Below are 57671 nucleotides of genomic sequence, written 5' to 3'. Positions count from 1 at the left end.
GGATTTTTTTTATGAAATTTGGAAAATCAGCTACAATCATTGCTGCATTGGCAATGGCTACTACTGGAGCTTTAGTAATGTCTCAAAAAGACGCTGAAGCAACTTCTGTCGCAACTGTTACAACTAGCACACCGGCTAGACTTTATACCGACAGTGGTTTATTGATCCGCAACCGTGCTTTAGCTCCTAACACTCCATGGCTTGTGGGAAAAATCGTCAATTTTCATGACGAAACTATGTATCAAGTCGCTACCAATGAATATTTAAAGGCAAGCGATTCTTCACTAAAAGACAGTAATGCTAATAAAAAATTAATTGGTACAGTCGTTGGTATCATCTCACCATTTATTTATAATGACCAAATAAATGATATTAATGGAAAGATGCTTCCAGCGGGCACCAGTTGGGCTATCGGTAAACACATTATCAATAAATACAATCAACATTATGTTCAAATTTCATCTCACGAATATGTTGAAACAACGTATCTAAAATTCAACGGGGAATTACCTACGCCTATTTATATTGGTAACTTTGCTACTTTAGATAAAAATCCTGATGATGATACAACTAACAATACTCTAAAAGATTATGTTCCAAATTTACAAAATATCAACAATTACTTCATTAAATATTTGAATGCTTTACATGCTGCTAACGGACTAGCTCCAGTACAAGGGACAACGGATATGATTAACTATGCTCAACAAAGAGCAGAGCAACAAATTCCAGCTCAATTAGATCACAGTACTGCCACTAGAGATACTTCTGAAAACTTATCTACCGCTGGTCTCTCTTATCTAATAGAAACAGAAGGAATTCAATCAGATAAAGATGTTGCCTACTTTATCCTTAAAGATTTCTACGATGACGATAAAAATAGAACTCCTATTGGACAACCAGGTCACTTTGGCCACAGAGCAGCTCTTCTTTACAGTGGTCCTAATGTTGGTTTAGGTATGACTGAATATCATGCTGCCTTTGACGCTGATTGGAATTACGGTACAATGGACCAATTCAATCAACTCTACAATTACACAGGTTCCAATCCTAATACTAAATTTATTTCTAAAAATGCTATCTAACCAAACACCTGATTAGCGTGTTTTTTAAATAAATGATACAATTGTCTTACAGATAAATATAACTAGGTTGAGCGCAAGCTTTCAAGATAACACTTCCGAGGGTAAGGAAGTTTCTTGAAGTTTGCGCTTTTTTTCGGCCTAAAATTGAAAGGACTGAATTTATGAAGAAGTTTTACCAACAAACTAAAGATGAGGTGTTAGCAAAACTCCTAGTTGATGAAAACACTGGTTTAATCAACGACCAAGTCCAACAAAATCGAAAACTCTATGGAGAAAACAAACTACCTGAAAAGCAAAACGACCCCTATTGGAAGATTTTTTTGCGTAGTTTTAAAGAACCCATCGTTATTGTTTTGTTAGGCGCCGTCATCTTATCGTTTGCTAGTTCCATCTACGCTTTCCAAACTCAGCCCAATCCTCAACACGGCTTTGAATCATTATATGAAGCTATCGCAATTTTAATTTTGATTATCATCAATGCCTTCTTAGGATTTTGGCAAGAAATCAGCGCTCAAAAGAGTCTCGATGCCCTGAAAGAAATGAATGATCGTTCAGCGACTGTCTTTCGAGATGGTGAATGGCAAAGTATTTCGACTAGTGAAATTGTCGTCGGCGATTTGTTAAAAGTTCAATTGGGAGACTTCGTCGAGGCTGATGTTCGTTGGCTTCAAACTGACGAGCTCCAAGTTATCGAATCTCATTTAACTGGTGAAGCCGATGCTATTCAAAAAAATCCCGAAGTTATTGATCAAGATGCTCAACTTGGTGACCGTACCAATATGGGTTATTCCGGTTCAACAGTTGCCAATGGTCAAGGTGTCGGAATCGTCGTGGGAATTGGTGCCAACACTGAATTAGGTAACATCGCCAAATTGATCGAATCAGTCGACGATAAAGTTTCTCCACTACAAAATACTATTAATAAATTAACTAAAACTTTGATGAAAGTCTCCGGTGGAATCGTAATTTTAACTTTTATCATCGGAATTATTCGTGCTGGAGAATTGAGTATCAATTCTATCACTTCCGTATTATCAACCTCGATCGCTTTAGCAGTAGCGTCTATCCCTGATGCTTTACCTGCTGTTTTATCAATCGTTTTAACTATCGGTGCCAGTAAAATGGCCAAGAATAAAGGTCTCATCAAATCACTCGACAGTGTAGAAACACTAGGTAGTACTTCTTACATCTGTTCTGATAAAACTGGGACTTTAACGCAAAATGAAATGACCGCCACGAAATTCTATGATGGAAATGCTGTTTTCGATGTTTCCGGATTAGGTTACGCTCCAACTGGTAAAATCACTAATTCTGATGGAATCAAGCCTACCAATTCAGCTTTCTTGACTGGTGCGGTTCTTTGTAACGAAGCCGTGATCAAAGAAGAAGACGGTGAATTCAAACCTTTTGGTAATCCAACTGAAATTGCTTTGAACGTCTTAGGACAAAAAGCCGGTGTCACGAAAAATCAGTTATTAGAAAACAGCGAAATCGTTCGAACACTGCCTTTCACTAGCGACCGTAAAATGATGAGTGTGGTTGTTAAAAATAGCGGCGGTTATCAACTTTATACTAAAGGTGCTCCTGACGTACTACTAAAAAACAGCCAAGATATTATTTTAAATGGTGAAAAAGTTTCTGGACTCGATGCCAAAAATAGTTTTATGGAAATTGTGAATTCTTTTGCCCACCAAGCCTTACGAACTCTAGCCGTTGGAATTAAATCTTTATCAAAGAAACAGGCCCTCAGTGCTACGACCGAAGAATTAGAAACTAACTTAACTATTGTCGGAGTGGCCGGTATCATCGATCCTCCACGTCCTGAAGTTAAACAATCAGTTAAAGAATTACATGATGCTAATATCGAAGTTGTGATGATCACTGGAGATCACGCCAATACTGCCCGTGCTATTGCTTTTGACCTCGGTATCATCAAATCAAAAGACGCACCAGTCATTAATGGTAGTGAAATCGAAAAAATGTCTGATGATGAATTATTCAAAAAAGTTCTAAAGACTAACATTTACGCTCGAGTTTCCCCAGAACACAAACAACGTATTATTAAACAACTCCAAAAACATCATCAAGTTGTAGCTATGACTGGTGATGGTGTCAATGATGCACCAGCTTTACGAGTAGCTGATATCGGTATTGCTATGGGAATCAATGGAACTGAAGTTACTAAAGATTCAGCCGACTTAATTCTTTTAGATGATAAATTCACTACGATTGAGAAATCAGTCAAAAGTGGTCGAACGATTTATGCCAACATCAAAAATTTCATGCGCCATGAATTAACGACTAACGTAGCTGAAGTTTTGGCTTTATTGTTATGTTTACTTTTATTCAGTCAAACAGTCGGGCAAGTTCCTGCTGGCACACCAACTTTGACTGCTTTGATGGTCTTATGGGTCAACATGGTCAGTGATGCCCTACCTTCATTTGCTCTGGGATATGACGTGGCTGAATCAGATATCATGAAAGAAAATCCCCGTGATCCCAACGAATCCGTTTTGGCTAATCACACTTGGTCTCGAGTATTGATTCGAGGAACTATCATGGGAGCTATGGTTTATCTTGGTTTCTTATGGGCTGCCAACTTTGGTTTGAACAGTAACGAAGCACAAACAGTTGCCTTCTTAACACTAGTTTTTGGTCAATTGTGGCACGTCTTCGATGCTAGAAGTTCTCACACTTTATTTAGAAGAAATCCTTTCAGTAACCCCCGTCTACTTTTAGCAGTATTGTTTGCTGGGGTGACTTCTATTTTGGTAACTGTTCTGCCATTCTTCAATTTAGTTATGGGAACTGCCACTTTGCCGGTTTGGATTTATTTGGCAGTAATCTTCGTTCCCGCTTTACCAACGTTGATTTTGTCCGGTTTGAAAGAGATTTTTAAGATTAAAATTTGGTAAATGTAAATTGCCGCCTTCCACACAAGTTCTGTGATTGGCTGGAACGCTGCCGGCACTATTTTGAGCTTTTGCATGGCCCCAAAGACGCAAAATCTCAAAACTAGGCCTTTTTGTAAGTGCTAAAGCACTAACAAAAATCTGGCGGCTGAGCCATCACAGAACTTGTGCTCCAGGCTAGATTCTGGTTTTATTATTGAATAAGTAACATCTATTTAGATTGATATGAATCTGAATAGATGTTTTTTAGTGCTAAAAAAGAACCACACCATTGAGGCATGATTCTCAAAAATTAATTTTTATACCAAACAGATGTGTCTAGATGAACACCATTTTCTTGTTTGACCCATTCATTTGTAGCGACACGGTAATACGTTGAACCATCGTAATCGATTGCTACTTTATCAGTGAGCCATGAAGTCTTCTTTTCTAGAGCACGATTGCTATTGGTGTTCTTTTGAATGTCATAAAGGCTGTAGTAGTCTTTTGTTTCATCAACATTGACAATCATTTGTACATCCTTAACGAAAATAACATCGTGTGAATCGATCCACTCGCCAGTCGCAACTCGGTATTGCTTGACACCAGTACGATTGTTGACACGATATTGATCCGTTATCCAACCAGAATCTTCAGACAAAGCACGGTTTTGAATTGTTTCGTTAGCGTGATTATTCAAAGAATAATACTCTTGTGTTTCTTTAGTGAGAACTACACCAGGGTCTTTGTAATAAGTCCATTCGTCTTCGGTACCAGTACCATTGCCATTATCACGGAAGTAAACATCGTTAGCATCAATCCATTCACCGGTCGCAACCCGATATTGTTTGACACCGGTACGATTGTTGACACGATATTGATCCGTTACCCAGCTAGAATCTTCGGACAAAGCACGATTTTGAATCGTCTCATTAGCGTGATTGTTCAAGGAATATGTTGGCTTTGTTGTCTTAGTTGTTACCACACCGGCATCTTGATAGTAGGTCCATCCATCTTCGGTACCTGAATTATCTTCATTACCCGTATTTGTCGATGATCCACCACTACTATGATGTTGGTTAACCATTATTGCACGCATAAAGGTAACCGTCGGATTTTCAGCATCATGATTTACTGTTCCATTCAATGAATCAAAATCATAAGCATAGTCAGCATTATCCGTTAATGGAACCGTAACTTTTTGATAGTAAGTTCCAGCTTTAGCAAAGTTACCATTCTTATCTACAACATCAGATAATTTATTGCCATCCTTATCGTAAAAGCCATCAAAAGTTGGATCTGATTTAATAAGGGATTTATTATCTTTACCAGTTAAAGTAATATCAGCTGGATTCTCAACAGATTTAGCTGTCGATGAGGTTCCCGTAGTAGTTGAAGCATCCTTAATATCAACACTTGGAGTTAAAACTGCAGCGGTGATTTTTTGATTAACAGTTACCGAATTATCATCTGAACTTACATAACCTGGCAAACTACTAAAGTCATAATCTTCAGATACACCTGCTAATAAACTAAATGTAACTTGACGATAATAAGTTCCTGGTCTCATGATCTTGAATCCAGAAGCATAATCTGATTTTTCACCAGCAGTTCCATCAGAATTTATATTGTAATATTCAGAAGAGAATGAAATTCCATGATTGTTTTTTTTATCAACTAAGCTATTTTTAGCATCTGTTAAATCATAACCTTCAGTCTTTAATAAAGCATTATCCTTGCCGCCAACTGTTACATTTACGTTCAAGTTCTGAATATTATCACCCTCGCTTGAATCATCCGTCCAGTTTACCTTACTACCATCATTTTTATTAACCGTAATTGGTTGAACATAAGTAATAGTACCATCTGGATTTTTAGTAATATTAGGATCACTGAACTCATAGTTTTCAGCAGATAAATCTGTTGGCTTAAATGTTATAGCACGGTAATAAGTTCCTGCTTTATCAAAAGTACCGTCTTTAACAGGAGTATTTAAATTGCTATCTTCATATACGGTATCAGATTTAACTTCTGTAGGGATAGATGTATGATTCTGATCCGTAGTTCTCATAACATACTTAGAACCATCAGGTAACTTATTGATAGGATCCTTTGCTTTAATTTCAGGTATATCCGCTGGAGCCACTTCAGAGACAATTGGCTTAACATCGATTTCTTGAATATAAATAACTGTTCCATCATGTACATGGGCATTCTTATCAGCAAATGTATATTCATCAAGTGAACTAGTAGTAGGGGTAAAAGTTACTGTACGGAAATATTTACCGGATTTAACTATTCTATTATTACTAATAACATCAGCTTTTTCAGAAGCTATGCTATTTAAAGCTGCATCAGAACTCTTATAAAGATCCCCCAATTGAACATTACTATCAATTACCGAATCTCCACTTTTCATTTTATAATCCGATGTTGAATTAATATTATCTGTTGTTGTACCAACCGTAACAGTCTTTGAATTGACTGTAATCGTTGCAGGAATAGCTGATACAGTGACCTTTTGCACGTAAATTATTGTATTGCCACTAATCATGTAGTTAATTCCCTGTTTCCCAGGGAAAGTATACTCAGTCGCCGCATTAGGCTGTAAATGAAAGACAACTATACGTTTATAAGTACCTGGAGTACTATATTTTCCATCTGTCACTGCATTTTCAGTTGTAGCTATCCCCATAAGTACATCTTCATCAGCAGAATCCGCATCATAGTAAGTAGTTCCATACTGAATTCCTTTATCTCCAACAATTGAGTTTCCATCATCTGAAGTTAAACCGTTATTTGTCTCAGCCTTATCATCACTTACATTAGATCCAGCCTTAACGGCTACAGGCTTACTGTCTAGACTTGCATTCACTTTTTCTACATCAATTTCCTGCAGATAAGTGACCGAGTTATCGTCATTAACTCTAACAAAGTTATTACCGCCAAAATTATAGGCAGTTGTGACATTTTCTTCCAAGGGAATTGTTACTTCTCTGAAATATCTATGTGCATTTGTAAAAATACCGTCTTGAACATCTACAGATTCCTTAGATTCCCTATAATCCTCGATACTATCATAATATTTCGTTCCGTATTTAATATCCTTGGTTTCATCAATGACCGAGACATCATTTGCCGAAATAGTACTATCAGCTAGAATATCGGAATCCTTAGTTAAAGTACCAGTTTTAATTCCTGTAACTGGGTTAATCGACACTTGAGCTGCATTACTAATGACATTTATAGATTGTACATAAGTAATCGTATCGCCATTAATTTTATAATCTTCATTTGCTATACCTGGTACAAATGTATTTTGATCAACAGCACCCTTATTTAAAGTAAAGGTAATCGTGCGATATAAAGTTCCCTGTCCACCAATTATTTGCCCGTCTGATGTTACACGAGCAGATTTTTCAGATGTATTTCCATTTAAGGCATCAGTAGGGTTATCATAATAGTCTGTTCCAAAACTAATTCCATCAATAGCAACGATTGAACCTGTACTATTTACTACTGAATCTCCAGTAAAATCATTATTTAAAGTACTTGTCATTGTTCCTGATTTAACATCATTAATAGAACCAACTTTTACAGTGGCTTGATCTTTACCTACCTTAATTTGTTGAATATACGTTACAAGACCTTTATCTTTATCTACTGAGCTTGCTCCTGGGTACGTGTAAGAATAACCATCTCCAGAAGCAACTTTAATAGTAATCGTACGATAATAAGTCTTATTTGCTTCAAAGTCAGTAATTGTTAATGGGTTATTTTCTTTGGCCGCATCATCTTCTGTAGAATAATAGTTTCCAATCGTTACATCATCGGAATCATTAAGAACCTTAGTTCCGTCCTTGTCGTCTTTCAAAATATATTCTGTTGTATCTGTTAATTGTCTACCATTGATATCGACACCATCAGTCGTTGTTCCTGCCAATACATTTAATTCACTATTGTTGAAAGTTGAGGTTTCTGCCGGGCTGACTGTAACGGACTGTACATATGTTACTGATTTATCATTTCGATTTGGTGAACCATAAGCATCTGAAAATGAATAATTGTTAAATGCTTCATCAGTCAAATAAAACTTAATTGTACGATAATAAGTTTTAGCTTTATTCAAAACATCGTTAGTAATATCTGTAGTTGGCGTGTTTAATTGTGGATCATCATAATAAGTGGTTCCCAATTTAATACCCTTGGAACCTTCACTTATATTAAGAAGTGATTCACCATTGTAATCAAAGCTGTTATTAGTAGTATCCGTTAACTTATCATCGTTTATCTTTGTTCCAATTGAAACAACCGGATTATCAATCTTCGGTTTAATACCAACGGCACTTATCTTTATTTGTTGTACATAAGTTACAGTACTTTCTCTAACATTAACTTGCACATTAGGATCTACATCATCAAAGGAATTATTAGATATTTCTTCTTTCGTTAAATAGAAAGTAATCGTTCTTAAGTAACTTCCTGCTTTTTCAAACGTTGTTCCATCCGAACTAACTACACCATCTACAGCATTTTCACCTTTTCCAGCAATAATAGCAGCTTTGTTAGCCTCAGTAGCATCTTCTTGATAGTACGTTTTACCAAAGCTTACTCCAGCATAATCGCCCTTTGTCGTATCAAGTAATGAACCGTCATTATTGGCCAAATCATTACCTTTTGTTACGGAATCTTCTGAAGTTGAATCACCAATATTAGCACTTGCAGATTTAATAGTAGGTACTGTTCCATTTTTAACATCTATCTCTTGAAGGTACGTAACAGTAGTATCAGTTCTATCAGCACTCAAATCTCCAGAAATATTATAATCACTGGTCTTTCCATTAGTTAACGTAAAAGTTAACTTACGATAATACGTTCCAGCTTTTTTAAATACTCCACCGTCAACTTCATCAGAAGTTGCTACATTCGTTGCGGCATCGTCTGTGTAATAAGTATCGCCAGCCGCAACATTACTAGGTATAGTATCGTTTCCATCAACTATCGTATTTCCGGTAGTATCTATACTACTAATTGCTGTACCCGTATTGACTGTAGGAGTAGTTAATTTTGCATTTAAACTTTTTCCGACAGAAATTTTTCGAGCTATTGTTAACATGCCCGTATTTTTGTTGAATGCATAATCAGTACTTTTTTGATCGTCAATATACGTGGTATACATTGCAATGGTACTTTTAGTTAAGGGATCTACTTCTCCAGAAATCATATATCCTATAGCTTGATCCGCACCAGCCGGACTAGTTCCATTACTGCCATCGCCTTTTAAATTATAAGATACAGTTTGATAATATACTCCCGGTTTTTCGATAACCAAATTATCCTTAAATTGATCATCGGATGCATTTCCTTTATCGGATAATTGAGGATCAAAAGTATCGCTCTTGGCATAATCTAAAGCATCGTCTTTATCAGTGAACAAACTTTGTCCATAAATTGGTTTCTCTGCAGAGGCTAAACTAGCAGTATACTTGGAATCTCCTGTATAGTTATCATCTATATACAATGAGTTGCCAGTCATCAGTGACGAATCAGACAATGTTGACCCCGTATGCAATGAAGGAACAGATCCATTAGTAGTTTTAATATCAAATTGACTTAAACTTATCTTAAAACTAAAGGTTTTTAAGTCATCTGGAATCCCCTGTAATGATGGATGATCATAAGTCCCATCACTTGAGGAAGTACCTTGGAGTAAATGAATAGTTATAGTAAGAGGGAACCTTATTATTCCATTTTTAATACCCGCTGATACGGAACTTAGGTCATCAGGAGTAGTAGTTTTTAATACTTTTCCACCAGATGAAATAGTCAAATAACCGTGAATGTCATAATAATACCAATCATTCCCTGGAGCATGGAAGTAAGATCTTGGTTGCATCTTATTCTGATCTTTTAATTTAGTTAAATATTCATCATTTTGAATATCGAATATATGTTGATAACTACTAGGATCATCCGAAGTTAAAGGTCCGAAATAAAAGAACCCCCAGTTACCTTCACCCACTAAATCATCAAGTGGGGACGTTATACTATCAGTTCCCGCAACATAACGATCATCAAATTGATTTCTGAATTTAGTCAACATTTCCAATGGAGTTTCATTTGGATTAGGAATTCCGGCAGCCTTAACTTGAACCATTGAAGTCGGTATCATCATAGGAATCACAACCGGAGCTCCAGCAGCTAAAAGTGCTACTGCAATTGCACTACCAATATATTTAACATTCTTCTTCATAGAAAAACCCCTCCGTTTTTCAAAAAACTTTAATTAATCTCAATAACATATATAAAAATTAAAAAAGTTACTTCACTTGAAGAATCCGAATGAAATAGCCTAATTAGCATAACGGCAAATCTTAGAAACATTCTAATACCTTGATAATAACACTTATTATGTAACTGATTACAAGCCTTTTATAACTTTATAAATAAAATAAATCATAAATATAATGTACAAACATCACTATGATATATAAAACATATCCAACAAAAAAGCCACTCAATTTTCAAATATCAAAATTGAGTGGTTTTATTATTTTTCATATGTTAAATATGCGATACCATTTACTTTTTTAGCTGTTACCAAGTTGAATTCTTTAAATTTAGTTTTATCGGAAAACAACGGAATCCCTTTACCCAAGACAATTGGAACGATGCCAATTTGATAAACGTCAATTAAATCACTGTTAACTAATGGAGCAATCACGCTGCTGCCACCGACGATCCAAATATCCCTTTTCGATGATTCTTGTTTTAGACCTCGAATTAAGTCTTCAACATCTTCATCAATGAAGTGGATATTTCCAACATCGTCCCCGGGATGTCTAGTCATAATATAATTTTCAAAACTATCATATGGATAATCATTGGGAGACAGCTTATTGGCAACTTGATCATAAGTCTTGCGGCCCATAACTACTGTATCGACATGTTTGACGAGTTTCTCATACTCACGATCTTTCGTTTCCCCCGAAGTAAAATCATTGTCAATCAAATAGTCGATATTGCCGTTTTCTTCCGCAATATATCCATCTAAAGTCTCCGCAATAAATAGAATAACTTTCCGTGCCATAACCCAATCCTCCAATCAGCTTTCTTAAACATAATTATATAGCCAATTGTAGGATTATCCGATAATTATTTCTTTACAATCTGTATTTTAATCTTTGGTAAAATGCAACGAATAATCAATATTCAATTTATCAGCTGACGTCTTAACAAATTTCTTAACTGTCGTTTGATTGTCAGGAGTATCATCTTTTAATTTAACCAAAATCAAAGCCTTATCGCTCTTATTCTTCTCAACTAATTGACCGATATAAACTTTCTCTACCGCATCTGGATACTTCTTCGTAATTTGACTCTTTAACTGCAATAAATTCTTATCACTACTACTTGTTGTCGTTTGAGTGGTACTGCTCTTCTCTTGGTCGACATACTTCTTGAAGGCATTGACACTCAAATAATTACCCTTCGAAAGTTGCTGGAATTGTAATTTATAATCGCCCAATTGATAGTCGCTCAAACGATTATCCAGACTACTAATTTCTGACTTGTTCAAATCATCCCCGATAACGACCAACTTGATTTTTTTATCCTCGAACTGTTTATTGACCACGTACAAACCGGGCAGTTCATTATCGATAAAACTTGTTAATTGTGTTTCATTGTATGTTTGTTTGACCAAAGTCGAAGCTGAGATCAAACTCGGAATTGTAATGACAATCGCCGCAATGATAATCAACACTTGATTTTTTACGGGAATTCCACTAGCACGGTGTTGTTTAAAATTAAAGACCAACGTTCCTAGCATCGTCGCTAAGGCAATGAAAAACGTGTTAATCAAGAATAAATAGCCGGCACTGAAAACTATCGACCATTTAAACTGACTTAGACCATATCCCACAGTCGATAATGGTGGAATCAAGGCCGTCGCAATCGCAACCCCGGGTAAAATATTGCCAGGGTCTTTTTTAGCTGAACCGATAATACCGGCAACACCACCAAAGAAAGCTACTAACACATCCCAAATGGCCGGCTGAGTTCTGGCAATGATTTGTTCACTAGCATCTTTAATCGGTGAAAGTGAAAAATAAATCGTTGCCGCAATCAAACCGACAATCATTTCAATCAAATAAACCATGACGGCTTTTCTCAATAGTTTCGTATCACGAATCCCGACACCGTAACCCATTCCGATGATAGGGTCCATAATTGGCGATATCAGCATGGCACCAATAATTACCGCCACCGAATTCATATTCAAACCAACACAAGCAATTATTGTCGCACAAAATAAGACCGCAAAATTCAACCAACTGAGATTGAGATTTTGTCGAACGTGCTGGTCAATAATATCCGACTTTAGTAGTTGGTCTTCTCCATCCATATCCATTGTTATCCCTCACAAATGTTTAGTTAGTTTTATTTTATTACATTCACGAGAATATTAAAAAAGGAATGCCAGTAAAGACATCCCTTAATCTTAATTATTTTCTTTAATAAATTGCGCGGCTTTACGTCCTTGATGAACGATACCAGAAATAGCTGTACCTGAACCTGGATAGTAAGGTCCAATCCAACCACCGGCATTCAATCCAGCGGCGAACAATCCACTAATTGGCTGGTTAGCGTTATCCAAAACTTGGCAGTTAACGTTGATCTTCAAACCACCGATAGCACCAAGATTAGCTTCTCTATTTTTATGTACGTAAAATGGAGCGGCCAAAATTTGAATTCCTGTTCGACGACCAAATTCTGGATCTTTACCAGTAGCAGCGTTAGTGTTCCAAACATCTAGTGTATTTTGCAAGTTAGCTACCGGCACACCAATCAACTCAGCCAAATCTTCAATTGAATCAGCCTTTTGAACGTCGCCTTTATCCAAATCTTTTTCCAACGATTCTTGATTCCAGACACTACCTTTAGCAGAAAGTGATTTCTCATCAAAAATCATGTAAGTTGATCCACCGAGTTGAGCTTCTTGTTGGAAAATTGCCCGATAAGTATAAGCGTATGTAGCATCTTCACAAACGAAACGTTGACCTTGACTATTAACAAAAATCGAAGGCATCGTTGGAACTCGATCATCAGTCGCATTACCGGTCTTGTTATCAAAATCAATCGTTCCACCCATACCAGCAACAGCGGCACCGGCCATTTGGCCCATCTTGATTCCGTCACCAGTATCAGTCACAGTTGAAAGACAAGCGTGGTCTTGTAAGTCGTGATATTGTTGAGCATTCAAGTCGTGAGCTAACTCTTCATTGTGATCGATACTTGCGGTAGCCAAAATCACACCTTTGTTAGCTTTGACGTAAATATCCCCGGCTTTAGTTTGTGCTACAACACCTTTAACTTCTTTAGTTCCAACAACTTGAATCAAAGAAACTACTGGAGCTTGATACTTGATTTTAGCTCCATTGTCCAAAGCGGTCTTTAACAAAGCTTGAGTCAAAACAATTCCTTGACCCATGCCGCCACCGCCATCATAGACGTGAATTCTATCGGCAAAATCTTCATCTTTAACGTAAGGAATGTGGCAGTGACCATAAACTGAACTCCATTTGATTCCTTGATCAGCTAGCCATTCGATATTCTTAGGAGCACCGTTGGCTAAATCTTTGACTAATTCAGGATTAACACGATTTTCTCCAGCAGCTAACCACAAATTGGCGTGCTTTTCAGGAGTATCATCTTGATATTTGGTAAATTCTTTTTGGTATTTAGTTCCAGCAGCTTGAATAACACCACCAGAATAGTTAGTTGTCCCACCAGGAACTCCGGCTTTTTCTAAAATCAAAACTGATAAACCATCTTGAGCAGCTTGTGCTGCAGCAGCTAATCCAGCCCCACCTGAACCAACTACAACAACATCGGCTGAATCATCAAATTTCAAACCATCACTGTAATAAACTGGTCCTCTAGCAGGTGAAGGTTTAGGACGATTGATTGATTTATCCTTGCCACCATCAGTTGGTGCTAAAACATTAACGTCCAAAGCATCTTCTTGTGATAGCTCGCCACGATAAACTGCCAAAGCTTTCTCGACAGCTTTCTTAAAATTACTAGTACTGGATGAAGCACCAGAAATGGCATCAATATCCTCAGTTTGTCCAGATGTCATTTGGTTTTGCATACTTTCAATCGCTAGTTTTCCAACTGTGTTAGGAGCGATATTGTCACTCTCAACTTTGGAAATCTTTCCGTCTGTAACTGTTACGATGGCAGTTACTGGTCCATGGAAACTTTGAGCAGTTCCCTTGAATGTTTGTACATTACTCATAAGCATCATCCTCCATTTTATGTAATCGATTACTTAAAATGGTAGCATAACTTTTCTTTATAGTGTAATTGGCATTGCTAAATTACTCACAAAAAAATAAGCCTCAATAATTGAGACTTATCGAAATAATTATATTAACCCATGAAATCTTCTACAAGATAGTAAGTACCATTTGAGTTATAAACTCCAAGACCTACTTGAGTCATATGTGAATCCATCAAATTTGTATAGTGACTAGGTGCATAGTCTTCGGCTCTGAATGCTTCCATCAAACTTTCAGCCATTTGTGCAGGAGTTCCTGTATAACCCTCAGCAATATTTTCTGCTTCATAACCTCCGCCTGCTGGGAAAGCTGAAAAACAATCACCACCACCTGGTCTTTGGTGACTAAATTTAGTTGAAATTTCTTTAGCGCGAATTTGAGCTGTATTATCTAAAGCGGCTGTTTGTGTTACTGGCGCAATTCCCTTTGTAGCACGTTCATTATTGATTGATTTTAACAAAGCTGCCTGGATACTAGCAACATCACTCGTCGATGTAGTATTATTCGATGTTTGGTTATTATCAGTAGTTATACTATCTTTCATCCCCAAATATCCAGGGAATTTAACATTAATCGTCATCGTATCAACTGGTTTATTAACTGTTATATGATCAGCGCTGATAAAGTCGCCCAGAGCAACTTCATAATAAACGTTCCCGTTAACATCTTTAATAGCTCGATCAACTTGCCATTTACTACCATTTTTTAGAACACGGTATTTTTGAACATCACCTTTAGTTTGTGTGAAGTACATTGGAGCATCACCGTTAACGATAGTACCAACAGCCATTGAGTCATCCTTTGATGTATTGGTATTTTCGTTATTGAAATTCTCATCCTTAGAAGCATCGTGAACATTGAAATTACTACTAATACCAAAATCCGCTACATAAGTTGGTTCTGGTAAAGCCATGTTAAATGACATCTTTGTTGCATCAGCGTACTCATTAGTTGAAACTTGAGCAAATAGTTGGCCATCTTTATTAACGATATATTTACCAACGATCCAAGCTGAATTTTTGGCTAAAGCACGACTGGACATTGCACCATCTTTACTGTTGTATAAATTCAATTGTGTTGTGGTTGTTCCAACTAATTTATTAGATTGAGTCTGACCATTTAAACTCGAATCACTAGCACTTAGATATTCGTCAGTTGCGACTTGGTACATCGTTTGATTGTTGATCGTAACGATTTTCCCAACGGCCCAAGCTGAATTAGGTGCTAAGGCACGGTTAGTCAAAGTTTGTCCCTTGCTGTTGTAAAGTAATGCGATTGAACTAGAGTGAACGGTTGCGACTGTTGAAGCCTGTGCTTTAGTTTGGTTAAACATTGCTGCTCCAGTAGTAGCTACTGCCAATGCGGCAAGAACTGCTGCTGATTTTCCCATAGAAAATTTCATGATATACTCTCCCCTATATTTTTTTGATTATTAATTTAATCACGTCATTAAAAGTATTCAATAAAAATCTTAATTTTGGAATATCATTCGCTATCGATAGCTGGCATTCTGTTAGCAGTATCCTGAACTAATTGTTTCTGATCTGCTGTTGAATAATATTTTGAAATCAAATCATCCAAACTAACAGTATGATCAATCAGTTCAGCAGTAGCTGTCGATTCTGCATCAGGATCTTTAGTGAAATAGTGGATTGTATCACCATCAATTGTATAACCAACATTTGAAGCTGAAGTCCCGATACCAATCCAATATTTTCCGTTAGCAGTATAAACTCCTAGTTGACTTTCTTGAGAGACATCATCACCTGGCATAGCTAATTCGTGCACCATAACTCCAATCATTTTTGGATCAGTAACCGTTTCTTTGTTGGAAGAATCATCTGTCTTTGTATCAGAAGTATCCGATGAAGCATTTGAATCAGCCTTATAATTGCCGTCAACAATAGCATCGAAGCTTTCCTTTACCTTAGTATTCTTCGTTTCAAGCAAGTTTGGTGTACCATCTCGACTCTGATCAACTAACGCGACTGGTTCACCATCATGAAAGGCGAAGAAATACGTAATGTGATTTGGAAGCGGTGGTGTAGTGCCATCGTAATTATAAATAGCGACCACATTGTATGAGTAATTTCCTTTACCCGTTTTACTCCAACCTATAGAACTATTTGTTCCTTCAACACTAACTTTTGATAAATCATCCGGATAAGTCGTTCCTACTGAAGTTTTCAATGAATCTGTCCCATTGTATTTAACATACGATTGTTTCATTGTTGGTGCCCACTGATTAATAAAGCTTTCTAATTGCTTATCTTTAGTATCATTCCACAAAGCAGTCGACTTTTGATCAGTTGTGCTTTTCTTTTTAGTTTTTGTCGATTTACTTTTAGTTGCTTTAACCGTAGTTTTCGGATGCGATTCATCTTTTGAACTATTTTGATTGCCACATCCTGATAACATCAAAGCCCCTAAAAATAAAGTTGCGACTAATCCTAATTGCTTGATTCTCATCTCAACTTTTCCCCCTAATTCAGACTTTCACGTCGATTATACATCCATCCCCAGTCGTTTAAAAAGTACTAATATAAAAAAAATTATTCTCATTCAGGAATTATTGGTCAAAAAAAATACCTTTGAATTTAATCAAAGATATCTTTTAGTTATTTGAGTAATTAACTATTTTTTTCTCCGGCATTCTTACCATAAACGATTTCTTGAACGTTCTTAGCGATTTCCGCAATTCTTGAGAAACCACTCAACCCACTTTGATTGTGTCCATCAGTCATGATAACAAGAACGTATTTTTGACCGTTTGGTAAAGTGACAATCGCTGCATCATTGTTAGTATCATCAAGAAAACCAACTTTATCCTGAACAGTTGTACCGGAATTGGCCTGTGCTACACCAGTTGGAATTCCTGTTCGATAAATTTGCTTGCCCATGAGATTGAGTAACTTCTGTTGATCCGATGAATTCTTAAATGAACCTGTTCCGTTTTCCAAATCCCTTAACAATAGTTCCAAACTATAACTGGTAGTCTGAGCTGCTTGTCCTTCTTGGAAGACATTGCCGTAATAGCCTTGTTTTTTCAAGTAAGAACTGATTGTATCAGCACTATAATTATTAATTTGTTCTTCAGCGAAATCATTTTCACTATTAACAATCATTTTTGTGAAGCCAGTATTATTATCACTAGTCCAACTAAAATTGCCTGCTTGTTTTTGACCCATCAAGAAAGCTGATAAGTATAACTTGTACGTACTAGCAGCCGTTTTGACCGTCGAAGCATTGGATTCAACTTCCAAACTTCCTTCTTGATAGACTTGATTGTACTGACTATTAGAATTACTATCGTCATTTCCTAAATTGTAAAAACTGACACTAGCTGTTCCGTCGTCAGTCACAGTATTTAAATAGTTAGTTAGATTAGTTTTGATAATTTTACGTTTCTTTTTAACAGCTTTAGTTACTTTAGAATTGTCGCTACTACTTATCGAAGCTTGTGAATTGTTGTGATAGTAACCAAATCCGACAACTAATAAACAAACCACTAAAAATAAACGTAAGTATTTTTTGCGTCTTCTCTTTTGAACTCTTATGAGATTACCTCATTTCCTCAATTACAAATCTTTCAGTAATTCCATTATACGAGCCATTTTGAGAAATAATTTATACGTTTTCTTTACGTTATTTTTACATTCGGGCGTTTTGTTATCGATTTGCAATAAATGCGAAAGCTTATTTTACCAACGTCTACGATCTCGTTCGTTTTTATTCAAATGACCAACATAATCTCTGGAATCTGCAACATCATCTCTAGCATCATGAACTTGGTGTTTTGCCTCTTTGATATTGTCGCTTGCACTAGGTAAAAAGAATGGTTTCTTTACATGTGTCGAACTACTTGTAGTTTTTCCACCAAACAGTGCTTTAAATACTAATACAAAGATGAAGAATCCTATAATCCATTCAATCCCTGCTACAACTACGCCAAATAGGTATTCCACTAAAGAAATGAGCCAAACAATTATATGCCAAATAATTATGATTCCAATAATGACCAGAGCAATTATTCCAACTATTTTTAAAATTTTTTTCCAATCTATATCTTGCTTCTTCAAAATGGAAACCCCTTTTTAAAGACAATTCCATTTATTGGATAATTATTTTTCTATTTCATCAGAATTCTTAGAAGTTTTAATTTTCCTATACCGCTTTGAATGTGGAACTAACTTCTTAGAAACCTTCAAAACTTTATTAGCTCCCATTGCCGTACCATGACCAACTTTATTAACTAAAGCTTTGGCTGAATCTTTTCGAGATTGTTTCTTATTAATGGAATCCTCCAAGATTTTTTTACTTTCTTCCAAACCCTCGGCATCAAGATAATAAACTTTTACAAACCCACCCGCCGGCAAGACGGTTTTGGGTTTGGGGACAGTTTTCATAACAGTATCAATTTTAGTAGTTGCCAATTTAATATCTGGATCAACCTTTACAAAAGCATATTTAAGACCTACCGAATCAAATAAATCTTTTGTCTGATCCAAACTTAAGCCACTGATATCTGGTAATTTAATATCAAATTGGTGGCGTTTATTACGTTCGTCTATTTGATGATTAGTAACTTCGGCTGTGGAACTGATTATATTGCCAGCAATGTCTATTGTTTTATTTAAGGTCTTACCTAGTTTTGAAATTCCTTTGGAATCTGTTAATTTATCTACTGCTTTAATGAATTTATCCACTTTACCGTCTTTCGCTGACATAACCGTTTCCATCCTTTCAAAAAGACATAACATACTATATTTAATTTTAACAATAATAACCGAAAGCAGAATAAAAAGCATCCCCGAATTTAATCAGAGATGCTTTTAATCTACGGAATATTATTCCCACTCAATAGTTGCGGGCGGCTTAGAAGTAATATCATAAACTACACGGTTGACGTGATCTACTTCGTTTACGATTCTTACGGAGATCTTTTGCAAGACGTCCCAAGGAATCTTAGCGAAGTCAGCTGTCATACCGTCGATTGATGTAACGGCACGGATACCGATTGTGTAATCGTAAGTTCTACCATCACCCATAACACCAACTGAACGAATACCTGGTAAGACTGTGAAGTATTGCCAGATTTTTTCGTCTAGGCCGTTTTTAGCGATTTCGTCACGAAGAATCCAGTCACTATCACGAACGATTTGTAACTTGTCTTCGGTAACTTCACCGATAACACGAATTCCAAGACCTGGTCCTGGGAATGGTTGACGCCATACTAATTCGTGAGGCATGCCTAGTTTTTCACCTAGTTCACGAGTTTCATCTTTGAACAATGTACGAAGAGGCTCGATCAACTTGAAGTGCATGTCTTTTGGAAGTCCACCAACATTGTGGTGAGATTTGATTGTTTGAGCAGTACTTGTACCACTTTCGATAACGTCAGTATAAAGTGTACCTTGAGCCAAGAAATCAATTCCATCAAGCTTTTGAGCTTCGTCATTGAAGACTTGGATAAATTCGTTACCGATAATCTTACGTTTCTTTTCTGGATCAGTTACGCCAGCAAGTTTATCTAGGAAACGTTTTTGAGCATCAACTTTAATGATGTTCAAACCAAACTTACCTTCCAAACTGTCCATAACTTGGTCGGCTTCGTTCTTTCTTAGAAGACCGTGATCAACGAAGATACTTGTTAATTGTGTACCGATAGCTTTGTGTAGCAAAACACCAACAACAGAAGAATCAACACCACCTGATAGTCCAAGAAGAACCTTCTTGTCACCAACAGTGTCACGAATCTTTTGAATTTGTTGATCAATGAAATCATCCATTGACCAGTTAGCTTCTGCGCCACAAACGTCAAATGCGAAGTGTTTCAAAATTTCTGAACCGAATTCAGTATTTCTAACTTCGGTATGGAATTGAACACCATACATTTTACGTTCGTCATCAGCGATTGATGAAATAGGTGCATTTTTACTTGTAGCTACTACCTTGAAACCAGTTGGTGCTTCTTTAACAAGGTCACCATGACTCATCCAAACGAATTGCTTTTCTGGTAAGTCTTTGAATAATACAGCGTCCTTATCAGTAACTTCAATATCAGCACGTCCGTATTCACGGTTATCAGCTGATTCAACTTTTCCGCCAAGGTTATAAGACATCAATTGCATACCGTAACAAATACCTAAGATAGGAATACCTAGCTTGTAAATGTCTTGGTCGATTGAAAAGGCATCCTTGTCGTAGACACTCATTGGTCCACCAGAAAGGATAATACCTTTAGGATTGATTTCTTTAACTTCTGCAGCAGTAATAGTGTTTGGTAGTAATTCAGAGTAAATACCAATATCTCTGATACGACGAGTAATCAATTGGTTATATTGACTACCGTAGTCTAGAACGATGATGCTATCAGCATCAGGCCATTGCTTGCTCAAATCAATTTCCCCCATTTTTTTATTTATTCTATTGTATACGAAATCACGTTCCATGTCATATATTGTATACGCTTAATATTTTCTTAGGTAAATTTTATTGATCTGATGGTCCTCAGATTTGTGTAAAATCAAGTCCGCGCGATTCATCGTTGGCTTAATATAATCACGTAAATTTGGATAATTAATCGTATCCCAAACGTTCTTAGCCATATCCATCGCTTCTTTTTCCGGCATCTGGGTAAATTGGTAATAGTAACTATTGGGATCATTACGTGCCAAATCTAATAGCGTTTCAAAACGATTTAAGAACCATTCTTCAATATCATTCACTTCAGCGTCAATATAAATTGAAAAATCAAAGAAGTCACTGACATAAATCTGTTCATTCTGAGGTAATTGTAATACATTTATCCCTTCAACGATTAAAATATCCGGATTGTCTGTCTCTTCGTATTTTCCCGGAATAATATCATAAATGTTGTGTGAATAAAGTGGATACTTGATACGACCACCTTTAGTTTTGACATCACCTAAAAACTTCAAAAGTTTTTCCATATCATAAGTTTCTGGAAAGCCCTTTTTATTCATCAAATGACGTTCCTTCAAAATCTTACTAGGATACAAAAATCCATCTGTGGTCATTTGCGAAACTTTGTATTGCGGATAAGCCCGCTCCAACATTATTTTTAATAATCGAGCCGTGGTACTCTTTCCAACCGCTACTGAACCGGAAACACCAATGATAAACGGAACTTTACGAGCATCTCCACCTAAAAATTCAGTTTTTAACTTGGTCAACTTGCGATAATTTTTCAAATAAATATGAAGTAAATGGCGGATTGGCGCATAAATCGAACGGACATCGTCAATTGAAATCTCATCATCTAACGACTTAATCTTACGCAATTCTCCATCAGTAATCGCCTGCTTAGTATATTCACCGTGGAAGTTTTCCCATTGCTTTCGAGTAAATTCATCATAGTTAGCTAAACTTTGCATATTGTCAAACCTACTTAATATAATAATTAACTTTTATTAGATTTCTGGTATTCTAGTATAGTATAGAACTTTTTTGAAAAAGGAAACAATATATGAAGAGAATAGTATTATTTGGGGACTCGACCATGATGGGTTTTCGTGATGGCAAAGCTAGTGATATCTTGGCTAAGCGCATCCGAAGGGACTTTCCTGGTTATGAAGTCATTAATATGTCGATTTCCGACTACAAGACCAATAATGCTATGACACGTGTTGATCGAGTTAAACGTCTGAATCCTGCCGTTGTGATTTTGGGATTTGGCGTCAACGATATTTCGACAGACGATGAAATCAAACCTGGTAAATTTGCGGCCAATTTGACCAATATAATAGAAACTTTAGGATCAAGCAAAGTTATTTTATTATCTCCTCCTTATATTGACTGGATCAAAGATCCTACTAGACCTTGGACCCGCCAATTGCAATTCGAGTTGGTAACAGAACATTTGAGCAAGCAACTAGACGTATCGTATATCGACTTGCTACATGACATGGCTAATTGCGATAATCTTAATGACTTGCTACAAGCAGACGGTTTGCACTTTACCAAGCAAGGTTATAGCCTCTTAGAAGACGAGTTAATACCAGAAATAAAAGCCACATTAACTAACCAGTTAGTGTCGAACTAAAGGAGCACTTTATGGATTTAAATATTCCTCAAAAATATTTTATTTTATCGTGTAACGAAAAAGGTAGTATTCGTATTTTTAAGAATACCAGACGTCGTGCTTATTTAGCCGAAAGTTCATTCTTTGATTTAGCGCTAAATGACATTATCGATTTGACTGACAACAGTGTCATCATTAATAAGGTTTTGCCGGATGACAAAAAATATTTGAACGAATTTTTCCAAATTATCAACAAAAATCAAGGTAAAAGCGTCACTCACGTTTTGCGAGCCATGGCTACCAACGAAAAAATCACTCGAGCTATTTATAATGAAATCGGTGATTCTTTAGTTGATCAAGTCGATGTGACTAAAGCTGTGACCGGATTAGTCTTCAAAACTAACAATTATTTGCCTAACAGAAACGTCAAACGTGATTTAGTTTCTGACTTGCGTAAAGAAATCCTGACGGCTGATAAAATTTCACCTGAAGCTTTCGCGCTGTTAGCTACACTTTATGGCAACCATGATTTGAAGTTTTACTTCTCACAATTTGAACAAAAACAACTCAAAGATAAGATGGGATTGTACAACGAAGATCCTACTTATGAGAAGTTATTTGAATTATCGAAACGTTTGAACCGCGTTACTTTGACACTTTTGAGTTAACGGAAAACTAAAGGCATCCTCTTGTGAGGGTGTCTTTTTTTATAAAAGGAGAAAATTATGAATTTCACTCGTCTACATTACTTTTGCGACGTCGCCCGTCTACATAGCTTTTCAAAAGCTGCCGATGAAAACTTCATATCTCAAACAGCTATCAGTCAACAAGTCGCAAAATTAGAAAAAGAACTTAACGTCACATTGATTGACCGTAATAAATTACCAATCGAATTAACTAGAATTGGCGAAGTAGTTAATCGTCGATCATTAATAATCCTTGAACAATACAGTGTCTTAAAAGGTGAAATAGCCCAATTGCGTCAAACACAAAATACTCTGACGGTGGCTTATCCTAACGGTGCTGTGGAACCTGTCGAACAACTAGTTTTACCTAAAATTCAAAACGTCGATGATTTAGAATTGTATTTAGTCAAAAGCGATTTAAATGATATTCAAGATAAATTACTAAATCAAACTGTCGACTTAGCAATTACTTTTGATTCAGAAATCACTGATAGAAATCAATTAGCCACCATTAATCTTGCCAAAGGAAATTATGACGTTGTGGTCGGAACTAAACATCCTTGGTATCAGAGATCCACTATCAATCCTGAAGATTTGCTCAATGAAAAAGTCATTTACGTTGCCAATCGTCCAAATACCAATTCATATTTAAAAATGCGTGATCATGCCAGACAAGATAATGTTCCACTTAATATAGTTGCGACCGTTTCCGATATAGATACTGCTTTTTTACTAGTCCAGTTAAACAAGGGAATTACTTTTATGCCTGATTATAAAAGAATCTCAAGTGAATTTAACAACCTTCATCGTATTCACATAAAAAACACGAAACATACGTATAAAATTTGTTTAGCTTGGCGAAAAAATAATACCAATCCTGATTTACAAAAAGTTATTCGTCTATTTCATAGTTAGAAGCATTCACTTATACCATACTTCAATTCCATGTTGGATATTGTTAATTTATTCACATAAAATGAACTTAATAATTAATCAAAGGTGGTATTGAACTATGGACAAATATATTTTTACTGGTGTAGATGGCAATTTCGGTGGTATAGCTGCAGAAACAGCCATTAAATTACTCGACAAGTCTCAACTAATTTTCACCGCTCCTACTGAAAAAGGAATTGCAAAATATCGTGATCAAGGTTATGAAACTCGCGTCACTGACTTCAACGATCCTGACGGTTTAGCCAAAGCCTTCCAAGGGGCCAAAAAAGTATTACTCATTTCCATGCCTTTCGTTGGTGAAAAACGTCGTCAAGCTCACAAAAATGTTGTCGATGCTTGTGTTGCTAGCGGTGTACAACAAATCGTTTATACTTCTTTAGTTAATTCAACCGACCCAACTAATCCAAGTATCGAAAAACTAGATCATGCTTGGACAGAATCTTATGTTGAAAATGCCGAATTGGATTATATTTTTCTACGTAATTCTCAATACGCTGAAGCAATGATTACTAACTACTATACAATGGCAAAAACTGGTGTCCTAGCTAATAATCAAGGCGATGGTAAGATGGCTTACATTTCTCGTCAAGATTGTGCCATTGCGGCTGCCTACGCTATGGCTTCAAACTTGGAACACTCAATTTTAAACATCAACGGACCAGAATTAATGACGATTTCTGACTTAGTAAATATCGGAAACAAAGTTAGTGGCAACGATGTTAAATACCAAGAAATTACTGATGAACAAGATTATGAAGTCTTCGATAAAATGGGTGTTCCCCGTACTACCGACGGTAAATTCAAGAAAGACAGTTCTGCTCCCTTCTCATCAGATGGTATGGTAACTTTTGGTAAAGCTATTCGTGAAGGTAAAATGGGAACTTTCTCTAAAGATTTCTTCAAATTAACTGGTCAACAACCACGTACCGTTCAAAATATGTTTGAAAATTCTGATGAATATCAAATCGGTGCACGTCATTCAGTTGATGCATAAAATTTTGTGAGGTAGAAAAATGAATGAATTACAAACAGACATAGTAGTCATCGGTGCTGGAGCCTCAGGAATTGGAGCTGCTCTTGCCGCATCAGAAAAAGGTGGAAAAGTTCTTTTACTAGAAAAAGGTGATAAATTTGGCGGTGCCGGTATGTTTGGTGCTCAAGGATTATTCGCTGCTGGCAGCAAATTACAAAAACAAAATGGTATAAACTACTCCCCTAATGATGCTTATAAAGAAATGCTTAGTTATACCCATTACCGTTCTAACACTCGTTTAACAAAGGCTATTATCAACAAATCAGCCGACACAATCGATTGGTTAGCAAAAAATGGTCTACAAACAGAATTAGTAAACAATACTCAAGAAGTTCATCAAGAACATCCTCGTGTTTATCATCAATACATTGATAAATTCGACGGTTTTCAAAAATTGATGAATAATTTCACTAATAATGGTGGACAATTATTAACCAAAACTGTTGTTGAATCAATTAATTATTCAGCCGATAATTTAATCAAATTAATCATCAATCAGGATGGCGACAGTAAACAAATAACTTGTTCTAAAGTGATTTTCTCCGATGGTGGTTACGTTGGAAACCAAGAAATGGTCGATAAATATTTAACTATCGACAGTAAAGATCTATACAGTATGGGTGAACGTAAAGCTACCGGCGATGGTATTAAGATGTTGACAGAATTAGGTGCTGACAACAGTGGCCTAGGTGTTTTTGAAAATCACGCTGCATCAGTTGTTTCTAAAAATGACCCTAAGTGGCATAACAATACTATCTTCTCCTTAACCAATTTACCTTTCTTGTGGTTGAATCGTCGTGGCGAAAGATTCGTTAATGAAGACATCGTCTACGACTTCTCCTTGTGGGGTAATACTACTTACACTAACGGTGGATACTATTATTTTGTACTTGATCAAAAAACAATCGATTACTTGAAGAATAATAAATTAAATTGGACTGATTCTTTTGAAAGAACTTTCAAGACCCTTTCACACGATCCGATGACTCATGCCGTTGGTCCTTTTGAAAATATTGATTCCGACTTACAAGAAGCCATTGATCAAGGTGCCGCCGTTTGTGGTAAAAATATTGCAGATCTAGCTGAGAAATTGAATTTTGACCCCACTATTCTTGAAAAGAGTTTTGAACAATACAATCATGTCGTATCTGAAAAAGATGATAGTGATTTTGGTAAAGATTCTGAATTTTTGAAATTTAATGTTTCGAAAGCTCCATTCTATGCCATTAAAGCTCAATCAACTACTTTAGGTACTATTGGTGGAATCTCAGTCGATGATAAACTACACGCTTTAAAGACTGACGGACAAATTTTACCTAATTTATTCGTTACTGGAAATAACGCCAGTGGTATGTATGATACTTCTTATCCAACTCTTGAAGGTATCAGTTGTGCTTTTGCTTGGAATTCTGGTCGAATTGCTGGTGAAACAGCCGCTAATGAACTAAAAAAATAGAATTACTCTCTAAATAGCAAAAAAGAAGTTAGTTGCAATCGCAACTAACCTCTTTTATTATGCTTTAAAATCACCATGGATAACGACTTTCATACCGTAAGGTACATTCTCATAGACCCACTTACAATCGGGCACAGACAAGTGAATACAACCATGTGATGATGGTTCTCTACCTAAAGTCTTGGCAATTGACTCGACGTAGTTTCCTTGTTCATCAGTTGGTGTTGTATGGAACAAATACTCGCCATGATTTAAAAATGAAACCCAATAATAAGCACCCAATTTCAATGGTTGAGTATAGAAAAATTCTCCACGTTCACCTTGAACATGATAAGTGCCCTTTGGTGTGGCATCTTTTTTACCAGTTGATGCGTACATCTCATAAAGAATTGTTTTACCTTCTTTGATATACATTCTTTGTGTTGCAATATCGACGTCGACAAAGGCATCTGGATAATCTGCTAAATTAGGATAGTCCTTCTTTTCTGAAGCTGTATTATAATCAAAATCCTTCAATGGCACCATATCTTTGTCATCTTTGACGTTTTTAGGTGAAGGAGCTTCTTTTTTAGGAGCCTTTTTCACTTTAGCTGAATCCTTAGCCTCAACTTTGACATCTTTAGTTTGATTAGCAACAGCTTGGTAACCCCCGTACCCCAAAGCTGCGATAAATAAAACAATAATGGCAATTCCTGATATTTTTTTATAATCCATATTTTATCCCCAAACTCGTAATAACATAATTAATATTATTACATGGTGTATAAAAAACATCAAGAGAGTCTAGAATACAATTCCGACAATAAAAATACCTATTAGACTCCAATCTAATAGGTATTCTTTGAATTTATTAAGCTTTTTCTTCAATCTGGTAATACTTCTCTGGTACTCGTTGCAATAACTGTGACAATTCACCGATCGAAGTAATCGTCAATCTATGCATAGCACGAGAAGCAATCGTATAAACTAACTGTTGCTCATCTTCATCGAATTTGTCCTTTGAAGCATCCCACATAATAACCGCATCGAATTCCAAACCTTTAGCTAAGAATGATGGCAAGACAATCGTACCAGTTGCTAAACGTTGGTTTTCAGAGCGAATCAAAGTTGATCTAACACCTTGCTCACTTAACATCTTATGCAAATGATCAGCATCTTCTAAGGTTTTAGCAATGATAGCCGTTGTATATTTATGTTCATCATTAGATTTGATTTGATTGATAACTTGTTGAACCGATTCTGCTTCTGATTTTGCTTGCCAAAGGTTAGGCAAATCACCATTTCGATTGAATGGTTCAATTTTTTGTCCATTCGTCAAAATTGCTTTTGTAAAGTCCGTAATTTGTTTTGTCGAACGATATGAATGAACTAATTGCACCACTCGAGTTTCATCGGCATCGAACAAACTTTGGGCTTCGGAAAGCAGAGTTTGACTATTTTTCTTGGTGAAAATCGATTGATTCAAGTCACCTAGCATTGTGTAACGAGCTCTTGGGAACTTGTACTTCATATAGGCTAGTTGGAATGGCGTGTAATCTTGAATTTCATCGATAAAGACGAATTTCATTTCCAATTCACCGTGTTTGCCGGTTACTAAATCATACAAGTACAAATATGGACTGAGGTCATTCATTGAAATTTGCTTATTATTAAAGTTTTGAATAAAGTCTTCGACATACTTTTTCCATTGTTCTTCAGTAATACCATGTTTTTGCAAATCAACAATTTTAGGTACAGCCTTCAAGAAATTCAAATAGTTGGCCGCTACATTCAAGAAACGTAAGTGTTTGATATATTTATAAACACCTTGCATCATAGTTGTGACAATCTTTCGAGCCAAGAATCTTCTTTCTTCATCGCCATTTTTGAATTCTTGATCAGCTGTCACATAAAGAGCTTGTAATTGTTCTTTACTCAAGTTTTCGATTCGTTCAGAAACCCACTTGGAACGCATTTCTGAACCAATCTTACGACGCAACATTTTAACTAGTCGATCGACTGTCGCATCCAAACGATTACCAAGGTTGTATTGTGGACCGTAACTGTAATAAATCTCTTGAATTTTTTCCTTAGGAATGAAGACTTTGCCTTGGAATTTAATATCCTTGAAGGCCATCCCACTTTGTCCTAGCAATTTGCTGTAGTTAGTCATAATTTTGAAGAATTCAAGGTCAGAGACAAATTTCCCAATATTCTTGCTCTCTGTATCAACGACAGTTTCAAATTGTTCTGAGAGTGTTTCTACACTTAAATTAGGCAAACGACGAGCTAGGAATTGCTTATAAGTCATTTGAACCATGTTTTGTTCACCCATTTCAGGCAAAACATCTTTGATATAGTCATTAAATAATGAGTTTGGTGAGAACATAACTACTTGACTAGAAGTCAATGTCCCACGATATCTATATAGCAAGAAAGCAATTCTTTGTAAGATAGCTGAGGTTTTACCAGATCCGGCAGCTCCTTGAACGAACAATAACTTGGATTTCGTATCACGAATGATCTTGTTTTGTTCACTCTGAATAGTCTTGACGATACCCTTCATGTGGGTCGAAGATTTACCATCCAAGACTTCTAGTAACATTTGGTCCCCAATAGTTTCTTGAGTATCAAAATAGGCTTTGATTTTGCCATTTTCAACTAAAAATTGACGTTTTAAAAATAAATCAACCGATTGCTCACCATCTGGAGTTTGATAAGTAACTTCACCCAATTTTCCATCATAGTAAATTGAAGAAATTGGTGCTCGCCAGTCATAAACTAAGAAATGATCTTTTTCATCAGTAAAAGAACTCAAACCAATATAAACTGATTCTCTTTTAGGTTCACCCTTTTCTTGGAAATCTAATCGGGCAAAAAATGGTGTCTTTTCCAGTTTCTTTAAAATATCCAAACGTTGACGTGATTGTTGCCAACTGTTATTTCTTTCATCAAGCATTTGTTGTTGTTGATGAATCGAAAGTGCCGCATCCATCGAAATTGAGTCGCCACTGACACCTAAATGGATGTCATCAAAAGCATCATTAATAACTTTTAGATCTTCTTCAGCGACGGTAATGTGTTCTTGAAGTTTAGTTTCAGACTTCTTGATTTTATCAACCACATCATCGAGATGTGCCTGTTCAATTTGTTTTTCATCTAATTCACTAACTTTAGATTTATCTGTCATCATAACAACCTCTTAAATTAAAGTTATATAATGTTACCATTATTGACTAGCGATTTCAAAGAAGAGCCGTTATGACAACAAAAATACCACAATGAATATTCCATCACTGTGGTATTAATTATTACCATTATTTATTTTTTCTCAGCATAACTATAGTAATAAAAACCAGCCACAAAAATTAATCCACCGATGATATTACCTAGATATACAGGAATAAAGTTTTGAAGGAACAATCCCCAAGTACTGCCACCCTCAAAAATCGCTGCGGGAATGATAAAACAATTAGCAATACTATGCTGGAATCCTACTGCCACAAAGATCATAATAGGAAACCAAATTCCCAAAATCTTTCCGGCTGCATCTTTGGCTCCAAAGGATAACCAAACAGCCAAGCCGACTAACCAATTACAGCCGATACCAGAAATCAAAGCTGACCCAAAACTAGCATCAGTCTTAGCACTAGCAATACCTATCACCGCTTGTTGGAAAGGTTGTGCATGCGTCAATCCCACCACGTGACCAAAAAAGTAGGCAACAAAAATTGCACCGATAAAATTAAACAATGTAATTACCAACAAATTTTTCAAGTAATCTAACAAGTGAGCTTTTTTATCGAATAATGATGTTCCAACAGCCATCATATTCCCAGTCGCCAATTCGCCACCGGCTAACAAAATCACAATCAAACCAATTGGAAAGACTGCTCCACCGACTAAGGCCTTGATACTGGCTAAATCTTTGGGAATCGAAGCCGTCACTCTCACGTAAGCGAGAAATCCTAAAGAAATCATCGCCCCACCGACAAAACCTAAAATCATTTTAGCTAACAAAGTCTTTTTCAACTTGTTAGTTCCTGCATTGATACTCTTGTGTAAAATTTCTTCCGGAGTAAACATAATTAATCCCCACATTTAGATTTGGTGAATTAAAAATACAGCATATTACGAACAAGGTCAATGATTTTCCCAATAATAGTTCGTATAACACGTATGCATAAAAATAACGCAAACCGATTATGATTTGCATTATTTTATTTAACTATTTTTCTTTTTCGATATTTGAATATTCCAAATGCAGCAATAATTACACCGACACCGGCCAAAACAAATGGACCCGTGCTTCCACCAACTGCCGTGATAATTTGCATCCCTAATTGTGGTGTTTTCATGCTAATTTTTTGTCCTGCCATTGATGTAGCATCCAAATCCTCATAAGGAATTCGACACTCCATAATCGCATAGTCATACCCAGGACCAACGAATCGGTGAACGATTGCCGGCGAATTGACTAAATTTCTATCGCCATTACTCGTATCTTGCAACAAAACCTTAGTATTCTTATTAGGTTTAATATCCCAAGCATTCTTAATATAAATCGTATGTTGACGATTGCCCACTGTTAATTGATAATCAATCGTCTGAAAAGGATAAGTATCCTTGTGGCTCTTCGACATACTGACATAATAATAAATATATTTATCATCAGCCAATAAAGAGGCCTCTTTCACAGGACCATAATCATAGTAAACATCGTGTTTTGGCTTATCATCCCAATCCGCAAATTTACCATCAATTTTAATATTAAAATCGTCCGTCGCAGCTGACACAACTGTTGGTTCAAACGACATCCCCACGCCAAATAAAATCATTAATGTGAAAATTATTTTACGCATATTTACCTCTTTTTATTCCCATATTAAAGATTGGTCTATACTAATTAAAAGGTACTATACAGGGTAAAAATAAGCAACACAAAAAGCCAGCTTTTCAGCTGGCTTTTAATCAATCGATCATCATTAACCGATCAGCGTCTAAGATTTTAAATTCATTATTACTAATTTTTTCGATCATACCCTGTTTAGTCAATGATGTGAGTTTACGACTAATAGTTTCAGGGGTCGTTCCTAGATAAGTTGCGATATCTTTTTTCTTGAGAGGTAATTTAAATACCTCTTGATCCAAGCCGGCACTAGTTTCTAGTAAGTAATTAGCTAAGCGACTTTCAACACTGGCAGTCGTTACTTCAGTTGTTTGTTGCTCTAATTGAGCAATTCTTTTACCTAAAGCATTGACCATATTGACAGCCATCTCGGGAGTCTTTTTCATCAGTCTTTGGAAATCTCCTCGAGAAATCTGACAAACATCAGTCTTCATCAAGGCTTGAGCAAAGCTATTGTGATCACTGTTAGTGAACAATGCTGCCTCGCCATCGAAATCACCTGTTTGCAAAATTCTTAACATCTGTTCCTTACCACTAGCAGCCATTTGGAAAACTTTTGCCTGACCATGAGCCACGATGATCAATGAATCAGCTTCATCTCCAGCAGAGAACAAATACTCGCCGGTCTTATAGTGATGGTGTGTCACCAAAGTTGCTATCGTATTCTTATCATCTTTAGATAAATTATCAAAAATTGAAACTAATTCAACACAATCCTCAGCTGTGTGGTCATGCGCTAGTTTTGCCATTAATTATCGCTCCTTAGTCAAAGTCCTCATCGTCTTCTTCTTCAAAGCCTTCCTTAGCTGACTTGCCAAGAAGTGCTTGATAGATTCTGATTTGGTGGTTATTGAAACCTAACAATTGAACCAATACTTGTTCCATGAAAGGACGGTCTTCTTTTTGAGCTAACTTGATAGCACGAGTTACGAACATGTTATCAGTTGTGAAGTCATCAACAACAGTTTGAAGCATATCTTCAGCCTTCAAATACTTGTTCTTACCGTCTTCTTCAATCATAGCGTATTCAGAATATTCTTTCATAGTTGAAGGAGGTAATTCACCCTCGTCCAATAATTCATCGGCTATCTTATCATACCAAGCATTGTTTTCATCAATTGTTTGATTCAAAACAGCCTTGTAGTTTTCAGCGTTGGCACCTTTAACGAACCATTTGATTTGGTGCAACTTGATATTCAATAGGAAATGATTAGAAACGATATGTCCTGTCATTGCCCCAGCTGTTGGTTTGTGGTGATCGGCATCTGCTTGTTTTTGTTCTGCCGCAAACTTTTCATCGATTGTTAATTCTGTCATTATGCAAGCTCCTTAGTTTTAACTTTTTTAACTTCGTATCCTAAATCTGTGATTACAGTTGATAGGTCATCACCGGTAACTTTACTTTGATCAATATCGGCTCTAACTTTACCAGCATTGAAGAGGACCTTAACGTTTGAAACGCCATCTTGATTTTCAACTGCTTTTCTAATCTTTGTCATACATGATGGGCATGTCAATTCGCCTAATTGTAAAATAACTTTTGCCATAATTAATTTCCTCCGTATTTCAAATATCTTTGTTCCTTTAACTTACAAATACTATTCTAATTAGTTTGCTGGACTAACAACTTGATTTGAATCAAGTTTTGAAGATTTATTTCCAATTAATCTCATTGCGTTGAAGATAACTACCAAAATACTAATTTCGTGAACGAACATTCCACTACCCATATGGATAACGCCAACGATCAAACCTAATAATAGTAAAGCAACAGTTCCAACCGCGATAATGATATTTTCTTTAGTATTAGCAACGGTCTTCTTGGATAAAGTATAAGCATGTGCTAAAGCATCAAAACTTGATTTAATCAAGATAATATCAGATGTTTCAATAGCAACATCAGTACCAGTACCCATTCCAATACCAATATCTGCAGTAGCAAGTGAAGGTGAATCATTGATACCATCACCAACGAAAGCCACGGTACTACCTTGTTCTTGGAACTTCTTAACAAATTCAACTTTGTCTTCTGGTAATAATTCAGCGTGAACTTCATCGATTGGAAGTCTTTGTGCAACACGTTGAGCGGCAATTTTGTTATCACCTGTCAACATAACTACTCGTTTCAAACCAGCATCCTTAAGAGCTTGAAGTCCCTCTCTAGCATCTGGTCTCAATTGGTCATTAACACCAACGACTAAACGTAACTCTTGATCAATTGCCATCAAAACAACAGAATCTCCATCATTCATACGACTATCGATTGCTTTTCTTTGTGCATCAGAAATCTTTACATTGTTAGCTTTCATCAAACGTTCATTACCAACCAAAATCTTGAAATCATCATTTTGACCAACTAATCCTTGGCCCTTAACAGTATCTAATTCAGGTAATTTTGGTGTGTTAGTAATTCCTAAACCATTAATATATTTAACAATAGCTTGACCCAATGGGTGATCAGAAGTTTTTTCAACTGCTGAAAGTAAACCTAAATCTTCATTCTTATCTTTACCAAAGTTATCGATATCAGTAACGGACATCTTCCCAGTAGTCAAAGTACCAGTCTTATCAAGAACTAGAGTATCAACGTGTGAGAAAGTATTAACGGCGTTTCCACCTTTCATCAAAATACCATTCTTAGCACCATTACCAATTCCGGCAACGTTAGAAACTGGAGCACCGATAACTAAAGCACCAGGGCATCCTAAAACTAAAACAGTGATAGCTAGTGGGAAGTTTTGAGTAAAGATCCAAACTAAAATACCAATGATTAAAACTGCAGGTGTGTAATATGTAGCAAATTTATCAATAAAACGAGCGGCAGGTGATTGACTATCTTGAGCTTCTTCGACTAATTCGATGATTTTACCGAAAGTAGTATCTTCACCGACAGAAGTTGTTTCAATCGTAATAGTTCCGTTGTCGGCGATTGAACCAGCGAAAACCTTGTCGCCATTACTCTTTTGAACGGGTGTTGATTCACCTGTAATTGAAGCTTCATTCATGTAGCCAGTTCCGTCAATAATCTTTCCATCAACAGGAATTTGGCCACCTGGTTTAACTAAAACGTGATCTCCTTCGTCCAAATCATCAACGTCAACAGTTTCAGTAGTACCGTCGTCGTTGACCAATTCAGCAGTTGTAGGAGCCATTTTCGTTAAACTCTTAACTGAAGAACGTGTCTTCTCCAAAGTTTTTTGTTCGAGGTAATTACCAAAGAGGAATAAGAATGTAACAACAGCTGACTCTTCAAATTCTCCAATGATAAAAGCCCCTATAACAGCAATCGTAACTAGTAATTCAATACTAACGACTTTATTTTGCAAAGCAGTAAATGCGTGCAATGCAACTGGGATTGCCCCAATGATACTAGCAACAATCATGAAGACTGTGGCAATAGTTTCAAAATGAAGCAAGTAACTTGAAATCAAACTAAGTGCAATCAATACGGCGATTGATATGGTCATCTTATTTTGATGTTTCGAAATCCATATATTTAATTTTGTCATTTCGCTTTACCTCTCTCTTAACTTACAAGACATATTCTAAAGGGTAAGCGGGATTAAAAAATTGATGTGGGTCAAGTTTAGGAAAAAGATTCTTAGTTTTGATTTTAGTTTTGGTTTTGGTTAAGTATGCCGTCGTCCGCAAAAGCCCTGTGATTGGCTGGAACGCTGCCGGCACTATTTTGAGCTTTTGCATGGCCCCAAAGACGCAAAATCTCAAAACTAGGCCTTTTACTAAGCAACAAGTTGCTAAGTAAAATCTGGCGGCTGAGCCATCACGGGGCTTTTACTCCCGACTAGAGTCCGATTTCTATTTGGATAGAATTAGACACATACCTTCTGAATAACTACTCTATTTCTTTGTAGCATTACATAAAAAAAGAAGATACTACCAGAACCACAGCAATATACTGCAATTCTAATAATATCTTCTATTAATTTTCTGAAGTTATTTATATAAAGATAGAAATCACTATCTAGTCGGGAGCGAGGTCCTGAAAAATGCTCAGCCGCCAAATTGTCCTTAGCGATTTATCGCTTAGGACAAGACCAATCTTGGAAACAATCCCCGATTTTGGGATTGGTTTCAAGTTGTGTCGGCAGCGTTCCAGCGTTTTTCAGGGCCGAACGGACGACGGCATGCATCATAAACAATACCTAAAGTACATTTTTCCGATGCTTAGGACCGGGATTAAGATTCCACTTCAACAATCGTCTAATTTGCTGAATTGAAGTTTTCCATTCCAAAGTTGCCAAAATCAAGAACACTGGCAAAAATTGAATCAAATAACGACTTCTGCCACCTTCAAAGATCAGCAAGAAAATAAAGCCACCGACTAAAGACAATCGCAATATTTGTACGATTTTTCGATTATCTTTCCATGCGAAGAAAATCAATCCTAACCAAATACACCAAAAAATCTGGGTAAGGAAACGGAAGTCTCCAACATTGTTACCATACAATAGTACAAAGTTCTCCAATTTTCCCTTGAACCCATGCTTATCTGGAGTGTATTTACTAGGTGCCGAAATACCTTCACGTAGCCAGCCAAAAGTTCCATCAGAAGTATTATTCTTTTGCTTTACAATCAAAAATTTAATGTAGCCGGTAAAGCCCATTTTGTGCAGACGTTTCTTGATGGATTTAACTGAATAATCGATTCGGTCTTTTTTATTGATCAAAATAACCATCTTATATGAATCTTTAGCATTATAACCACCGGTTTTAGACAATCCCATATTGATGAAGTGAATCATCGGTTTAGCCCGGAAAGTATTAACATGAATATACGTCTGATTGTCAATTATGTGGTTGATTTTGTAGTAACTGCCACCAACACTGAGAGCAAAAATACTTGTTACTAAAAATAACCAGAACCAATGTTTTTTGTTTTTATTAAGCAAACTAACTAATTCAATAATTATGATTGCTATCATCGGCACAATTCCAGATGGTTTGATAAAATACGTTGCTCCAACTGTGAGACCACCTAAAATAGCAAAAATTAATTTCAAAGCTTTGCCCATATCTGATCGAGCAACGATGACATAACAAAGAATATAAAACGCCACGAATGGCAAAACCCAAGTATCTGTATATGGAACAACTATTGCGGGAAAAAGTGCCATCCACATAGCTTGAAGATACAAAAGAATCGGAATTTTGGATTTGTCTATCACAAAGACAGAGCCTATATTGAACAGCGCTGCTAAATCCACCATAAAAATGGTCATAAAATCAAAGAACAACCATGATGTATGGTGAAAAATCAAAGCGATTTGGTGCTGTAACAACAATAATCCCAAGTTATTAGGGTTAACGCTGAAATAACCAATAATATTGACGTCTTTGGTATTCGTCAAAGCAGCATGAACTGCTCCAACATCATCGTGAACGCCATAGTGAATCAATGAAACGAAACCAATTTGCAGTAAAATCGCCACTATAAAACAAACTGTCGCTGTAATCCAACTTCGATCAACTAAAAGCCACAGTAAAAAATCTCTGACTGAATGATTGACGTAACAAATAGTAAATAACGCTCCAAATATCAGTAACACTATCGTCGTAAAAGCCGTTGTACCAATTTTGGTAATCGGATTATCCCCCAGAATCAAATTGGACGATGTCAAAGCGAAAATAAACGTAGCCGTAAAGAAGATATAAAAAATTATCTTTATAGCCCGATGATTAAATTTAAATAACGTCTCTCTCATATATTCCCTCAATATACTTCTTTCTATATATGAATAGAGTACAACGTAAGACTTTTTTTATAAATAGCCGGAATTATTTACTTTCTCTTTCTAACAAATACCGTTTCAAGCGAGGATAAATTTTATTAGCAATCGTTTCCGCAATGATAAAACCAATTGCCAAAGACATCCCCACAGTCAAAGCTTTCACAAATCCATAGGCTGCCAAGGCGTCTTTTCCCAAAGTAAAATTCTTCATACTATCATACAAAATAGCCCCCGGAACTAGTGAAACCAAACAAGGTACGTAAAAAATATTAACTGGTGCTCGCACTAAAATAGCACATAAATTTCCCAACAGACCAATCACGACTGCTCCCAAGAGGTTGGACATAATTAGACCATGATTGATTGATTCAACGAGAATATAAACTATCCATGCCAACGCTCCAACAATTCCTGCAGGAACAAGAGTCCGCCGTGGATTATTGGTAATAATACCGAAACCAACGCTAGACAAAAAGCCAAAAATAAAGCCATAAATCAATTGCATTGCCATGATTAACCTCCCCAAATTGTGTGCATTAAAATTTGTCCGACGATCACACCGCTACCGATAGAAATACCCGACATAATTGCATCCGTTGCTCGAACCAATCCAGAAATTGTATTTCGTTCAATAATTTCTCGTAGAGAGTTAGTCATTGGCACTCCGGGAACTAATGGCATCAAAGCACTGATAATAATATAGTTAGCGTCATGAGCAATTCCGATATCACCTAAAACATTAGCGATAAAACTGATTGCCAAACTTCCTAAAGCTACTGGTATATAAGGAGTTTTATTGTGATGTGCTACAAATTGGGAAATCAAATAGCCAATGATACCTACGAAAAAGGCGATAAACAAATCACCCCAAGTAGCTTTAAACAAAAGCATTGGTGGCATGGAAACTAATCCTGCCCCGATACATTTGACCAACCAAGAGAAGTCTCTTGATTCATGATCGACTAATTGCACTTCTTTTTTGAGTTTTTTGAAAGTAATCTCATGTCTATAAAATTGTCTTGATAAAGTATTGATATCATCTACTTTTTGTAAGTTGAAATCGCCCACTCGTACTTTAAAAATTCTCGTGGCCGCATCTTTTTCCGAACTAACAAAAATACCAGTCATTGTCGCGTGACAAACAACCGGTAAATTGGCAGCTCTTCCAACATATTCAACTGTATTTTCAACTCGAGCAGTTTCCGCTCCATTTTCTAGTAGAATCGTACCCACTTGACCACAAAGAGTGACAATTTCTGTTGCTGTGATTGTCTCCATGCTGGCTCCCTCCAAATGGTAGATTTTGTCTTAATAAACTATTATTAACATATTCTAATCTAGAAAAACAGTTTTTGGATTATTTTTAATAATAAAAAAAGTAGATTCATTTTCATGAATCCACTCATTTTTGCAAATCATTTTAACGTTTCAAAGTTATTCCTTTTAACAAAACTAGCCACAATAAAACGACTAGACCAGCTATGACCAAAACGATATCAGTTGATTCACTACCGGTTTGTGGCAACGTGGCAGTTTTTGATTTATTGTCTTCATCTTTAACCGTCTGTACATCGCCAATATTACTCAAATTACCTAAATCAGAAATTAAACCAGAAGTATCATCTGAATTAGAACTAGAACTATCTAACAAACTAGATAAATCGGAAGGGTTTAAACTCCCAAAATTCAAATCGAAGTTTAAATCTTTATCCAAACCAAAATCCGGAATGTTTAAAGAAATATCTCCTGGAATCAAATTACTCAAATCAGTTAGTTTCTTAATTGGAAAATCAAAAGTAATATAGTTGCTGTCGCCTTCACTCTTGAAGGTTAAATTAAATGGTTTTTGACCATTGATGGCATTGATTTCAAAAGCAGTATTACCAAATTTCTTAGGATATTTGATTGTTGCTTCTACATAATAAGTTCCATCAGAATTTTGCATGACCTTAGCTGTATTAGTGAAGTAAGGTGAAATCAACGAACCGTCACCATTATTTTTAGAAATTTGATACGTCAATTCTTTCAAAATAGTCTTAGGCATTTGATTATCAGTTGAATCGTTGGTGTCAGTGTCATTACTATCTTGAGTGGTATCATCGTCATCTTCATTTGGGGTGGCAATGATATCATTGTCAGAATCATCACTTGCTTTAAGATCATTCAACAATGTCTTAGCATCATTAGCTGTGTTAGTAACATTATTCTCTGCTCGAGTAATTTTATTGAGACTATCAGCCAAAGTTTGTGAATTTGGATCATCTAATGAACTCATATCGAATTTGAATGTAACATTTTGCTTATCAACGTTTAATACCAACAATTTAGTTTGCACCGTTGCTGGAATATCTTTGTCCAAATCATTCAAACTATCAATTGTAAAACTAATTTGCAGATGATTATTATCCTTTGATGTAACCTTAGGCGTTTGATTATTAATAGTAGAAATTGTCAAACTACTGATATTACTGACACGAGCAGTCATGACAACTTTATAAGTCCCATCATTATTAGGAACTATCGTCGCACTCTTAGTAAACAAAGTATTCATCGGTGACAAAGTATTGGAATTTTCCTTATAAACTTCATAATTAATTGTTTTATTATCGCTATCGTTTGTATCTGCTTGAACTGTTTCTTCTAATACATTGGGTGAGCCCGTATCGTTCAGACCTACCACACCAAATATTCCCAAAAGCATCCCCACAGACAATAGACTAATTAAAACCTTTTTCATCATATCGTCCCCTTTAACATATACCAATTTTATCATATTAATATCTTTCTCTGGAAATAATAAGACAAGTTTCTCAAATTATCGAATTTATTTTCATTAGAAGTATTAAAGTAGCATTATAGCTTTATTTGAAATAAACTAATGGATAGATATATACTTATACTTATTACATGCAGGAAGGTGACTTTTTTATGAAACAAGGGACAACAATCCTAACTCTCGACAACGGATATCATTTGTGGACTAATACACAAGGACACGGTGACATCAAACTACTTTGTCTCCACGGTGGACCTGGTGGTAACCACGAATACTGGGAAAACTTCGGTGAAAAATTAGCTGACCTTGGCGTACAAGTTACAATGTACGATCAACTTGGCTCATGGTATTCAGACCAACCCGACTATTCTGATCCAGAAATTGCTAAAAAATACCTAACTTACGACTACTTCCTAGAAGAAGTTGAAGAAGTTAGACAAAAATTGGGACTAGATAACTTCTATCTCATTGGACAATCATGGGGTGGCGCTTTAGTTCAAATGTACGCTGCTAAATATGGTCAACATCTAAAGGGTGCTATCATCTCAAGTATGGTCGACGAAATTGACGAATACGTTAAGAACGTTAACCAATGTCGTCTTGATACTTTAGGTCCTGACAAAGTTAAATACATGCAAGACATCGAAGCTAAAAACGAATTATCAGATCCAACATACCAAAGCTATGTTGACATCCTAAACGCCGAATATGTTGATCGTAAACAACCAACAGCTATCAGACACTTAATTGATACAATGTCCGTTCCTGTTTACAACACATTCCAAGGTGACAACGAATTCGTTATTACTGGTAAATTAAAGGATTGGCACTTCAGAAAACACCTTAAGGAAATCACTGTTCCTACATTATTAACTTTTGGTGAACACGAAACAATGCCTATTTCTACTGCTAAGATTATGCAAAAGGAAATTCCACATGCACGTTTAGTTACAACTCCAAACGGTGGTCACCACCACATGATCGATAATGCTCCTGTTTACTTCGATCACTTGGAACAATTCATTAAAGATGTTGAATCAGGTAACTTTAACGACTAACAAACTTAGATTGGTGTAAAGTTCCGTCCTCCATAGCAAAGAAAATTTGGCGAAAACGTTGTGGGCACGATTTTGAGCTTTTGCATAAACCAAGTGCGCAAAATCTCAAAACTCGGCCTTATTCTAAGCAACAAGTTGCTAAGAATAATCTCACTACTGAGCCAATTTTCTTTGCTATTCCGGACTAAATAGTGATTTTCAATTTTTATAGGATCAACCAAATAAGCATCTATTCAGATAATAGTTAATCGACTATATCTGAATAGATGCTTATTTTGATTTTGTATTAATTTGAATAAATAATAGATGCCATTATTCAGTCGGTAGTGGCAGCTTTATGGATGCTCCAGACGACGATATCTAACAATAACCTAACTTAATAAAGAACCTCTTTTTGTTTTGCCTAATTAGTTTTAATATATTTTCTCCACTTGAGTCGACTCAACCAAGTTTGTTGGGCAGAAATACCATGCTTTTTTGAATGCTTAGCATAATCGCCATCATCATCCAAAACATAGGAATTTTCAGTATCTTTAGAAAAGAGCTTAACAATTTTAATCAACTGTTGTTTAGGCTTTTCCTCAATAATTGGAACAGCTAATTCAACACGACGTTCTAGGTTTCTCGTCATCATATCAGCTGATGAGATCCATACTTCAGTATGCTCGTTGCCAAATTGAAATTTAAAAATCCGACTATGTTCAAGCAATTGTCCCACAATACTTTTTACTCGGATATTCTCTTTTGGACCACAGAGACCTAGTTTCAAAGAACAAGGTCCTCTAACAATCAATCTAAATGGTAAACCAACTTTGGCCGCATCGTAAATGGCATCGATTATGTCAATATCAGTCAATCCATTTACTTTCATGAAGACTTCCCCTTGTCCATCACGCAAGTATGCCTTGGCTGCTTTTTTTATATTGGCAATTACCATATCATTAATCCCATTAGGTGAAGCAGTCAATAAATTATAATGAGACTTTTTGCCAGTAGTTAAATAATTAAAGAATTTAATAGCATCATTAACGTAAGTCTGATTACTTGTGAAATAACTAATATCCGTAAAACCTTTTGCCGTAATAGCATTATAATTACCAGTTCCGATTTGAACGTAACCAGTATTATCAGCATGCAAAACCATACAAATCTTTGAGTGTACCTTGTTTACCTTGTCACCAAAGATTACTTTTACGCCAGCTTCTTTAAGTGTTTTGGCAACTTCGATATTGTGAACTTCATCGAATCGAGCGCGCAATTCTACAACCGCTGTAACGTCGATTCCCTTAGCTGCGGCTTCCTTTAGTAAGCGTAACAATTCTGAATCTTTTTCAGTTCGATAAATAGTAATACAAATTTTAGTAGTTTTAGGATCTTGGACTGCGGCATTCAAATATTCGATGAAAACATTGAATGAGTCGTATGGATATTGCACTAACAATGATGAGTGACTCAAATATTCTAGGATGTTATTCGAATCATTCCAATTCAATCCATTAAAAGGTTTATTGACCAATTCTGATTGATCACGGAATTTTTTATAAAAAATATTCAAAAATTTCAAATCAACTGGACCGGGTATTTTATAAACACTCTTTTTATTCAATTTCATCAATTTAGAGAAGTATTTACGACCCTTTTCTTCATCTTCGTCCGAAAATTCAATTCTCATAATTTCCCGTAAATCTCTAGTGTCAACGTAATGAATCATTTTTTCAAGATACTCTTCATCACTCATATCTTTATCTAAGAAATCATATGGTTTGTTTTGATCGTAAGTTGCTCGAAAGACCATAATCTTAGAAATTTTGTATTTTCTAATTAAGTCTTTAAACATTGCACGCATTACATCTTCAATCAGAATATAACGACCAGCAACTCCTGTTTCCAATAAACGTCCTAAGTCCTCAGGAATAGGACAAGTATAAGTATACTTAGGTGTTTCCATTAAGAAATAAAGATTTTTTCTAAATTTATATTCTTTGGAAAAGCGTTGCATATCCAGACGTGGCAAAATTTTCTTTGTATAAAATTTCTTGACTGTTTTCTTCTCTGAATCAGACAAGTCTTTATACTTTACCAGTTGAAAAATACCCTTATCAGCTGCTTCCTTCATCAAAGCATCATAAACTTTATATTGTTCAGAAATATTTCTTTTGTTTAGTTCATATTCCCGATCCAATACGCCTTTTCCAGACAATCCTGTTCGTTTATCACATTTATTTTCATCGACTAAATTATGAATATTATGAACTCGCACGCGGAAAAACTCATCCAAATTATTCGATGCAATAGTCAAAAATTTTAATTTTTCCAAAAATGGAACGTTGGGGTCGTAGGCTTGATCAATAACTCTTCTATCAAATAAAATCCAACTTAAATCCCTATTATAATATTTATCCTTCATATACTTAATAACCCTTCATTCCTAATATTTAACTTTCATCCCTCTGCTCTTTTTTAAATGATTCATAGTCGTATTCGACTTGCTTGATATAGCTATTGGTAAAAGTCATCAACGAGTTAGCAATATCAGCATATTCGGCTCCAAATCCAATGATCAACGGATAGTTTGGCGAATGAGAATGGGCTCTGGCTAATAAAATGACACAAACTTTCACGTAATCCTCAAACGATTCAAAGTCCAACTTATCCAAATTAATTGATGATTTCATATCCTTGAATTGGCGCATATAAAAGCTGTATTTCTTCGTATCAAAGGCACCCAAAAATGGATCAGATGCACTTTGAAGAATCAATTGACTATTAACGATATTTTGACCCTGACTGACTTCATCATCAGAATACAATTTATCATCATTGTAAATTGGCAATGCTTGTTTAGCCTGCAATACCAAATAGTTACTATCCAAATCTTGTAACAAAATTAAATAGCATAATGTTCCAACGCTACCAACACCCACGCTATGGCGTACGATATCAACAATGTCGAAATCTTCCAAAAATAGTCGAACGTCGCTTCTTTGACCTTTTTTATAGTTTTTATATCCATCAACTACGCTCTTATAATCTTTTTCACTGATATGTTGCGTAACTGGTTTATTTTCCACAAAACGTCTGGCTCCAGTTGCATCAACTTCAGTATACTTTTCGATAACTAATTTTGAATTGCTCTTTTGGGCTTTCTTGATACTTTTGGCAATCATTTTATTGAAAGATTCTTGAAAATATTCTTCGTTATCCTTCAATTTGCCAAAGATTTCAGTAATATTTTGCAAAGTGTTAGGCAAAATAAACCGTTTCATTTCTGAAATTTTCGTCATGTGACGCAAAGTATCAAAATAAGTATCTACCACTGTTAATAGGAATTCTTGAACGTCAGTTTCTGGAAAGCCATGTGATCTGGCAACTATCAAAGCACTGACCAATAAGCGTTTTAAGTCATATTCCCAATGACCCAAATGGGCTTCATCAAAATCATTCATATCGAACAGTAACTGTCCCTCAGAAGATCCATAAAAACCGAAATTGCCTAGATGAGCGTCACCACCAACCAAAACTTTGATACCGCTGTTTTCATTTCTCGACAAATCATAATGCATGACGTCAACCGTTCCCCGAAAGAAGGCAAACAATGACTTAGACATTCTTTCCCGTTTGACCGCCAAAAGTTCTGGCACTAATAGTTTGTTCTTGATGTTTAAAATCTTATGAATATTGCGTTTCTTTGGTTCAAATTGATTGAACTTATCCGATACAGTCGTCGCAAAAAAGCGGCCTCTGATGATCAATTGTTCAGTACTCTTGAAAGCATCAGTATCTTGATAAGTGTACGGTGTTCGATGCATAAGCTCATCTCCTCAAATTTATTATACAATAGCTTTCCTAGATAACGATTATCTGATGTTATTTTTTTCATTAAAGTTTACTATAACAAAATATATTTTTTAAGTATGGCTAAACTGTGCTCGTATTTATAAAAACGATAAAAAAATAATCCTGATAGAACTATGACTAAATCTAATTCTATCAAGATTATTTCAATTCGCCACTAGCCAGCAACGTCAACATTTGAATCGTGGCTGGATAATAATCCTTACTACGAATTGGTGCAGTAAGAATTTTTTTATACCGATTTTTCAAAGTTTGATTACCTAATACTTCAGCGGAATAAGCCACCGGTGCACAGAAGGCTTCATTTTCATATGTTTCCATCGGCTTTCCATCCAAAGTATAGATAGCAGTGATATTCTTTTTTCTCGCAAAGAATCTATCAATTTTAGTTACCACGCTTTTACTAATCTGACTATGATTCAGTTGATAATCGTATGCTACCCGCCATGGAATTCGACAAGCATTGAAACCATACTGAGCATCATACTTAGAAGCAATTTGATTGGCTTTAACGGCTTTAATATTTAAATTATTACCACTGACTACTACAAAATCAGCCATCAAACCAGTCCGATGCTGACCGCTTAATTCTTGCAAAGTCCTTTGACTATTTTGCATAGTTTTTGTCCATCTACCATCTTTGGTATAACTGGCAAAATCACGAAAGTAAGCTGAGATCAAATCGGAAGTTCTCACAACGTTTTCATTCTTTCCGTGAGCCCAGTTTCCGACTTTAGGTAAAGCCGTTTTAGGATTGATTTCACGTTTATAAATGTCGTTTAGCAATTGTAACGCTAATTCATGGTAATTAAGCTTTCCATTACTACCCCATTTTTTATCAGCCAATATCAAAGAATAAGCTATGTCCAAATCACCATCCGTCGCACTCGTTTTTTCAGCTCTAGTACTTGTCATCCTTTCACCTTGTTGATTTTGTCGCCAAGCCATCAAAGAATTTTGAGAACTGATTCGATGATTTAAATAGTAATTAGTTAACTGATCAAAAGTTTTTTGACTGCCAAATCCTTGTTGCGCAGCCATCACTGTAATTACCATTCCATATCCTTGAGCCTCAGAAAGGGTACGATTTTTACTACCATTGTTGGTTTTGACGAATTTTTGAATTTCATTCCCCTTTAAATAATATTTTTTCCAAATTCGATATTGCGATTGAATCTTTTGGGAACTAATTCCAATCTGCCGTTCTTGGGATTGGGTATTATAAATTGCAATGCCAATAGCAAAAGTAACTAGAATTATTAACCCACCGATCAACCATTGATATTTATGCCGTCTGAACACAAAAATCACTCCTTAAAAACGCTGAGTTTTATACCATTTAGTATTATTTTTTCCAGTAACTTTATCGCGAATAATGTCCCAAACAGCTACAAGTGAAACTACGATGAATAATTGTGCATAGGTGAAATAAGATACTAACGTATACATGAAATTCTTAACCGTTTCCTGCCCATAATCGCTAGCTAAAGCAATATTCATTTGTAATAAGTACAAAAAGAACATCAATAGCCAATTAACCATGAACAAAATAGACATCGGAGTCCCTATAGCAACTATTTGATGGACCTCTGGGAAAAATCGCTGGATTCCAGCAATAATGAGATTAGATAGAAAAATAAAATTGGAGACAATTATCGCCAGATTGAACCAAAAGAACGTACAGATATAATAGAAAACTTCTAGTTTAATACGCCATGGTGTATGGTCAAAAAGATGACCTATATTGTCCATAATCACCTCATAATTACCTCGAGCCCAACGCTTACGTTGATTATAATAGGCAAATAAAGTCTCTGGTTCTTGTTGAAACGCTTCTGCCCGATGAGCTAGAGCAATTAATTTTCCTTCACGCATCAGACTAAACGAAATCGCGGTATCTTCTGTCAAAGCGCCATCATTCCAACCACCGAGATCTTGAACTACCTTTTTATTAATAATGAAATTTGTTCCAGGTATTCGTCCGATTTTAAATAATTGCCATAAACCAGTGTGTTGAATTCGCTGCGTATTAACGATTTCCAAATTAATACAACGGGTTAAAAAATTTTGTTGGTAATTACGAGTCTTGTTCCGGCCAAAAGCCGCTGCATAACGAGTAGGATTTTCCAAAATCTTTTCAACCAAAAAGTACAAAGCGTTTGCTTCTGGAGCTGCATCGGCATCGTATACTGCCAAATATTCACCCGTAGCAACTTTTAGAGCATCATTTAAAACGCCGGCTTTGCCACCAGTACCAGTACGTTCAATCACTCGAAAATTACAGTTTTGATATTGTTTTAAAGCCATTAATTCACGAACCTTTTGAGCTGTTTGATCCTTACAATTATCAGCATAAACTAACAATTCATAACGATCCTTTGGATAATTTAAATTCAAAACAGCTTTGACCGTATCTTGAATCACGAGCTCTTCATTGTGTGCCGGTACAACTAAAGTAACTTTGGGATAACGTTTTAAAGCTGGTAAATTATCAACATCGGTATGTTGCATATGTTTGAAAATAAAAGTTATACCACCAAAGAGTGTCACGACCATCATGATCAACGATAACCAGATCGTAATGATGGCAATCACATAAAATATCTTAATCATGATTTTTATCCTCCAAATTAAAATGGCGAATCGTTAATTTAAAAATCTTCCACCAACACATTGATAAAATAACTACAATAATGCCAAAAATTATCGTAATACCTAGACTAAATGAAAATAACCAACCGAATTTATCTAACATTTGTCGATTTCCCCTTACATGTATTCTTTAACAATATCGGTTTCTGCACTCCGCTCCAGTTGTGCTAATGTATCTTCAACACTACGATTTTGAACATTATCTTGCGTAGAATAACTTACTTGTCCCATCCGCAAAACGAGCGCATCACGTGCCAAACCAAATTCTTGTGCAATATCATCAATGTGGTCTTTAATTTTTTTCTTCATTACGGGGGCATTATCAGATCCTAGCATCGGCGATAAAATGACAAAACGACCTGTTCCAATGTAATACAAATCATCGACAGTAAATAACATACTATTCAAGTGTTCGGCGGTAGCTTTTAATAACCGATTGAATCTTTGGTTGCCTAGGAAATTAATAATATTCTCTAAAAAATCGATTTTCACCATCGTTAATGTGAAACGGTAATCTTTCCCATGGTAATAAACTAATTTCAATTCTTGGGCAACGTCTCTATCCAAAGCTCTTTGATTCAAAGCATCGGTAATAACGTCCAAATCTGGTTTTTCTTTTTGGATTTGTTCCATTTCTTGTATCAGAGCTTTTCTCTTTAATAATTGATGATCCAATAAGTACATCAAGTAAGTCATCAAGGGCGTAATTGTCAATAATGAGATAGCTGACCAAAAATACATCACTCTAGTATAAGGAATCATCAACATTAAACCGCCAGCACTCATACTGACAAAGGACAAAACACTACCCAAAATAATATAAGTCGTCCGTCCCAGCAATAAACCAAAAACAAACACTAATGAAACAATCAAAAAATTGAGCCATGAACCATCGATAACGCTCAAATAAAGTAAGGCATATTGATACATAAGAATTAGAAGCATTCCTACAAAAATCATATTTTCTACTGACTTAAATTTCATTGCACTATAACCTCGAGCTAGAAATTTTATTTACTACTATTGCTGACATCTTTCCAACTCGAGTATAGTTTGATTAATTTTTTGATACATTGATTAACTAGCTAAATTGACGATTAGTCTATTAGAGCGCAAAAAAAAAGCTCCCAGAATAATTTCTGAGAACTTTTTTATTATTTCTGAATAATTATTTTGCTTTTGCAGCAGCTTCGTCAGCATAAATCTTGTTTCTCTTCTTCATTTGCTTTGCGTACCAGATGAAGATCAATAGGTATGCAACAAGTGCTAATGCAGCGTAAAGAATAAACTTGATTTGACCAGTTGAAGCGTTACCTACTAAGTAAGCCAAGAATTTTTCGATAGGACCTTCCATAGTTGAGTGGGAAATCATTGTACCGGATGCAACACCTTTAGGGAATGCACCGATCTTCTTAGCAGTTTCAGTAACCATAGGAGCTGACAATGTACCGGCCCATAGGAACAATGGAAGTTCAATAGCACCGATAACGATCATGCGAATAATCTTACCACGTGTAACAACTAGCAAGGCTGGTGTAACACCCATGGCGATGATACCACCTAAAGGCAAGATCTTGTTACCAGGTAGTACTAAAGCTTCAAGAAGCATGATAGGAGCCAAAACGTTAGCGGCAGCCCAGATTTCAGCACGTCCGGCGATGAATGGCCAGTCAAGACCAACGTTCATTGTACGACCTTGAAGTCTCTTGTTAGCAAAGTCTGTAATACCTTGTGATAATGGTTCAACAGCGGCAATAAACCAAGAACCGATTTGTGAGAATAACTCCAAGCAGAATGCGGCTGTAAATGATAGTGTAAAGATTTCCTTAACACCTTGGTGTGAAAGTAAACCGATAAAGATACCTAAATAAATACCAATGGCGAATTTACTTCCCCAGAATCCAATTTTCTTGTTCAATGCAGCAGCATCGAAGTCATATTTATCAAGCCATGGGAAGATTTTATCAAAAATCTTATCGAAGACCATGATAATTGGGTTCATCATGTAGTTCATGTGTGTTGTAGTCATTGGGTTTGAAGCTGGAGCATTTAATAGATCATTAAAAGTAGGTTTCATCAAATCTGAATTGATAATCTTCAAAACACCAATGAAAATAACTAGGATTGTAGTGATCAATAGGTTTGCACCAAAGAACATAGCTAGCAATCCAACAAAGGCTAAGTGCCAAACATCGAAAATATCAACATCAAGTGTATTTGTCTTGTTCATAAGAATCATGACGATATTAACGATAACTAAAATAAGTAAGAAGAACAATGTGTAAGGTGAACCCCAAGTGATAGTAGCAAGTGGAGCCCAACCTAAGTCAGTTACTGATAGTTGAATACCTGTTGATTTAACAAAGGCGTTCAAGGCATCTTGGAATGCTGTAGTTAGCAAACTAATAACTGAACTAATAGCCGTAAGGGCGATGGCTAATTTAATACCACCTTCCAAGGCTTTAGAGAACTTAACTCTGAATACCAACGCGATAATTGTCAAAACGATTAACATCATTGGTGCGGCACCAAGATCAATTAACGGCTTGAATATCGTATTGGCGAAATCAATTATTCCTGACATATTTCTTTCCCCTAGGATAAGTCTTAAAAACTATGCTTTACCGCTGTCCTTAATGGCTTGTTCTACTTGGTCATATACAGGTTTTGCCATAGCGGGCATTCTATATAGGATAGGACCGGCATCAATAACTGGGCAACTTGGTGTAAATCCAAGATCTGTAGCAGCGATTGGTGTGAACAAATCATAGTCCTTCAACATATCTTCTGTAATGTCCTTAACCATTACGGCATCACATTGAACATCGTATCCACGGTTGCTCATTTCTGTTTCCAATGCATCTTTGATTTGGTGACTTGAGTTAACTCCGGCACCACAAGCAGCTAAAATTTTAAACATAATAACTATCTCCTTTTCTATTCGTTGCTCTTTGCATACTTAGTAAATTTACGATCTAAGAAAGAATAAATTTCTTTTGGATCGTCACTCTTAAAGAATGGTACAAGCTCGTTTTCAGAAGTACGAGCCATAAAGTCCATGATCTGTGCCAAAATGTTTGATTGGCCTTCTGGATCATTATTTAGGATCATGAATAAAAACTTCACTGGGAATTCCTTCGATGGATCAATCATGTTATGGAAGGAAATCTCTTTTTCCAATTTAATTGGAACAATCATTCTTGCTTTAACAAACTCACTTTCCGTATGTGGGATTGCAATGTTTGGTATCTTTGGAGATACAACTGACATATCAATTCCAGTTGGATAGTTTTGTTCGCGTTCCATTAAATTATTAATGAAGTCCTTAGTTACTAGATCCTTCTTTAACAAAGAATCAGCTATTTCACGAAACACATCCTCTTGTGTTGAAGCTTTTGAAATATAAACTTCGCTTTCGCTAAATAGTTGGTCAGTAGCTAATTCACCCATTAACACCATCACCTACCCGTTTTGTTTGTTTTTGTTTACAAGAACAATGGTAAACGCTCTCATAAAATATGTCAATACTTAATATTAAAATATAAACCTTTTATTAAGTTTTCCTATATATACCAATGAATCACTCACAATTCCTGTTTAATTAGCAAGGTAAATGCTTTCAAAATTTTAAATATTTATCTTTGAAAAGGAATTGACAAGTGAACAACTAGATGCTAAATTATGTTTGTAACGAACAATAGTAAACAAAAAGAGGTGATCTTTTGTTAAAGAAAGAACGCTTTCTAAAGATACTATCGGAGTTAGATAAGAACGATATTGTTACTGTTAATGACTTAACTACATTATTGGATTGTTCTGATATGACCATTCGCAGAGATCTTGAAGAGTTGTCAGAATCTGGCAAGTTGATCAGGATTCACGGAGGAGCACAAAAAATCAGTGTTTCCCCATTAGAAGAAGCTTCCCACGTTGAGAAACGAGAAGTTCATATTAAGGAAAAACAAGAAATAGCTAAATCAGCAGCTAACGAAATCGAAAACTTCGATACTATCTTTATCGGTCCAGGAACAACACTTGAATTGATTGCTCAAAATATTAAAAACATTAATTCTTTGAGAGTCGTGACGATTAGTATTCCTGTCTTTGAAAGCTTTAAAAATTCAGATCTTAACTGTGAACTGATTTTGGCTGGCGGTATTTATCGAAGTCGCTCAGGAACATTGATTGGCGCTTTAGCAAGTAATGCGGTGAGTGGATTGAAATTCGATAAGGCATTCGTTGGTGTCAATGGTATTCAAAACTCACAAATTATGACTGCCAATACTGAAGAAGGTCGGATTCAAAGCGTTGCTTTAAACAATTCTCAGAAGAAATATATCGTCGCAGATAGATACAAGCTTAATAGAAATGACTTTTATACTTTCTATAGTTTGGACGATGTTGATTATCTGATTACTAACAAGAGCACTTCCAAAGAAACTATCGATTATTATCAACAGTATGTAAGACTTATAACCAACTAATAACGGAGGGATTATTTTATGAAAATCGCACTAGCTTCAGATAAAGCAGGATTTGAATTAAAGAACTACATCAAGGAATATCTTGAAAATGAAGGTAAAGGTTACGAAATCGTTGACCTATCAGAAGAACCAGCTGCAGATTTTGTTGATTCATCAGTTGAACTTTCACACGCCGTACTAGATGGCAAGACAGATCGTGGAATTATGTTTGATGAATATGGTACAGGTTCAGCTATGGCAAGTAACAAGATTCATGGCATGGTTACAGCTAACGTTACTGAAGAAAACACAGCTCACATGACAACAGAACACAATGGTGCTAAAGCTATTGCTATCGGTGCTGGAATTGTTGGTAAGAAACGTGCTGAATCAATCGTTGATGAATACTTAGGTGTTAACTACGCTGGTGGACGTCACCAAATCCGTTTGGACATGCTAGAAAAATTATATTAATAGGAGGGAATTAATTTATGATTATTGCATTAGGAAACGACCATATTGTTACAGATACTAAAATTAAAATTTCAGAAATGTTAAAGGCTATGGGCCACAAGGTTATTGATGTTGGTACATACGACCACACAAGAACTCACTACCCTATTTACGGACTACGTGTTGCTAACCTTGTTCGTGATGGCAAAGCTGATTATGGTGTTGTACTTTGTGGTACAGGTGTTGGTATCTCAACTGCTGCTGACAAGAACCAAGGAATCCGTGCTGCTTTAGTTGCTGATACAACAGCTGCTAAGTATGCTAAGGAACACTTGAATGCTAATGTTATCAGTTTCGGTGGTGCCGTTGTCGGTGAACACTTGGCTGAAGAAATCGTTAAGACATTCCTTGCTGCTGACTATTTAGGTGAAGATGACGATCTAGTTAAGAAGATCGATGCTGTTGAATCAAAGGACAACCCAGAACAACATGACAACCCTCACTTCTACGATCACGAAATGAAGCTATGGGACGAAGGATTCTACCACGACTAAGATTAGAGAGTGGAAAGCAACGCTTAGATTCAAATAAAACATGAGCTACCATTGTGTAACTCATCAACCGGGCTATATGAAATAAAAATTAGCCTTGCGTCATGCACTGAACTGAAACGGTACAGTGCTTAACGCAGGGCTAACTTGAGAGGTTTGTTTCGTAGAACCCATTTTTAATGGCCGAAACCAGACTAATTAAAAGTAAACAAAGGAGTCCGCACAATGAGTAATTCGGTTTTAACAATCACTATGAACCCTTCAGTTGATATCTCTTATCCACTAGAACATCTTAATATTGATACCGTTAATCGTGTAAAAGATGTTTCCAAGACAGCTGGTGGTAAAGGATTAAACGTTACTAGGGTTTTGAGACAATTAGGCGTTTCCGTAACAGCATCAGGTATCATCGGTGGAACGATTGGTCAGTTCATTACTAATCAATTGGATGAGAATGACATCGATCATGCTTTTATGAAAATCAGTCAAGAATCTCGTAATTGTATCGCTATCTTACACGACAATGGCGATCAAACAGAAATTCTTGAAGCCGGTCCTATCCTTTCAAAAGACGATGAAAATGCCTTTCTAGAACATTTCAACGATCAAGTTGGTAGCTTTGGATTGGTAACAATTTCCGGTAGTTTACCACAAGGACTTTCAACAAGTCTTTATTCTAAAATGGTACAAGTTGCTGCAAAACACGATGTTCCTGTCATTTTGGACAGTTCAAATGAAGCATTGCGTTTGGCTCTAGAAAGCGATGATAAACCATTTATGATCAAACCTAATCAAGATGAAATCGCTCAATTAATTGGCAAAGAAGTCACTGATTTGAACGACTTGAAGGACAAACTAGCAACCGAAGAAATTTTCCAAGGAATTCCTTGGGTTGTAGTATCACTCGGATCACAGGGCGCATTCGTTAAATACCAAAATAACTTCTTCAAAGTAAATATTCCAAAAATACACGCCGTTAACCCTGTTGGTTCTGGTGACTCTACTGTAGCCGGTTTGGCCGCAGGTTTAGTCAAGAATGAAACACCAGAAGATATCATGAAAAGAGCTATGACAGTCGGAATCCTAAATACTTTACAGGAAAAGACTGGAAATATTGACATTAGCCAATATAAAGATTATTTTGAAAAGGTATACATAGTTAAGTACTAATGTTTAATTTATTATTCGGAGGAATGAATGTATATGACAACACCAAGTAAGTACGCAGCACTAGAAAAAATGTCTGACAAGAACGGAGTTATTGCAGCTCTTGCTATTGACCAACGTGGTTCATTGAAGAAAATGTTAGCCGCAGCCGCAAATAAGCCCGCTAACGAAGAAGATATCGTTGAATTCAAGAAAGCTATTTCAAGTGAATTAACACCTTATGCTTCTGCTATCCTATTGGACCCAGAATATGGTCTTCCAGCTTCAAAGCTTAGAGATAAGAACTCAGGTTTATTAGTTTCATACGAAAAGACAGGTTATGACGCAACAGAACCTGGTAGATTACCAGATTTGATTTCTGTATGGTCAGTACGTCGTTTGAAGGAAGCCGGAGCCGACTCAATCAAGTTCTTGCTATACATCGACCCAGACGAAGATAAATCAATCCTCGATCAAAAGGAAGCCTTTGTAGAAAGAGTTGGTGACGAATGTGTTGCCGAAGATATTCCTTTGTTCGTTGAATTAGTTACATATGACGACTCAATCGGTGATGTTAAGAGTGCCGAATACGCTAAGGTAAAGCCTCACAAGGTTATCGAAGCTATGAAAGAATTCTCAAAGCCTAAGTATCACATCGATGTTTTGAAGGTTGAAGTTCCTATTAACCTTGACTACGTTGAAGGATTTAACGGCGACAACCCTGTTGTTTACACAAAGGATGAAGCTATCAAGTACTTCAAGGAACAAAGTGATGCTACTAAATTGCCATACATCTTCTTGAGTGCTGGTGTTTCTGCACAAGCCTTCAGAGATGAACTACACCTAGCTAAAGATGCTGATGCTAAGTTCAATGGTGTTCTATGTGGCCGTGCTACATGGAGAGGCGCTATCGAACCATTCGCTAAAGACGGTGAAGACGCTGGTAAGAAGTGGATGAACGATCAAGGTAAGAAGAACATCGAAGAACTAAACAAGGTTCTTGCTGAAACTGCAACTTCATGGAAAGACAAGGTTTCAAAAGACTAATATTTAGTTATTAGAACTAATTGATTCGAATAAACTGGGTTTTCTTAGGCGAAAGTCTGAGATTATCCAGTTTTTCGTTTATTTTGCAATTTTATACATTTATTTATATTGGGGGAAAAATAATGGTACCAGCTAATTTTGAACTAGCCAGAAATGCTATTACATCAATCGTTTTAGTCCTTTTAATAGTTGTTTATATCATTTATATGATTTCTAAAGTTTCACACCGCGATGAGGAAAAAATCTGGACTGTTGATACAATCGCTTTAACTCTTATCGCTATCTATTGTATTTACTTAACGTTGACGAATTTCTTCAAACTACCAGAAAATTTAAGTTACATTAATAGTATCGTCACTTTCGTCTTTATGTTGGCGGCAATCGTCTTTATCATTAGTTCGATTGTTAAAAAAATCAGACTTAAATTCAGTAAAAACAAGTAACCGCAAGGTTACTTATTTTTTTGCCATTTTGTCTACGTTGCGATTTTCGTTTGATGTTACGGTAATCTTTAAAAGAGTTGATGATGATGAAAATTTCTGAAGTAAGTAAAACAGTAGGATTATCCGTTGCTACCATTCGTTATTACTCGGACTTAGGAATGATTCCTTCTGAAAAACGTGATTTAGCCGGCGAACGAATCTTTGACGATGAAGCAGTCGTCTGGCTACAAGGTATTAAATTTCAAAGAGAATTAGGCATGTCTTTAACAGAAATCAAAGAATATATGAAGTTATGCCAAGCCAGTGGTCCTGCAGCTGTTAAAAAACGTTATAAATTGTTACTGACACAACGTAGTAAAGCCAAACAAGATTTATTAGATTCGGTTGAACGAATGGATCAAATCGACTTAAAAATTAAACGTGAAGAAGAAATTATCAAAGGACAAAAATCTGACAGCTTACGTGCTGCTCGGCGTTTTGCCCCATAAAAAAATCGCAACCATATTGATTGCGATTTTTTATTATCCAATTTGACTAGTTCCGTCGTTGTAATTCAAAGTAACGCCCTCTTGAACATTGAAAATATAAACATTGAAATGAACAGAATTATCACCAACAGATTGAGCTTCCATTTGAACCCCTCTTGGTAGTAATTCATTGCCACGAAAGACTGGTGTAACACGATATCTAATGTAATGTGAACTACTTTGTTTCAAATAATAAGCAATGTCCATTTCGTGAGCTAACATTTCCGGACTATTCAATGAACGAGTTCCTGTCATTAGGTTTTTAGGATTATTATTTTGACCAGTTAATTGATAGCCAATCAAATGACTTCGATTGTACAACCAACCACCACTGATACGTTTGTTGTGCCATCCGGTTGGATTCCAGTGGAGTGGTTCACGTTTAGCAGAAGGCATCAATGATACATTCAACAAAGCATTAGCCGTCGTAACTCGATTCAAATTATCCAAGTCACCATATTTCTGCCATGCCCCATTAACTGTACTCAAATCAGCCTGTGAAAAATTAGGATTATTGTTGTTGACGATAATCTCTTGCGTGCCATTGTAATCAAGATTTGCCAGGTCTGTATTATCAGCTTGTTGGGTCTTTTGATTAGAATGTTCATTGATAAATTGTTGATCAGATGCAATCTGCTTTTGAAGTTTAGTGATCGACTTCTTTAATTTCTTATTTTTAGTAACTAACTTTTTTGTCCGTTTATGATAAGTTTGACTGCTGACGACCTCAGATTTGCCCTCTACTTCAGTCTGTTGACCGGCATAGGCAACACTTGGAATCATCAGTAAAACCATCAGTATTTTAACTAAATTTTTCATTATCTCAAGGCCCTCCGATATCCTGCATTAATGGCATCTTGTTCGGTGTTGAAGTAAACCGCATTTTTGGAGTTCATTCGATAACCACTTTGACCTGGGACATGATAAATATGTGAATTAACATTGCCGACGATTTTCCCCGAGTCGGAAGTATTCATATCCGTGTTTGATTGTGATTGGTTTTGTTGAGTTGACTGCTGAGATGCAGTGTTATTTGCTGTTTGAGCTTGTTGCTCCTGCTGCTTTTTTTGTTCTTCTTGCTGTTTTTGTTGTTGCTTTTGAACTGCAGCTTGCTGTTCCTGAGCCTTTTTCTCATCACTTTGAATCTGTTCCTTTTGTGATGCCAAAGTGTCAGCTTGTTGTTGAAGCTTTTTCTTCTTCGCTAACAAGGCAACATTTTCTTTTTTAGCGATACTGTATTTCGACTTATCAGTTTTGGTAGCCTTTTGAACCGACTCAGTCTTGGTTGCTGTATCAGAAGAATTTGATGTTGAGTCATCTTCAGAACAGCCAGAAACTACTAGCAAACACAGCAAAATACTCAATAAAGCAATAAATTTCTTGCTTGCTGTTTTGGATTGAGCCATCCCCTTGTCCCCCTTTTATTAAATATTCTTAGTTCATGTTACGGGAATTTTTTCTTGGGCTCAAGGGGAATTGTATTCGATTACGTAAAATTATTTAAAACTAGGATTTAGACTACTTTAATCCTCAAATATACTGTATTCTTTAAGTGTTGAATTCGGTT

At 36.1% G+C, this 57671-nt stretch carries 48 protein-coding genes; 15 read left to right on the top strand and 33 right to left on the bottom strand.

All coding sequences use genetic code 11. The features are described 5' to 3' along the window. The first annotated feature begins 11 nt into the window (after window positions 1-11). Both G6534_RS11435 and G6534_RS11430 read left to right on the top strand, forming a co-directional pair. Entirely contained in the window at window positions 12-1085 is a 1074-nt protein-coding gene (locus G6534_RS11435) for a hypothetical protein (RefSeq protein ID WP_182082919.1), read from the top strand. A gap of 161 nt (window positions 1086-1246) precedes the next feature. Continuing rightward, complete coding sequence (locus G6534_RS11430; RefSeq protein ID WP_182082918.1) at window positions 1247-4000, top strand: cation-translocating P-type ATPase; 2754 nt, start codon at window positions 1247-1249, stop codon at window positions 3998-4000. A gap of 289 nt (window positions 4001-4289) precedes the next feature. Here G6534_RS11430 and G6534_RS11425 read toward each other — a convergent pair whose 3' ends face one another. The 11 genes from G6534_RS11425 to coaA form a co-directional block, all read right to left on the bottom strand. Further along, window positions 4290-10229: a hypothetical protein gene (locus G6534_RS11425; protein ID WP_182082917.1), complete on the bottom strand. Its 5940-nt coding sequence runs from the start codon at window positions 10227-10229 to the stop codon at window positions 4290-4292. A 297-nt stretch (window positions 10230-10526) separates the two neighbouring features. Next, complete coding sequence (locus tag G6534_RS11420; RefSeq protein ID WP_182082916.1) at window positions 10527-11066, bottom strand: dihydrofolate reductase family protein; 540 nt, start codon at window positions 11064-11066, stop codon at window positions 10527-10529. A gap of 87 nt (window positions 11067-11153) precedes the next feature. Further along, entirely contained in the window at window positions 11154-12389 is a 1236-nt protein-coding gene (locus tag G6534_RS11415; RefSeq protein ID WP_182082915.1) for a DUF389 domain-containing protein, read from the bottom strand. Window positions 12390-12479: 90 nt separating this feature from the next. Next, window positions 12480-14279, bottom strand: coding sequence for an FAD-dependent oxidoreductase (locus G6534_RS11410; RefSeq protein WP_182082914.1), 1800 nt, complete (start codon window positions 14277-14279; stop codon window positions 12480-12482). 134 nt (window positions 14280-14413) lie between these two features. Then, a complete protein-coding gene (locus G6534_RS11405; protein ID WP_182082913.1) occupies window positions 14414-15724 on the bottom strand; it encodes a CAP domain-containing protein in 1311 nt (436 codons plus the stop codon). 83 nt (window positions 15725-15807) lie between these two features. Further along, window positions 15808-16791, bottom strand: coding sequence for an Lreu_0056 family protein (locus G6534_RS11400; RefSeq protein WP_182082912.1), 984 nt, complete (start codon window positions 16789-16791; stop codon window positions 15808-15810). Between the two features lie 161 nt (window positions 16792-16952). Next, window positions 16953-17831 (bottom strand): serine hydrolase, encoded by an 879-nt coding sequence (locus G6534_RS11395; RefSeq protein ID WP_238788900.1) that lies wholly within the window; start codon window positions 17829-17831, stop codon window positions 16953-16955. 192 nt (window positions 17832-18023) lie between these two features. Then, window positions 18024-18401 carry a hypothetical protein gene (locus G6534_RS11390; RefSeq protein WP_182082911.1) on the bottom strand — a complete coding sequence of 126 codons (378 nt, stop codon included), beginning with the start codon at window positions 18399-18401 and terminating at the stop codon, window positions 18024-18026. A 42-nt stretch (window positions 18402-18443) separates the two neighbouring features. Beyond that, window positions 18444-19049 carry a PASTA domain-containing protein gene (locus G6534_RS11385; RefSeq protein WP_182082910.1) on the bottom strand — a complete coding sequence of 202 codons (606 nt, stop codon included), beginning with the start codon at window positions 19047-19049 and terminating at the stop codon, window positions 18444-18446. Window positions 19050-19169: 120 nt separating this feature from the next. Then, window positions 19170-20735 carry a glutamine-hydrolyzing GMP synthase gene (guaA, locus tag G6534_RS11380; RefSeq protein ID WP_182082909.1) on the bottom strand — a complete coding sequence of 522 codons (1566 nt, stop codon included), beginning with the start codon at window positions 20733-20735 and terminating at the stop codon, window positions 19170-19172. 57 nt (window positions 20736-20792) lie between these two features. Further along, window positions 20793-21719, bottom strand: a complete 927-nt coding sequence (gene coaA / locus G6534_RS11375) for a type I pantothenate kinase (RefSeq protein ID WP_182082908.1) — start codon at window positions 21717-21719, stop codon at window positions 20793-20795. A gap of 125 nt (window positions 21720-21844) precedes the next feature. On the opposite strand from coaA, the gene G6534_RS11370 reads away from it, so the two are divergent. The 5 genes from G6534_RS11370 (at window position 21845) to G6534_RS11350 (ending at window position 26495) form a co-directional block, all read left to right on the top strand. Further along, window positions 21845-22387, top strand: coding sequence for an SGNH/GDSL hydrolase family protein (locus G6534_RS11370; RefSeq protein ID WP_238788899.1), 543 nt, complete (start codon window positions 21845-21847; stop codon window positions 22385-22387). A gap of 11 nt (window positions 22388-22398) precedes the next feature. Continuing rightward, on the top strand, window positions 22399-23034 hold the full coding sequence (locus G6534_RS11365; protein WP_182082906.1) for a GPP34 family phosphoprotein: 636 nt from the start codon (window positions 22399-22401) through the stop codon (window positions 23032-23034). 57 nt (window positions 23035-23091) lie between these two features. After that, window positions 23092-23967, top strand: coding sequence for a LysR family transcriptional regulator (locus tag G6534_RS11360; protein ID WP_182082905.1), 876 nt, complete (start codon window positions 23092-23094; stop codon window positions 23965-23967). A 97-nt stretch (window positions 23968-24064) separates the two neighbouring features. Continuing rightward, window positions 24065-25000: an NmrA family NAD(P)-binding protein gene (locus G6534_RS11355; RefSeq protein ID WP_182082904.1), complete on the top strand. Its 936-nt coding sequence runs from the start codon at window positions 24065-24067 to the stop codon at window positions 24998-25000. 19 nt (window positions 25001-25019) lie between these two features. Continuing rightward, the gene (locus G6534_RS11350) at window positions 25020-26495 is read left to right on the top strand and encodes an FAD-dependent oxidoreductase (RefSeq protein WP_182082903.1); all 1476 of its coding nucleotides are present in this window, start codon (window positions 25020-25022) and stop codon (window positions 26493-26495) included. A 57-nt stretch (window positions 26496-26552) separates the two neighbouring features. Here the strand turns inward: G6534_RS11350 and G6534_RS11345 are convergent, their stop codons facing one another. From G6534_RS11345 to G6534_RS11290, 12 genes are all read right to left on the bottom strand, one after another. Continuing rightward, window positions 26553-27209 (bottom strand): L,D-transpeptidase, encoded by a 657-nt coding sequence (locus tag G6534_RS11345; RefSeq protein WP_182082902.1) that lies wholly within the window; start codon window positions 27207-27209, stop codon window positions 26553-26555. A gap of 136 nt (window positions 27210-27345) precedes the next feature. Next, window positions 27346-29667, bottom strand: coding sequence for an RNA polymerase recycling motor HelD (gene helD, locus G6534_RS11340; RefSeq protein ID WP_182082901.1), 2322 nt, complete (start codon window positions 29665-29667; stop codon window positions 27346-27348). A gap of 128 nt (window positions 29668-29795) precedes the next feature. Continuing rightward, on the bottom strand, window positions 29796-30560 hold the full coding sequence (locus G6534_RS11335; RefSeq protein ID WP_182082900.1) for a formate/nitrite transporter family protein: 765 nt from the start codon (window positions 30558-30560) through the stop codon (window positions 29796-29798). 134 nt (window positions 30561-30694) lie between these two features. Continuing rightward, window positions 30695-31336, bottom strand: coding sequence for a Firmicu-CTERM sorting domain-containing protein (locus G6534_RS11330; RefSeq protein ID WP_182082899.1), 642 nt, complete (start codon window positions 31334-31336; stop codon window positions 30695-30697). Window positions 31337-31445: 109 nt separating this feature from the next. Beyond that, a complete protein-coding gene (locus tag G6534_RS11325) occupies window positions 31446-32132 on the bottom strand; it encodes a Crp/Fnr family transcriptional regulator (RefSeq protein WP_182082898.1) in 687 nt (228 codons plus the stop codon). 13 nt (window positions 32133-32145) lie between these two features. Next, entirely contained in the window at window positions 32146-32700 is a 555-nt protein-coding gene (locus tag G6534_RS11320) for a ferritin-like domain-containing protein (RefSeq protein WP_059073814.1), read from the bottom strand. Beyond that, window positions 32700-32930 carry a heavy-metal-associated domain-containing protein gene (locus tag G6534_RS11315; protein ID WP_059073813.1) on the bottom strand — a complete coding sequence of 77 codons (231 nt, stop codon included), beginning with the start codon at window positions 32928-32930 and terminating at the stop codon, window positions 32700-32702. The genes G6534_RS11320 and G6534_RS11315 overlap by 1 nt, the downstream gene beginning before the upstream one ends. Window positions 32931-32990: 60 nt before the next feature. Further along, window positions 32991-34892, bottom strand: a complete 1902-nt coding sequence (locus tag G6534_RS11310) for a heavy metal translocating P-type ATPase (RefSeq protein WP_182082897.1) — start codon at window positions 34890-34892, stop codon at window positions 32991-32993. 654 nt (window positions 34893-35546) lie between these two features. Beyond that, on the bottom strand, window positions 35547-37106 hold the full coding sequence (locus G6534_RS11305; protein ID WP_182082896.1) for a TIGR03766 family XrtG-associated glycosyltransferase: 1560 nt from the start codon (window positions 37104-37106) through the stop codon (window positions 35547-35549). 73 nt (window positions 37107-37179) lie between these two features. Further along, window positions 37180-37644, bottom strand: coding sequence for a threonine/serine exporter family protein (locus tag G6534_RS11300; protein ID WP_182082895.1), 465 nt, complete (start codon window positions 37642-37644; stop codon window positions 37180-37182). Between the two features lie 2 nt (window positions 37645-37646). After that, entirely contained in the window at window positions 37647-38411 is a 765-nt protein-coding gene (locus tag G6534_RS11295) for a threonine/serine exporter family protein (protein ID WP_182082894.1), read from the bottom strand. A 142-nt stretch (window positions 38412-38553) separates the two neighbouring features. Next, window positions 38554-39873 (bottom strand): LPXTG cell wall anchor domain-containing protein, encoded by a 1320-nt coding sequence (locus tag G6534_RS11290; RefSeq protein WP_182082893.1) that lies wholly within the window; start codon window positions 39871-39873, stop codon window positions 38554-38556. 188 nt (window positions 39874-40061) lie between these two features. Here G6534_RS11290 and G6534_RS11285 point away from each other — a divergent pair, with 188 nt between their 5' ends. After that, the gene (locus G6534_RS11285; protein ID WP_059073807.1) at window positions 40062-40967 is read left to right on the top strand and encodes a proline-specific peptidase family protein; all 906 of its coding nucleotides are present in this window, start codon (window positions 40062-40064) and stop codon (window positions 40965-40967) included. Window positions 40968-41370: 403 nt separating this feature from the next. Here the strand turns inward: G6534_RS11285 and ppk1 are convergent, their stop codons facing one another. The 8 genes from ppk1 to G6534_RS11245 all read right to left on the bottom strand — a co-directional run bounded on the left by ppk1 (window position 41371) and on the right by G6534_RS11245 (window position 50924). Further along, window positions 41371-43374, bottom strand: coding sequence for a polyphosphate kinase 1 (gene ppk1, locus G6534_RS11280; RefSeq protein ID WP_182082892.1), 2004 nt, complete (start codon window positions 43372-43374; stop codon window positions 41371-41373). A gap of 28 nt (window positions 43375-43402) precedes the next feature. Beyond that, window positions 43403-44776, bottom strand: coding sequence for a DUF2252 domain-containing protein (locus tag G6534_RS11275; protein ID WP_059073806.1), 1374 nt, complete (start codon window positions 44774-44776; stop codon window positions 43403-43405). A 187-nt stretch (window positions 44777-44963) separates the two neighbouring features. Continuing rightward, entirely contained in the window at window positions 44964-46124 is a 1161-nt protein-coding gene (locus tag G6534_RS11270) for a family 8 glycosyl hydrolase (protein ID WP_182082891.1), read from the bottom strand. 12 nt (window positions 46125-46136) lie between these two features. Then, window positions 46137-47435, bottom strand: a complete 1299-nt coding sequence (locus G6534_RS11265) for a glycosyltransferase family 2 protein (protein WP_182082890.1) — start codon at window positions 47433-47435, stop codon at window positions 46137-46139. 156 nt (window positions 47436-47591) lie between these two features. Further along, the gene (locus tag G6534_RS11260) at window positions 47592-48458 is read right to left on the bottom strand and encodes a GGDEF domain-containing protein (RefSeq protein ID WP_182082889.1); all 867 of its coding nucleotides are present in this window, start codon (window positions 48456-48458) and stop codon (window positions 47592-47594) included. Window positions 48459-48642: 184 nt separating this feature from the next. Beyond that, the gene (locus G6534_RS11255) at window positions 48643-50058 is read right to left on the bottom strand and encodes a PTS galactitol transporter subunit IIC (RefSeq protein ID WP_059073801.1); all 1416 of its coding nucleotides are present in this window, start codon (window positions 50056-50058) and stop codon (window positions 48643-48645) included. A gap of 30 nt (window positions 50059-50088) precedes the next feature. Further along, window positions 50089-50394: a PTS sugar transporter subunit IIB gene (locus tag G6534_RS11250; protein WP_059073800.1), complete on the bottom strand. Its 306-nt coding sequence runs from the start codon at window positions 50392-50394 to the stop codon at window positions 50089-50091. Window positions 50395-50411: 17 nt separating this feature from the next. Then, window positions 50412-50924 carry a PTS sugar transporter subunit IIA gene (locus G6534_RS11245; protein ID WP_182082888.1) on the bottom strand — a complete coding sequence of 171 codons (513 nt, stop codon included), beginning with the start codon at window positions 50922-50924 and terminating at the stop codon, window positions 50412-50414. Between the two features lie 272 nt (window positions 50925-51196). Here G6534_RS11245 and G6534_RS11240 point away from each other — a divergent pair, with 272 nt between their 5' ends. The 7 genes from G6534_RS11240 to G6534_RS11210 all read left to right on the top strand — a co-directional run bounded on the left by G6534_RS11240 (window position 51197) and on the right by G6534_RS11210 (window position 56065). Beyond that, window positions 51197-51958, top strand: coding sequence for a DeoR/GlpR family DNA-binding transcription regulator (locus G6534_RS11240; RefSeq protein WP_182082887.1), 762 nt, complete (start codon window positions 51197-51199; stop codon window positions 51956-51958). A gap of 18 nt (window positions 51959-51976) precedes the next feature. After that, window positions 51977-52411 (top strand): galactose-6-phosphate isomerase subunit LacA, encoded by a 435-nt coding sequence (lacA, locus tag G6534_RS11235; RefSeq protein WP_057812286.1) that lies wholly within the window; start codon window positions 51977-51979, stop codon window positions 52409-52411. Window positions 52412-52428: 17 nt separating this feature from the next. Then, window positions 52429-52944: a galactose-6-phosphate isomerase subunit LacB gene (gene lacB, locus G6534_RS11230; RefSeq protein WP_119318598.1), complete on the top strand. Its 516-nt coding sequence runs from the start codon at window positions 52429-52431 to the stop codon at window positions 52942-52944. A 222-nt stretch (window positions 52945-53166) separates the two neighbouring features. Then, on the top strand, window positions 53167-54111 hold the full coding sequence (locus G6534_RS11225) for a hexose kinase (RefSeq protein WP_182082886.1): 945 nt from the start codon (window positions 53167-53169) through the stop codon (window positions 54109-54111). A 27-nt stretch (window positions 54112-54138) separates the two neighbouring features. Then, window positions 54139-55134, top strand: a complete 996-nt coding sequence (gene lacD / locus G6534_RS11220; protein ID WP_059073796.1) for a tagatose-bisphosphate aldolase — start codon at window positions 54139-54141, stop codon at window positions 55132-55134. 122 nt (window positions 55135-55256) lie between these two features. Beyond that, window positions 55257-55577 carry a hypothetical protein gene (locus tag G6534_RS11215; RefSeq protein WP_059073795.1) on the top strand — a complete coding sequence of 107 codons (321 nt, stop codon included), beginning with the start codon at window positions 55257-55259 and terminating at the stop codon, window positions 55575-55577. A gap of 83 nt (window positions 55578-55660) precedes the next feature. Beyond that, window positions 55661-56065: a MerR family transcriptional regulator gene (locus tag G6534_RS11210; RefSeq protein ID WP_182082885.1), complete on the top strand. Its 405-nt coding sequence runs from the start codon at window positions 55661-55663 to the stop codon at window positions 56063-56065. A gap of 33 nt (window positions 56066-56098) precedes the next feature. Here G6534_RS11210 and G6534_RS11205 read toward each other — a convergent pair whose 3' ends face one another. Together G6534_RS11205 and G6534_RS11200 are read right to left on the bottom strand one after the other, a co-directional pair. Then, entirely contained in the window at window positions 56099-56923 is an 825-nt protein-coding gene (locus G6534_RS11205) for a DNA/RNA non-specific endonuclease (protein WP_182082884.1), read from the bottom strand. Then, window positions 56923-57510, bottom strand: a complete 588-nt coding sequence (locus G6534_RS11200) for a sunset domain-containing protein (protein ID WP_182082883.1) — start codon at window positions 57508-57510, stop codon at window positions 56923-56925. The genes G6534_RS11205 and G6534_RS11200 overlap by 1 nt, the downstream gene beginning before the upstream one ends. Window positions 57511-57671 lie beyond the last annotated feature (161 nt).

Source organism: Companilactobacillus pabuli, from assembly GCF_014058425.1.
Classification (GTDB): Bacteria; Bacillota; Bacilli; order Lactobacillales; family Lactobacillaceae; genus Companilactobacillus; species Companilactobacillus pabuli.
This window is presented reverse-complemented; position numbering and strand designations above follow the sequence as displayed.

Bases quoted from the DNA above. Each gene is read 5' to 3' on its own strand.
- G6534_RS11435 (WP_182082919.1), top strand. From the start codon at position 12: ATGAAATTTGGAAAATCAGCTACAATCATTGCTGCATTGGCAATGGCT.
- G6534_RS11430 (WP_182082918.1), top strand. From the start codon at position 1,247: ATGAAGAAGTTTTACCAACAAACTAAAGATGAGGTGTTAGCAAAACTC.
- G6534_RS11425 (WP_182082917.1), bottom strand. From the start codon at position 10,229: ATGAAGAAGAATGTTAAATATATTGGTAGTGCAATTGCAGTAGCACTT.
- G6534_RS11420 (WP_182082916.1), bottom strand. From the start codon at position 11,066: ATGGCACGGAAAGTTATTCTATTTATTGCGGAGACTTTAGATGGATAT.
- G6534_RS11415 (WP_182082915.1), bottom strand. From the start codon at position 12,389: ATGGATATGGATGGAGAAGACCAACTACTAAAGTCGGATATTATTGAC.
- G6534_RS11410 (WP_182082914.1), bottom strand. From the start codon at position 14,279: ATGAGTAATGTACAAACATTCAAGGGAACTGCTCAAAGTTTCCATGGA.
- G6534_RS11405 (WP_182082913.1), bottom strand. From the start codon at position 15,724: ATGAAATTTTCTATGGGAAAATCAGCAGCAGTTCTTGCCGCATTGGCA.
- G6534_RS11400 (WP_182082912.1), bottom strand. From the start codon at position 16,791: ATGAGAATCAAGCAATTAGGATTAGTCGCAACTTTATTTTTAGGGGCT.
- G6534_RS11385 (WP_182082910.1), bottom strand. From the start codon at position 19,049: ATGTCAGCGAAAGACGGTAAAGTGGATAAATTCATTAAAGCAGTAGAT.
- guaA (WP_182082909.1), bottom strand. From the start codon at position 20,735: ATGGGGGAAATTGATTTGAGCAAGCAATGGCCTGATGCTGATAGCATC.
- coaA (WP_182082908.1), bottom strand. From the start codon at position 21,719: ATGCAAAGTTTAGCTAACTATGATGAATTTACTCGAAAGCAATGGGAA.
- G6534_RS11370 (WP_238788899.1), top strand. From the start codon at position 21,845: ATGATGGGTTTTCGTGATGGCAAAGCTAGTGATATCTTGGCTAAGCGC.
- G6534_RS11365 (WP_182082906.1), top strand. From the start codon at position 22,399: ATGGATTTAAATATTCCTCAAAAATATTTTATTTTATCGTGTAACGAA.
- G6534_RS11360 (WP_182082905.1), top strand. From the start codon at position 23,092: ATGAATTTCACTCGTCTACATTACTTTTGCGACGTCGCCCGTCTACAT.
- G6534_RS11355 (WP_182082904.1), top strand. From the start codon at position 24,065: ATGGACAAATATATTTTTACTGGTGTAGATGGCAATTTCGGTGGTATA.
- G6534_RS11350 (WP_182082903.1), top strand. From the start codon at position 25,020: ATGAATGAATTACAAACAGACATAGTAGTCATCGGTGCTGGAGCCTCA.
- G6534_RS11345 (WP_182082902.1), bottom strand. From the start codon at position 27,209: ATGGATTATAAAAAAATATCAGGAATTGCCATTATTGTTTTATTTATC.
- helD (WP_182082901.1), bottom strand. From the start codon at position 29,667: ATGATGACAGATAAATCTAAAGTTAGTGAATTAGATGAAAAACAAATT.
- G6534_RS11335 (WP_182082900.1), bottom strand. From the start codon at position 30,560: ATGTTTACTCCGGAAGAAATTTTACACAAGAGTATCAATGCAGGAACT.
- G6534_RS11330 (WP_182082899.1), bottom strand. From the start codon at position 31,336: ATGCGTAAAATAATTTTCACATTAATGATTTTATTTGGCGTGGGGATG.
- G6534_RS11325 (WP_182082898.1), bottom strand. From the start codon at position 32,132: ATGGCAAAACTAGCGCATGACCACACAGCTGAGGATTGTGTTGAATTA.
- G6534_RS11320 (WP_059073814.1), bottom strand. From the start codon at position 32,700: ATGACAGAATTAACAATCGATGAAAAGTTTGCGGCAGAACAAAAACAA.
- G6534_RS11315 (WP_059073813.1), bottom strand. From the start codon at position 32,930: ATGGCAAAAGTTATTTTACAATTAGGCGAATTGACATGCCCATCATGT.
- G6534_RS11310 (WP_182082897.1), bottom strand. From the start codon at position 34,892: ATGACAAAATTAAATATATGGATTTCGAAACATCAAAATAAGATGACC.
- G6534_RS11305 (WP_182082896.1), bottom strand. From the start codon at position 37,106: ATGAGAGAGACGTTATTTAAATTTAATCATCGGGCTATAAAGATAATT.
- G6534_RS11300 (WP_182082895.1), bottom strand. From the start codon at position 37,644: ATGGCAATGCAATTGATTTATGGCTTTATTTTTGGCTTTTTGTCTAGC.
- G6534_RS11295 (WP_182082894.1), bottom strand. From the start codon at position 38,411: ATGGAGACAATCACAGCAACAGAAATTGTCACTCTTTGTGGTCAAGTG.
- G6534_RS11290 (WP_182082893.1), bottom strand. From the start codon at position 39,873: ATGATGAAAAAGGTTTTAATTAGTCTATTGTCTGTGGGGATGCTTTTG.
- G6534_RS11285 (WP_059073807.1), top strand. From the start codon at position 40,062: ATGAAACAAGGGACAACAATCCTAACTCTCGACAACGGATATCATTTG.
- ppk1 (WP_182082892.1), bottom strand. From the start codon at position 43,374: ATGAAGGATAAATATTATAATAGGGATTTAAGTTGGATTTTATTTGAT.
- G6534_RS11275 (WP_059073806.1), bottom strand. From the start codon at position 44,776: ATGCATCGAACACCGTACACTTATCAAGATACTGATGCTTTCAAGAGT.
- G6534_RS11265 (WP_182082890.1), bottom strand. From the start codon at position 47,435: ATGATTAAGATATTTTATGTGATTGCCATCATTACGATCTGGTTATCG.
- G6534_RS11260 (WP_182082889.1), bottom strand. From the start codon at position 48,458: ATGAAATTTAAGTCAGTAGAAAATATGATTTTTGTAGGAATGCTTCTA.
- G6534_RS11255 (WP_059073801.1), bottom strand. From the start codon at position 50,058: ATGTCAGGAATAATTGATTTCGCCAATACGATATTCAAGCCGTTAATT.
- G6534_RS11250 (WP_059073800.1), bottom strand. From the start codon at position 50,394: ATGTTTAAAATTTTAGCTGCTTGTGGTGCCGGAGTTAACTCAAGTCAC.
- G6534_RS11245 (WP_182082888.1), bottom strand. From the start codon at position 50,924: ATGGGTGAATTAGCTACTGACCAACTATTTAGCGAAAGCGAAGTTTAT.
- lacA (WP_057812286.1), top strand. From the start codon at position 51,977: ATGAAAATCGCACTAGCTTCAGATAAAGCAGGATTTGAATTAAAGAAC.
- lacB (WP_119318598.1), top strand. From the start codon at position 52,429: ATGATTATTGCATTAGGAAACGACCATATTGTTACAGATACTAAAATT.
- G6534_RS11225 (WP_182082886.1), top strand. From the start codon at position 53,167: ATGAGTAATTCGGTTTTAACAATCACTATGAACCCTTCAGTTGATATC.
- lacD (WP_059073796.1), top strand. From the start codon at position 54,139: ATGTATATGACAACACCAAGTAAGTACGCAGCACTAGAAAAAATGTCT.
- G6534_RS11215 (WP_059073795.1), top strand. From the start codon at position 55,257: ATGGTACCAGCTAATTTTGAACTAGCCAGAAATGCTATTACATCAATC.
- G6534_RS11210 (WP_182082885.1), top strand. From the start codon at position 55,661: ATGATGAAAATTTCTGAAGTAAGTAAAACAGTAGGATTATCCGTTGCT.
- G6534_RS11205 (WP_182082884.1), bottom strand. From the start codon at position 56,923: ATGAAAAATTTAGTTAAAATACTGATGGTTTTACTGATGATTCCAAGT.
- G6534_RS11200 (WP_182082883.1), bottom strand. From the start codon at position 57,510: ATGGCTCAATCCAAAACAGCAAGCAAGAAATTTATTGCTTTATTGAGT.